Source organism: Amycolatopsis sp. NPDC104863, from assembly GCF_055582965.1.
Window position 1 is genome coordinate 448,465 of the sequence record NZ_JBVJOW010000001.1, and the last position, 54,363, is coordinate 502,827.

General features: G+C 72.2%; 55 protein-coding genes (2 of these 55 cut by a window edge). 24 read left to right on the top strand and 31 right to left on the bottom strand.

Features of this window, described 5'->3' with window-relative positions:
* The 9 genes from ACZ63J_RS02115 to ACZ63J_RS02155 all read right to left on the bottom strand — a co-directional run.
* On the bottom strand, positions 1-2,346 hold the 5' portion of the coding sequence (locus ACZ63J_RS02115; protein WP_465407887.1) for a DUF7617 domain-containing protein. Its footprint begins 39 nt before the window's first position; only the first 2,346 of its 2,385 coding nucleotides appear in the window; the start codon lies at positions 2,344-2,346; its stop codon lies off the left edge, out of view.
* 302 nt (positions 2,347-2,648) lie between these two features.
* Positions 2,649-3,347, bottom strand: coding sequence for a GntR family transcriptional regulator (locus tag ACZ63J_RS02120; protein WP_465407884.1), 699 nt, complete (start codon positions 3,345-3,347; stop codon positions 2,649-2,651).
* A gap of 119 nt (positions 3,348-3,466) precedes the next feature.
* Complete coding sequence (locus ACZ63J_RS02125; protein ID WP_465407882.1) at positions 3,467-4,966, bottom strand: beta-N-acetylhexosaminidase; 1,500 nt, start codon at positions 4,964-4,966, stop codon at positions 3,467-3,469.
* A complete protein-coding gene (locus ACZ63J_RS02130) occupies positions 4,966-5,784 on the bottom strand; it encodes a carbohydrate ABC transporter permease (RefSeq protein ID WP_465407880.1) in 819 nt (272 codons plus the stop codon). Before ACZ63J_RS02130 ends, ACZ63J_RS02125 begins: the two co-directional genes overlap by 1 nt.
* Positions 5,781-6,722, bottom strand: a complete 942-nt coding sequence (locus tag ACZ63J_RS02135) for a carbohydrate ABC transporter permease (protein ID WP_465407878.1) — start codon at positions 6,720-6,722, stop codon at positions 5,781-5,783. Before ACZ63J_RS02135 ends, ACZ63J_RS02130 begins: the two co-directional genes overlap by 4 nt.
* Positions 6,723-6,794: 72 nt before the next feature.
* Entirely contained in the window at positions 6,795-8,093 is a 1,299-nt protein-coding gene (locus ACZ63J_RS02140; protein WP_465407876.1) for an extracellular solute-binding protein, read from the bottom strand.
* 89 nt (positions 8,094-8,182) lie between these two features.
* Positions 8,183-9,343, bottom strand: a complete 1,161-nt coding sequence (locus ACZ63J_RS02145; RefSeq protein WP_465404554.1) for a carbohydrate-binding protein — start codon at positions 9,341-9,343, stop codon at positions 8,183-8,185.
* Positions 9,344-9,637: 294 nt separating this feature from the next.
* Complete coding sequence (locus tag ACZ63J_RS02150) at positions 9,638-10,525, bottom strand: hypothetical protein (RefSeq protein ID WP_465404556.1); 888 nt, start codon at positions 10,523-10,525, stop codon at positions 9,638-9,640.
* Positions 10,518-10,970 carry a peptidase inhibitor family I36 protein gene (locus tag ACZ63J_RS02155; protein ID WP_465404558.1) on the bottom strand — a complete coding sequence of 151 codons (453 nt, stop codon included), beginning with the start codon at positions 10,968-10,970 and terminating at the stop codon, positions 10,518-10,520. Before ACZ63J_RS02155 ends, ACZ63J_RS02150 begins: the two co-directional genes overlap by 8 nt.
* 440 nt (positions 10,971-11,410) lie before the next feature.
* Here ACZ63J_RS02155 and ACZ63J_RS02160 point away from each other — a divergent pair, with 440 nt between their 5' ends.
* The 3 genes from ACZ63J_RS02160 to ACZ63J_RS02170 are packed head-to-tail and all read left to right on the top strand — an operon-like array spanning position 11,411 to position 14,728.
* Positions 11,411-12,436, top strand: a complete 1,026-nt coding sequence (locus tag ACZ63J_RS02160) for an amidohydrolase family protein (RefSeq protein WP_465404560.1) — start codon at positions 11,411-11,413, stop codon at positions 12,434-12,436.
* Positions 12,433-13,341, top strand: coding sequence for an amidohydrolase family protein (locus tag ACZ63J_RS02165; protein ID WP_465404562.1), 909 nt, complete (start codon positions 12,433-12,435; stop codon positions 13,339-13,341). The genes ACZ63J_RS02160 and ACZ63J_RS02165 overlap by 4 nt, the downstream gene beginning before the upstream one ends.
* 28 nt (positions 13,342-13,369) lie before the next feature.
* Positions 13,370-14,728: an MFS transporter gene (locus ACZ63J_RS02170; RefSeq protein WP_465404564.1), complete on the top strand. Its 1,359-nt coding sequence runs from the start codon at positions 13,370-13,372 to the stop codon at positions 14,726-14,728.
* A gap of 6 nt (positions 14,729-14,734) precedes the next feature.
* Here ACZ63J_RS02170 and ACZ63J_RS02175 read toward each other — a convergent pair whose 3' ends face one another.
* From ACZ63J_RS02175 to ACZ63J_RS02185, 3 genes are all read right to left on the bottom strand, one after another.
* Complete coding sequence (locus ACZ63J_RS02175) at positions 14,735-15,307, bottom strand: TetR/AcrR family transcriptional regulator (protein WP_465404566.1); 573 nt, start codon at positions 15,305-15,307, stop codon at positions 14,735-14,737.
* Positions 15,308-15,336: 29 nt separating this feature from the next.
* Positions 15,337-16,170: an alpha/beta fold hydrolase gene (locus ACZ63J_RS02180; RefSeq protein WP_465404567.1), complete on the bottom strand. Its 834-nt coding sequence runs from the start codon at positions 16,168-16,170 to the stop codon at positions 15,337-15,339.
* A gap of 126 nt (positions 16,171-16,296) precedes the next feature.
* The gene (locus tag ACZ63J_RS02185) at positions 16,297-17,529 is read right to left on the bottom strand and encodes an oxygenase MpaB family protein (RefSeq protein WP_465404569.1); all 1,233 of its coding nucleotides are present in this window, start codon (positions 17,527-17,529) and stop codon (positions 16,297-16,299) included.
* A gap of 149 nt (positions 17,530-17,678) precedes the next feature.
* Between ACZ63J_RS02185 and ACZ63J_RS02190 the strand changes: the two genes are divergently transcribed.
* On the top strand, positions 17,679-18,320 hold the full coding sequence (locus ACZ63J_RS02190; RefSeq protein ID WP_465404571.1) for a TetR/AcrR family transcriptional regulator: 642 nt from the start codon (positions 17,679-17,681) through the stop codon (positions 18,318-18,320).
* Here ACZ63J_RS02190 and ACZ63J_RS02195 read toward each other — a convergent pair.
* Entirely contained in the window at positions 18,317-18,694 is a 378-nt protein-coding gene (locus ACZ63J_RS02195) for a DUF6069 family protein (protein WP_465404572.1), read from the bottom strand. The two genes, ACZ63J_RS02190 and ACZ63J_RS02195, sit on opposite strands and share 4 nt — an antisense overlap.
* A 62-nt stretch (positions 18,695-18,756) precedes the next feature.
* Here ACZ63J_RS02195 and ACZ63J_RS02200 point away from each other — a divergent pair, with 62 nt between their 5' ends.
* The gene (locus tag ACZ63J_RS02200; protein WP_465404574.1) at positions 18,757-19,245 is read left to right on the top strand and encodes a MarR family winged helix-turn-helix transcriptional regulator; all 489 of its coding nucleotides are present in this window, start codon (positions 18,757-18,759) and stop codon (positions 19,243-19,245) included.
* A gap of 12 nt (positions 19,246-19,257) precedes the next feature.
* On the opposite strand, the gene ACZ63J_RS02205 is transcribed toward ACZ63J_RS02200, so the two are convergent.
* Together ACZ63J_RS02205 and ACZ63J_RS02210 are read right to left on the bottom strand one after the other, a co-directional pair.
* Entirely contained in the window at positions 19,258-20,571 is a 1,314-nt protein-coding gene (locus ACZ63J_RS02205; RefSeq protein WP_465404576.1) for an MFS transporter, read from the bottom strand.
* Between the two features lie 83 nt (positions 20,572-20,654).
* Positions 20,655-21,431, bottom strand: coding sequence for an NAD(P)-dependent oxidoreductase (locus tag ACZ63J_RS02210; RefSeq protein WP_465404578.1), 777 nt, complete (start codon positions 21,429-21,431; stop codon positions 20,655-20,657).
* A 75-nt stretch (positions 21,432-21,506) separates the two neighbouring features.
* On the opposite strand from ACZ63J_RS02210, the gene ACZ63J_RS02215 reads away from it, so the two are divergent.
* The 4 genes from ACZ63J_RS02215 (at position 21,507) to ACZ63J_RS02230 (ending at position 25,104) form a co-directional block, all read left to right on the top strand.
* Entirely contained in the window at positions 21,507-22,181 is a 675-nt protein-coding gene (locus ACZ63J_RS02215; protein ID WP_465404580.1) for a GntR family transcriptional regulator, read from the top strand.
* A 202-nt stretch (positions 22,182-22,383) separates the two neighbouring features.
* Positions 22,384-23,088 carry a 4-carboxy-4-hydroxy-2-oxoadipate aldolase/oxaloacetate decarboxylase gene (locus ACZ63J_RS02220; protein ID WP_465404582.1) on the top strand — a complete coding sequence of 235 codons (705 nt, stop codon included), beginning with the start codon at positions 22,384-22,386 and terminating at the stop codon, positions 23,086-23,088.
* On the top strand, positions 23,085-24,137 hold the full coding sequence (locus ACZ63J_RS02225; RefSeq protein WP_465404584.1) for a 4-oxalomesaconate tautomerase: 1,053 nt from the start codon (positions 23,085-23,087) through the stop codon (positions 24,135-24,137). The genes ACZ63J_RS02220 and ACZ63J_RS02225 overlap by 4 nt, the downstream gene beginning before the upstream one ends.
* 10 nt (positions 24,138-24,147) lie before the next feature.
* Positions 24,148-25,104: a catechol 2,3-dioxygenase gene (locus ACZ63J_RS02230; protein WP_465404586.1), complete on the top strand. Its 957-nt coding sequence runs from the start codon at positions 24,148-24,150 to the stop codon at positions 25,102-25,104.
* A gap of 6 nt (positions 25,105-25,110) precedes the next feature.
* On the opposite strand, the gene ACZ63J_RS02235 is transcribed toward ACZ63J_RS02230, so the two are convergent.
* From ACZ63J_RS02235 to ACZ63J_RS02245, 3 genes are read right to left on the bottom strand one after another with little or no spacing between them, the layout of a single operon-like run.
* Entirely contained in the window at positions 25,111-25,758 is a 648-nt protein-coding gene (locus ACZ63J_RS02235) for a hypothetical protein (protein ID WP_465404588.1), read from the bottom strand.
* Between the two features lie 25 nt (positions 25,759-25,783).
* Entirely contained in the window at positions 25,784-26,125 is a 342-nt protein-coding gene (locus ACZ63J_RS02240; RefSeq protein WP_465404590.1) for an SDR family NAD(P)-dependent oxidoreductase, read from the bottom strand.
* A gap of 5 nt (positions 26,126-26,130) precedes the next feature.
* Positions 26,131-26,466, bottom strand: coding sequence for an SDR family oxidoreductase (locus ACZ63J_RS02245; protein WP_465404592.1), 336 nt, complete (start codon positions 26,464-26,466; stop codon positions 26,131-26,133).
* Between the two features lie 71 nt (positions 26,467-26,537).
* Between ACZ63J_RS02245 and ACZ63J_RS02250 the strand changes: the two genes are divergently transcribed.
* On the top strand, positions 26,538-27,455 hold the full coding sequence (locus ACZ63J_RS02250; protein WP_465404594.1) for an RNA polymerase sigma-70 factor: 918 nt from the start codon (positions 26,538-26,540) through the stop codon (positions 27,453-27,455).
* Between the two features lie 70 nt (positions 27,456-27,525).
* On the top strand, positions 27,526-28,641 hold the full coding sequence (locus tag ACZ63J_RS02255) for a DNA alkylation repair protein (RefSeq protein WP_465404595.1): 1,116 nt from the start codon (positions 27,526-27,528) through the stop codon (positions 28,639-28,641).
* Here the strand turns inward: ACZ63J_RS02255 and ACZ63J_RS02260 are convergent.
* A complete protein-coding gene (locus ACZ63J_RS02260) occupies positions 28,638-30,518 on the bottom strand; it encodes a primary-amine oxidase (protein ID WP_465404597.1) in 1,881 nt (626 codons plus the stop codon). The genes ACZ63J_RS02255 and ACZ63J_RS02260 overlap by 4 nt on opposite strands.
* Positions 30,519-30,629: 111 nt before the next feature.
* Between ACZ63J_RS02260 and ACZ63J_RS02265 the strand changes: the two genes are divergently transcribed.
* Positions 30,630-32,444: a TetR family transcriptional regulator C-terminal domain-containing protein gene (locus ACZ63J_RS02265; protein WP_465439286.1), complete on the top strand. Its 1,815-nt coding sequence runs from the start codon at positions 30,630-30,632 to the stop codon at positions 32,442-32,444.
* Positions 32,445-32,494: 50 nt separating this feature from the next.
* Here the strand turns inward: ACZ63J_RS02265 and ACZ63J_RS02270 are convergent, their stop codons facing one another.
* Positions 32,495-32,626: a hypothetical protein gene (locus ACZ63J_RS02270; RefSeq protein ID WP_465312340.1), complete on the bottom strand. Its 132-nt coding sequence runs from the start codon at positions 32,624-32,626 to the stop codon at positions 32,495-32,497.
* 101 nt (positions 32,627-32,727) lie between these two features.
* Between ACZ63J_RS02270 and ACZ63J_RS02275 the strand changes: the two genes are divergently transcribed.
* Positions 32,728-33,318: a hypothetical protein gene (locus ACZ63J_RS02275; RefSeq protein WP_465404604.1), complete on the top strand. Its 591-nt coding sequence runs from the start codon at positions 32,728-32,730 to the stop codon at positions 33,316-33,318.
* 12 nt (positions 33,319-33,330) lie between these two features.
* On the opposite strand, the gene ACZ63J_RS02280 is transcribed toward ACZ63J_RS02275, so the two are convergent.
* Positions 33,331-33,885, bottom strand: coding sequence for a TetR/AcrR family transcriptional regulator (locus tag ACZ63J_RS02280; RefSeq protein WP_465404606.1), 555 nt, complete (start codon positions 33,883-33,885; stop codon positions 33,331-33,333).
* A gap of 64 nt (positions 33,886-33,949) precedes the next feature.
* Between ACZ63J_RS02280 and ACZ63J_RS02285 the strand changes: the two genes are divergently transcribed.
* On the top strand, positions 33,950-34,948 hold the full coding sequence (locus tag ACZ63J_RS02285; protein WP_465404607.1) for an alpha/beta hydrolase: 999 nt from the start codon (positions 33,950-33,952) through the stop codon (positions 34,946-34,948).
* Here ACZ63J_RS02285 and ACZ63J_RS02290 read toward each other — a convergent pair.
* The 3 genes from ACZ63J_RS02290 to ACZ63J_RS02300 all read right to left on the bottom strand — a co-directional run bounded on the left by ACZ63J_RS02290 (position 34,923) and on the right by ACZ63J_RS02300 (position 38,341).
* Positions 34,923-36,047, bottom strand: coding sequence for a glycosyltransferase (locus ACZ63J_RS02290; RefSeq protein WP_465404609.1), 1,125 nt, complete (start codon positions 36,045-36,047; stop codon positions 34,923-34,925). The genes ACZ63J_RS02285 and ACZ63J_RS02290 overlap by 26 nt on opposite strands.
* A gap of 72 nt (positions 36,048-36,119) precedes the next feature.
* On the bottom strand, positions 36,120-37,826 hold the full coding sequence (locus ACZ63J_RS02295; RefSeq protein ID WP_465404611.1) for an MOSC domain-containing protein: 1,707 nt from the start codon (positions 37,824-37,826) through the stop codon (positions 36,120-36,122).
* 11 nt (positions 37,827-37,837) lie between these two features.
* A complete protein-coding gene (locus ACZ63J_RS02300) occupies positions 37,838-38,341 on the bottom strand; it encodes a CGNR zinc finger domain-containing protein (RefSeq protein WP_465404613.1) in 504 nt (167 codons plus the stop codon).
* A 94-nt stretch (positions 38,342-38,435) separates the two neighbouring features.
* Here ACZ63J_RS02300 and ACZ63J_RS02305 point away from each other — a divergent pair, with 94 nt between their 5' ends.
* The 4 genes from ACZ63J_RS02305 to ACZ63J_RS02320 are packed head-to-tail and all read left to right on the top strand — an operon-like array spanning position 38,436 to position 41,004.
* Positions 38,436-39,305 (top strand): DUF427 domain-containing protein, encoded by an 870-nt coding sequence (locus ACZ63J_RS02305; protein ID WP_465404615.1) that lies wholly within the window; start codon positions 38,436-38,438, stop codon positions 39,303-39,305.
* A 1-nt stretch (position 39,306) separates the two neighbouring features.
* Positions 39,307-40,020, top strand: a complete 714-nt coding sequence (locus ACZ63J_RS02310) for an SDR family oxidoreductase (protein WP_465404616.1) — start codon at positions 39,307-39,309, stop codon at positions 40,018-40,020.
* Entirely contained in the window at positions 40,004-40,453 is a 450-nt protein-coding gene (locus tag ACZ63J_RS02315) for a VOC family protein (RefSeq protein ID WP_465404618.1), read from the top strand. The genes ACZ63J_RS02310 and ACZ63J_RS02315 overlap by 17 nt, the downstream gene beginning before the upstream one ends.
* 5 nt (positions 40,454-40,458) lie before the next feature.
* A complete protein-coding gene (locus tag ACZ63J_RS02320) occupies positions 40,459-41,004 on the top strand; it encodes an SMI1/KNR4 family protein (RefSeq protein WP_465404620.1) in 546 nt (181 codons plus the stop codon).
* Positions 41,005-41,008: 4 nt separating this feature from the next.
* Here ACZ63J_RS02320 and ACZ63J_RS02325 read toward each other — a convergent pair whose 3' ends face one another.
* Positions 41,009-42,166 (bottom strand): NAD(P)/FAD-dependent oxidoreductase, encoded by a 1,158-nt coding sequence (locus ACZ63J_RS02325; RefSeq protein ID WP_465404622.1) that lies wholly within the window; start codon positions 42,164-42,166, stop codon positions 41,009-41,011.
* Between the two features lie 116 nt (positions 42,167-42,282).
* Here ACZ63J_RS02325 and ACZ63J_RS02330 point away from each other — a divergent pair, with 116 nt between their 5' ends.
* The gene (locus tag ACZ63J_RS02330) at positions 42,283-45,576 is read left to right on the top strand and encodes a TM0106 family RecB-like putative nuclease (RefSeq protein ID WP_465404810.1); all 3,294 of its coding nucleotides are present in this window, start codon (positions 42,283-42,285) and stop codon (positions 45,574-45,576) included.
* On the opposite strand, the gene ACZ63J_RS02335 is transcribed toward ACZ63J_RS02330, so the two are convergent.
* On the bottom strand, positions 45,472-45,795 hold the full coding sequence (locus tag ACZ63J_RS02335) for a hypothetical protein (RefSeq protein ID WP_465404624.1): 324 nt from the start codon (positions 45,793-45,795) through the stop codon (positions 45,472-45,474). The two genes, ACZ63J_RS02330 and ACZ63J_RS02335, sit on opposite strands and share 105 nt — an antisense overlap.
* A 176-nt stretch (positions 45,796-45,971) precedes the next feature.
* Between ACZ63J_RS02335 and ACZ63J_RS02340 the strand changes: the two genes are divergently transcribed.
* Genes ACZ63J_RS02340 through ACZ63J_RS02350 form a run of 3 tightly spaced genes read left to right on the top strand, consistent with a single transcriptional unit; the run spans position 45,972 to position 48,253 of the window.
* Positions 45,972-47,207 carry an NAD(P)/FAD-dependent oxidoreductase gene (locus tag ACZ63J_RS02340; RefSeq protein ID WP_465404626.1) on the top strand — a complete coding sequence of 412 codons (1,236 nt, stop codon included), beginning with the start codon at positions 45,972-45,974 and terminating at the stop codon, positions 47,205-47,207.
* Between the two features lie 45 nt (positions 47,208-47,252).
* A complete protein-coding gene (locus ACZ63J_RS02345) occupies positions 47,253-48,077 on the top strand; it encodes an alpha/beta hydrolase (protein ID WP_465404628.1) in 825 nt (274 codons plus the stop codon).
* A gap of 35 nt (positions 48,078-48,112) precedes the next feature.
* On the top strand, positions 48,113-48,253 hold the full coding sequence (locus tag ACZ63J_RS02350) for a hypothetical protein (protein ID WP_465339285.1): 141 nt from the start codon (positions 48,113-48,115) through the stop codon (positions 48,251-48,253).
* Here ACZ63J_RS02350 and ACZ63J_RS02355 read toward each other — a convergent pair.
* The gene (locus ACZ63J_RS02355) at positions 48,250-48,657 is read right to left on the bottom strand and encodes an STAS domain-containing protein (RefSeq protein WP_465404630.1); all 408 of its coding nucleotides are present in this window, start codon (positions 48,655-48,657) and stop codon (positions 48,250-48,252) included. The genes ACZ63J_RS02350 and ACZ63J_RS02355 overlap by 4 nt on opposite strands.
* 328 nt (positions 48,658-48,985) lie before the next feature.
* Between ACZ63J_RS02355 and ACZ63J_RS02360 the strand changes: the two genes are divergently transcribed.
* On the top strand, positions 48,986-49,801 hold the full coding sequence (locus ACZ63J_RS02360) for a hypothetical protein (protein ID WP_465404632.1): 816 nt from the start codon (positions 48,986-48,988) through the stop codon (positions 49,799-49,801).
* Here the strand turns inward: ACZ63J_RS02360 and ACZ63J_RS02365 are convergent.
* Genes ACZ63J_RS02365 through ACZ63J_RS02380 form a run of 4 tightly spaced genes read right to left on the bottom strand, consistent with a single transcriptional unit; the run spans position 49,791 to position 53,635 of the window.
* The gene (locus ACZ63J_RS02365) at positions 49,791-50,681 is read right to left on the bottom strand and encodes an alpha/beta fold hydrolase (protein ID WP_465404634.1); all 891 of its coding nucleotides are present in this window, start codon (positions 50,679-50,681) and stop codon (positions 49,791-49,793) included. The two genes, ACZ63J_RS02360 and ACZ63J_RS02365, sit on opposite strands and share 11 nt — an antisense overlap.
* A gap of 15 nt (positions 50,682-50,696) precedes the next feature.
* On the bottom strand, positions 50,697-51,758 hold the full coding sequence (locus tag ACZ63J_RS02370; RefSeq protein ID WP_465404636.1) for a tartrate dehydrogenase: 1,062 nt from the start codon (positions 51,756-51,758) through the stop codon (positions 50,697-50,699).
* 57 nt (positions 51,759-51,815) lie between these two features.
* A complete protein-coding gene (locus ACZ63J_RS02375) occupies positions 51,816-52,697 on the bottom strand; it encodes a LysR family transcriptional regulator (RefSeq protein WP_465404638.1) in 882 nt (293 codons plus the stop codon).
* 5 nt (positions 52,698-52,702) lie between these two features.
* Positions 52,703-53,635 (bottom strand): MBL fold metallo-hydrolase, encoded by a 933-nt coding sequence (locus ACZ63J_RS02380; RefSeq protein ID WP_465404640.1) that lies wholly within the window; start codon positions 53,633-53,635, stop codon positions 52,703-52,705.
* A gap of 87 nt (positions 53,636-53,722) precedes the next feature.
* Between ACZ63J_RS02380 and ACZ63J_RS02385 the strand changes: the two genes are divergently transcribed.
* On the top strand, positions 53,723-54,363 hold the 5' portion of the coding sequence (locus ACZ63J_RS02385; protein WP_465404641.1) for an AraC family transcriptional regulator. Its footprint extends 232 nt past the window's final position; only the first 641 of its 873 coding nucleotides appear in the window; it begins with the start codon at positions 53,723-53,725; the stop codon falls past the right edge of the window.

Here is a 54,363-nt window from a genome sequence, read left to right on the forward strand (position 1 = left end):
CCATCCGGTGTGCGACGGCGGAGTCCCCGGAGGAACGTTCACCGGCACGTAACTCACCTTCGCCTGGTTCGTGATCGGGAACAGGCTCAGCAACGCGTACGTCGAGCAGTACACCTGCTTCGCCTGGCCCGCCGCCAGCGTGAACGGACCCGTCTGACAGGACGGCTCCACGCTGTCCACGACCTGCGCCGACGTGATCCCGACCGGCCCGAGGTTCGTCACCGTGATCCGCCAGTACGCCGTCGCGTTGAGCAGGCCCAGCAGACCCACCCCCGCCTGCTTCGCCCACGGCCCGGCGCCACCCGGTCCGCACTTCGAAGCCGACGCAGACGTGCAGATCTCCTTCTCCACCTTGACGTTCGGCGTGCACGACGAGCCCGGCGCCACCGGCAGCGTCACCGTGTTCGACGTGAACGAACCAGTCGAATCCGTCCCGGTCGCCGTGTTCTCCACCGACGTCACCGCGCAGTCCGCCGCGATCGTCGTGCGGAAGCACAGCTGCGGCGCGTCCCCCGCGTAGTCGACGACCAGGCGGCCGCTGAAGCCGGTTCCGTTGTGCAGCACCAGTGTTGTCGTCACGGTGATCGACGGGTGCGCCGCCACCGACACGCCGGTCAGGTCGACCGAGCCGTCCGGGGCGAAGCCCGGCGTCGTGACCACCGCGTTGGCCTGGTCCACCACCGTGACCCGGGACGCCGCGAAGTCGACGTTCGCCGGGTCGACACCCGTCAGGCGCGCCGCCGTGTAGCCCTGGACGTGTGAACCGCCGTCGCAGTAGAAGTCACCCGGGCGCAGCGTCACCTGGCCGCCCGACCGGACGCACGGCGTCGCTCCCGTTGCCGGGTCCATCGAGAACAGCACGCCCGCGTCGCCGAGGCCGATGAGGCAGCCCGACGGCGGGTCGAACGTGTACCCGTAGTCCCGCGTGGCCACGCCGTGCGTGATCACGGCCGGCAGGCCCGCGCACGCCGATGCCGTCGTCCAGTCGTGGCACAGCGTCGCGCCCGGGTAGCCGCCGTTCCAGATGGGCAGGTAGCTGCGGACGTGGCCGCTCGGGTCGGTGACGACCTCCGGCGGGAAGACGTAGACCCCGCCCGTCAGCGAAGCCGGGCCGGCCGGCGCCGCCAGCGTCGACCCGTCGAGCGCGTAGCACGTCGTGACGTTCGTGCCGCCGGTCGTCGACGCGCACGCGCCGACCGCGTCGCCGGCCGTGTTGAAGGCCGTGTAGGCGTTGTAGTTGTAGTTCCCGGCCGGTCCCGTCGGCCTCGACGACGCCCAGCCGGCGCACGCCGTGGCCGTCGACGGGTCGAAGCAGCCCAGCGACGGCTGCTGCGCGGTGCCCGGGCTCGACGTCGACGTGAACACCTTGCCCGCCACCAGGGCCGGCGCGCCGTAGACGTACGGCTGGTTGGCGGCCGGCACGATCGGCGCGTACGGCTGGCCGCCGCAGGCGCTCTGGGAGGCGATGGTCCAGCAGACGACCGCGCCGCTGCTGACGACGCCGTAGAGGTTGGGGCCGCTCTGCACGAACCCGCCGATGCTGTTCACCGGCGGCGACCCACCGGTGGGGGCCAGCGCCCAGTACCCGCAGTTGGCCGCGGCCGCCATGTCGAGGCAGCCGACGCCGACCGACGCGGCCGTTACGGCGGGGTAGTAGACCTTCGCGGGCGTGGCGGGGTCGTGCACGTACTGCTCGACCATGGTGCTGGCGATGTCGCCGGCGCCCAGCGTGCCGAGCGGGCCCGGCGCGGTGTTGAGCACCTTCGGCCAGGTGCCGCCGGGGCAGCGCTGCCCGGTGGCGAGGTTGGTGCAGACGACCTTCGGCGACGTCGCGCCGAGGTGGTGGTAGATGTTCCAGGCCTGCAGGACGCCGCCCGGGGTGCGGTAGAGGATCGGCGAGAAGCCGTCGCCGCCGGTCGCGGTCGTCACCGCCTGCACGGGCGGGGTGAGCGCGGCGGACAACGACGTCGCGTCGGGTCCGGCGTCCGGGTTCGTCGCCCGAACGGCGGTGACGCCGGAAGCGGGTTCGGTGTCGGTGAAGGTGCTGCCGTCGGTGGACCACGACGGCGTCCAGCCCGGCGGCGCGTGGAGGGAACCGGACTGGAAGGCCTGGCCCGCGCCGACCGCGTCGGTGATGGCGGCGGCGCCGGTCCCGGTGGCGTGGTCCTCGTAGCCGACGACCCAGTTCGGGGTGGCACCGTGGGCGGCCGGGGATCCGGTGCCCTGCACGGACTTCGTCAGCGCCGAGACCGCGGCGGGCGCGGGGTCGGCGGTCGCGGGCAGCGGGGCGGCGGTGGCCGTCACGAGCACCAGGGGCAGGACCGCCCCCAGCATGCGTCTTCGCATGAATGGTCCTCGATTCCTTCGCGGTGGAGTTCCGGGAAACGTTTTCCCGGCCGAAGGAAAAGCCTAGGCCGCGGTTGCCGGGCGGTTGAAGTGCTCTCACTCGGGCGCCAGAAAGGCGAAGCCAACAGCGCAGTTTGTTATCACGTCGAAATGGCGGCGATCCGCCGTTTCGAGCCGGTTCCGGGGCACGGCCACCCGGATGTCGGCCCCGGTTCACTCGTTCGGGTAATGAGTGGAGGCTAAGAACCCCCGGGTCCGCGACCGGACGAAGAATTATTTTCCGGATGTGTTCCCGCGGCGCCTCAGCCCGATTCGGCGTCGAAGCGAAGTTTGGACGTGATGCGGTACCGGTCGCCGCGGTAGACCGAACGGGTCAGCTCGACCACGCGGCCCGTCGTGTCGCGCGTCAGCCGTTCGATGTGCAGGATCGGGGCGTACACGGCGATTTCGAGCAGCTCCGCCTGTTCCGGGTTGGTGACGGCGGGCTCGATGGTCTGCACGGCGTCCTGCACGGCGATCCCGAACCGCTCCCGCAGCAGCCGGTAGAAGTTGCCCGTCTCCAGCTCCACCGGCGACAGCCCGGGCACCAGCGACGCGGGCAGCGCGAGCTGCTCGATCGCGATCGGCTCGTCGTCGACGTGCCGGACCCGGGTGACGCGCAGCACCGGCGTCCCCGGCTCCAGCTCCAGGTCCGCGGCGAGGGACCGCGACGCCGGCGTGGTGCCGAACGCGACGACTCGGCTGGTCCAGTGCCCTTCCGCGGGCGGGACGGCCAGCACCGTCGCCAGCTCCTGGGTGACCTTCTGCGGGCTGGTGAACGTCCCGCGGCCGCGCTGGCGCACCAGCAGCCCGGTGCGGGTCAGCTCGTCGATGGCCGCGCGCACGGTCGGGCGTGAGACGCCCAGCTCGGCGGCCAGGTCCCGTTCCGACGCCAGCCCGGTGCCGGGGCCGGCGTTCTCGATCACCTTGAGCAGGTGCCGCCGGACCCGGTCGCGCTTCACGGTGGGCGGGCGGTCCGCCGGCTCGCCACCTTCTTTTCGGGGGCCCCGGGTGGCGGAGCCCCCGGCCTGGGGCGAAGCCCCGGATGGCTCAGCGGTCAAGGCACCGTCTTCCCGGATAGTCATAGCGCGCCGGCGAACCGGACCCGCTCCTTCGGCAGGGCGTCCAGGGCACGCAGCCGCTCGAGGTGGGCGGTGAGGCGCTGGTGGAACTCAGCATAACCGTGTTCGGGTGGCGACCACGCCCGTTCCGCCAGCGCGCACAGCCGCGGGAACGCCAGGTGACGCACGTGGTCGGGGGTCGGCGCGTGCTCGGTCCACAGCTGTGCTTGCGTGCCCAGGACCCCGGGCCCGGTCCCGTCGCTGACCGGCAGCCCGCCTTCGAGGGGGTCGAAGCGGTAGACGTCCTCGAGCGTCGTCACGGGCTCGCGCGGGGGCTCGCCGGGGTCCTCGCTCTGCCGGTAGTCGAAGTAGGTCGACGTGTGCGGCGCCATGACGACCTGGTGGCCGCGGGCCACGGCGAGCGCGCCGTGCGCGGCGTCGCGCCAGGCGGTGACGACCAGCTCCGGCGGGAGCCGGCCCGCCGCGTGCCCGGTCTCGTCCCAGCACACCGCCTGGCGCCCCAGGTCCGCGAGCACGCGGTGCAGCTCACCGAGGAACCACGGGTGCAGCTCGGCGGTGTCGCGCAGCCCGAGCCGCGCCGCCCGCTCGAGGGCCGCGGGGTTCGTCTCCCACTGCGTCGTGGGGCACTCGTCCCCGCCGATGTGCAGGTGCCGGGCCGGGAAGACGTCCGCGACCTGCGTGAACACCTCGCGGCAGAAGGCGAGCGCGCCGTCGTGGACGCCGAGGATGTCCGGGCTGATGCCCCACTCCGTCCACACCGGCAGCCGCACGTCGGGCCGGTTGCCCAGCTCGGGGTAGGCGGCCAGCGCGGCGCGCACGTGCCCGGGCAGGTCGATCTCCGGCACGACCTCCACCCCCCGGTCGGCGGCGAAGGCGACGAGGTCGCGCAGCTCGCGCCGGGTGTAGAAACCGCCGTGCGGGACACCGTCGAAGACCCCGCTGCCGGCGGCGCCGACCATCGACTCGCTGCGCCACGCGCCGATCTCGGTCAGCCGCGGCCTGCCGTCGATCTCGATCCGCCAGCCCTGGTCGTCGGTGAGGTGCAGGTGCAGGACGTTGTACTTGTGCAACGCCAGCAGGTCGACGAACTCGCGCAGGAACTCCGTCGGCAGGTAGTGCCGGGCGACGTCGAGCAGCACCCCGCGCCAGGGCAGCCGGGGCGCGTCGCGGACGTGCACGCAGGGCAGCCGCGGCGGGCCGTGCAGCGGCACCAGCTGCCGGATGGTCTGCACGCCGTTGCGCAGGCCCGCTTCGGTGGCCGCGGTGAGCAGCGCGCCCACCGGCGTGACGTCGAGCTCGTACTCCTCCGAGCCGAACCCGTTGTCCGGCACCAGGTTAACGCGGATCGACGGTCCACTGGGGAGGGTCGGCCGGCGCAGGTAGCCGGCCAGCAGGCGGCCCGCGTCCTCGGCGCCGTCGCTCGCGAGGACCCGCAGGCCACCGGCGGGCAGGAAGGAGCCGGGGCGGCGGACGAGCCGCACGGGGTGGGGGATGATCATCAGCCCTTCACCGCGCCCGCGGTCATGCCCTCGACCAGGTGGCGCTGCACGAGTGCGAAGAAGACGACGACGGGCAGCGCGAACAGCGTCGACGCGGCGATGAGGCCGCCGTAGTCGGTCCCGGTGCTGGTGCTGAACGACACCAGCCAGACCGGCAGCGTGTAGCCCGAGCTGTCCTTCATGATCACGTAGGCGAACAGGAAGTCGTTCCACGCGGTGATGAACGCGAACACACTCGTCGCGATCAGCCCGGGCAGCACGAGCGGCAGCAGCACCGACCGCATCACCCGGGCCCGCGTCGCGCCGTCGACCATCGCCGCCTCCTCCAGTGCGACCGGGATGCCGTGCAGGAACCCGCGCAACGTCCAGATCGTGAACGGCAGCACGAGCGCCACATACGTGAGGATCAGCCCGAAGAGCGTGTCGAGCAGGTGGGCGCTCTTGAGGCCGAGGAACAGCGGGATCACCAGAGCGGGCACCGGCACCATCTGCAGCACCAGCACACCGATGAGGAAGCTGCGGCGCCCGAAGAACCGGAAGCGCGTCAACGCCGTCGCGGCCAGGAAGGCGACCACGATGGACAGTGCGACCACCGCGACGACGACCACGACGCTGTTGACGAGGTCCTGCACGAAACCCGGCTTGGCGAGGGCGTCGGCGAAGTTGGCCAGGGTGATGTCGAAGGGCAGGAAGTCCGGGGTGGGGCTGAGGATGGCGCCCGCGGGCTTGAACGCGGTGAGCACCATCCAGTAGACCGGGAAGATCCACACCAGGCAGAAGAGAGCGGCCACGGTGTTGCGACCGGCGCGGCGGATCACAGGTCCTCCCCGGAGCGGACGAGCCGCCGCACGTACATCGCGGTCATCGCGACCAGCAGCAGGACCGAGACGACCGCGATCGCCGCGCCCTGGCCGAAGTCGTTGCGGCTGAAGGCGCGGGTGAACGTCCAGATGCCCAGTGTCGTGGTGCCGTCGTTCGGGCCGCCCTGGGTGAGGATCCAGATCTGGTTGAACACGGTGAAGTCCCAGATCACCGAGAGGATCGTGACCAGGCCGAAGATCGGGCGCAGGAAAGGGAAGGTGATCGTGCGGTGGACCCGCCACGGCCGGGCGCCGTCGAGCGCGGCCGCTTCGTAGTAGGAGCGCGGGATCTGGGCCAGGCCCGCATACAGCGTGAGCGCGACGAACGGGACCGACTGCCACACGACGAGCAGCCAGACGAGCGTGAACGCCGACGCCGGCGTGGTCGTCCAGTCGCGCTGGGTGAAGTCCCCGAGACCGGTCTGGGTGAGCAGCCAGTTCACCACGCCGTAGCCGGGCTGGAAGAGCCACTGCCAGACCAGAGTGGACGCCACGTTCGGCAACGCCCAGGCGGCGATCAGGCACATCGTGACGGCCGTGCGCATGCCCTTTCCCAGTCGCTGCAACAGGAGCGCGACGAAGAAGCCGATCACGAGCGTGCCGGTGACGAGCGCCGCGCAGAACCCGACGCTGCGCGCGAGGACCGGGAGCAGCTGGTCGTCCCCGAGCACTTCGGCGTAGTTGTCCCAGCCGGCGAAGGTGGTGGTGCCGGTGAACAGCGACCGCAGGCCGTAGTCCTGCAGCGAGATGACCACGAGCCGGACCAGGGGATACCCCAGGACGAGCCCGAGCAGCGCGGTCGCGGGCAGCAGCAGGCCGTAGGGCAGCAGCGACCTGCGACGGCGGGGCGCGGCCGGTCTGCTTCGGACGGTCACGCGGGCTTTCTCGAGGACCACCAACGGGAACTCCTTCGCGAAGGGGCGGGGCGGCCCGGAGGGGGACGGCAGTCGGCCGGGCCACCCCGCCGGTCAGTGGGCGTTGAGGGCCTCGGTCAGGTGGGCGTCGAAGTCCCGGGCGGCGTCGGCGATCGGCCGGCGTCCGGTCGCGATGTCGGCGAAGAAGGTGTTGATGGACTTGTCGCTTTCGATGGTCGCCCAGCCGGGGGCGGCGGGGGTCGCGACGCTGGACTTCGCCGCGGTCGCGAAGGCGGCGTTCAGCGGCGGCAGGGTGGCGGTGACCTCGTCGATCAGCTGGGTCGAGATCGGCGTCCAGCCGTCGATGCCGACGATCGCCTCGCGCTGCACGGCCGGGTCGGCCGCCGCCTTGAGATAGGCGAGGGCGAGGTCCTGGTTGCGGCTCTTGGCCGCGACGGCCAGGTCCGACCCGCCGAGGAACACCGGCTGCGTCTTCCCGGGGGTGGCGCTGGGGAACGGGAAGGTGCCGAGGCGGTCCTTCAGCTCGGGCTTGTTCTTGACCACGGTGTTGACGCTCGTGTCGAGGATGGCGCCGGCGCCGCCGGCGGAGAAGATCGCGGCCTGGTCAGGCGCCTTCGTGTCGACGTTGCGGGACGCCGGGGAGGAGTAGGCGGCCTGGAAGTCCTTCCACGCCTGCAGGCCCTTGAGCGCCTCGGGGCTTTCGAGCGCGCCGGCCCACTTCCCGTCCTTCTCGGTGGCGAGCTGCCCGCCGGCGTCCCAGACGAACTGGAGGGCGCCGTACCAGTACTTGCCGGGGAAGTGGAAGGTCGAGTAGTCCGCGGCGGGGTGTTTCGCCTTGACCTTGTCGAGGGCGGCGGTCAGCTCGGCGAAGGTCTTCGGCGCGGCCGTGACGCCGGCGTCGGCCCAGACCTGCTTGTCGTAGATGACCGCCCGGTTGCCCGCGAAGAGGGGAGCGGCGTAGACCTTGCCGTCCACAGTGGCCGGTCCGGCGAGCCCGGGCAGCCAGGTCTGGCCGGCGGCGAGCTCGTCCTTGCGAGCGGTGAGGTCGGTGAGCGCGCCGTTGGCGGCGAAGAGTGGGACGTCGGTATTGCCGATCTCGATGACGTCCGGGGTGTTGTCCTGGGCGAGCGCCGTGCTGATCTTCGTGTTGATGTTGTCCCATTCCTGGATCTGCACGGTGACCTTGGCGCCGGTGGCCTTCTCGAAGGCGGCGTTGATCGCCGCGGTGGCCTTGTCGCTTAGGTCGCCGTTCATCAGCCAGACGGTCAGCTGGCCGCCTTTCCCGTCCGGCGCGTTCGGCGCGTTCTGCGCGGCGGGAGCGGAGTCGGTGCCACAGGCGGCGGCGGTCACGGCGGTGACGGCCAGTGCGGCGGCGAGGATGCGTCTGCGCATGGAGGTTCCCGGGGGAGTGAGAGGTGGGTGGGGAGGTGGCCGCGGCCCGGGCTGGTCCCTGGCGCCCGGGCCGCGGCCGGTCCGCGGGGTCAGCAGTGGCCGAGGTCGGCCCACTGCGCGGTGAGGCCCGGCTCGGAGCCCTGCGTCCACCAGTTGGCCTGCCACAGGTGGGCGTTGTGCTTCACCCGCTGCCCGCCGAGGTACACCGTGCCCCAGTCCCACTCCGCCGCCGTCGAGCAGTTGGCGGGCTGGGTCGGGGTGGTCGGCGTGGTGGGCGTGGTCGGTGTCGTGGGGGCGGTCGGGGTCGTCGGCGTGGTGCAGCCGTTGACCGTGTCCACATGGGACGTCCCGGCGGTCCGGTACTGCCCGGCCTTCGCGACGGCGTCGGCCGGCGAGACGACCTGGTTGCCCGCGTAGTACGTCCAGTCGACCTGTTCGGTGTAGACGCTGTTCCCGCTCGTGTGGCCCGCGGTGTCGATGAACCACATGTTGTAGTTGATCGACATCGGCGTCCGCGGGTACACCGGGTTGCCCTGGGCGTCGGTCGTGTGGTCGGCCGTCTGCACGCCGTCGATGAAGTACTTCACGTGCCCGCCGGAGACCTGCGTGACGATGTCGTGCCAGCCGGCCATGCTGCGGTTCTGCGCGGTGGACGTGCGCAGGCCGTCCCAGGTCGGGCTGTTCCAGTACGTGTACCAGCTGGTTTGGTAGTTGGCCTGCGAGCCGCCCCAGCCGCCGTTGGGCAGGTATTCGGAGAAGTCGAGCTCGCTGTAGAGCGGGTCGCGGTCGTACCGCAGCGGCGAGATCGTGAAGTACGTTTCGTTGACGTGGTCGCCGTCGGTGCCGCTGTCGGGCGCGTCGGTGAAGCGGACCCGGCTGGCGTAGGTGCCGTCGAAGAACCGCAGCTGGTTTTGGTAGAGCTCGGCGTGCGTGGTGCCCGCCGCGCTGCCGTCGGTGGTGGCGGTCAGCTGCGCGACGCGCTCGCCGTTCGCCGTCGGGAAGCTGATGTTGCTCGTGAGCCACCGCGCGCCGGGCACGCCGGGGCTGCCGACGTCGTTGCGGGTGGTCCAGCCGGCGCCGCCGAACGCGGGGTCGGTGGGGGAGCTGTAGTGGAAGTCGTCGAACAGGACGCCGCAGTCGGCGGCGGCGGCGGGGCTGGCGGCGGCCCCGCCGGAGAGGACCATGGCGGTGGCGGCCACGGTCGCGAGGCTGGTCAGGGCGGCGGTGGTGGTCCGGATTCTGCGGGACATGGGTCTCCTCCTACGGGGATGCGGGGAGCGCCGATTGGTCTAGACGAATCAGGTGGCGAGGACTCTCCTCCTGACCATTGGTAAAGTCAAGAAGCCGCCGAAACTTACCTTTGGTAATTTTTGGAGGGCTGCGATCCCGGGGAGGCTTTGGAGGCGGCCGCGCTCTGCCTCGATGGCTGCGTTCGGGTCGACCGCCGGGTCGCGCACGACCTGCTGCGCCCGTCCGGACCGGCCGTCACGACCTACCGGCGGGGCGCGCGAACTGGAGTCCTGATGCGACTGTCCGTTGTGGACTCAGCCGTTGATCCCGCGTGCGACCGTGAGCTGCTTTTCCTTGTGCTGCTGCTCGCGAGCGAGGTCTCCGGCATAGGGCCGGCTGAGTACGTCTTGGACGGCGCGCTCGACCCCGACCCACGTCGGGACCCACCCGACCTGCTGCTTGCACCGCACGTCCTGGGTGGCGACGGCGATCTCGTGCGCGGAGGCGCGGCCCGAGCTGAAGGCGGGATCGTTGACGGCGGCGTCCGGGCCGGCGTAGCGGAACCCGGCCGCGGCCATGCACTGCGACCACTTCGCGGCGGCCGCGGCCACCGGCGGGGTGGTCCCGGTGATCTCGTGGCTGCGGCCACTCAGCCCGAACCCGACCGGCTCCTGGCCGGGCTTCGCGTCGGGCGCGAGCGTCCGGTCGGCCTCACCGGCACAGCCTCCGGCCGGAACGGCCCGGCCACCGACGTCCCCAGTAGCCGTACCGGTGATCACGGCGACGACCTCTGGCGACGGCCGTGGGGTCGGCGCCGCGGGCGGTTTGGTGAAGACCGACGGGTCGCGGTAGCCGAAGGCGGCGGCCTCACCGGCATCGACGAGCCCGTGCCGCCGCGGCTTGGCGGCGTCCCGGACGGGATCAACGGGGGCGAACGCGAAGGTGATCCCGTGGGCGGCGAGGCATCGTTCGACGAGGGTGGTGCGCGCCTTGATGACCTCGAGCTCCTCGACCGGCGTCAGCAGCGACCGGTCGAGGGGAAGGTCGAGGCCGCGCACGGTCGAGAAGTCGGCGGGCACTTTCGCGAGTGCGGCGCCGAGATCGAACTCGGGTGTGGCGGCGGGCGCCGCCGCGCAACCAGCGAGGGCGAGAAGCGCGATGGCGGCCAGATATCGGCCGGGAGCGACGACCGTCCTAGCCATGGTCCTGGTCGCGCTTGGCGCAGTCGCCGAAGATCGCCGGCGCGGAAGGCCACTTGAAGCTGGCGTTGTTGTTCTTCATGGTCGCGGTGAAGTTCCCCCCGCTGAACGCGGCGAACGACTGCGACGCGACGCTGCCGTTGCAGCCGCTGTTGTAGTAGACGGTCGCGGTCCACTCGGCGTTGTTGACCACCGAGGCGGCGTTGTTCTTGACCTGCACGCCGCGGCCGTTGGTGCCGCCGTACCGGAACAGCTCGTTTTCGAGGTTGCCGTCCGAGTAGGCGTAGGAGGCGTGGGCGCCTTGGTAGTTGCTGTTGAAGTAGAAGCAGAAGTAGAGGTCGGGGCAGTCGTGGAGGGTCGCGGCAGAGGCGGCCGGAGCCGCGAGGGCGGTTCCGGTGAGGGCGGTGACGAGGGTGGTGAGGCCGATCAGTGCCCGTGTCGCGCGCATGAGTCTCCCAATCGCCGGGGGTGGCGTCTCCGGCCAGCCGGGACGGCCGCCGCTCGCCCGGTTCACTGCCGGGAGGGGAGACGGTTTATCGGGAGGTGCGGGGTTCACTCGATCGGCGCAGCGGCGTACCGCACCGCGCAGTGGCGGGCGTGGCCCAGCGCGGCTTGCCTTCGGTCTTGCTCGCCTCCGGGCCTCGATCGACTGGTCTCCGCTGCCGCAGCGCGGGCGCGGCTTGCATCCATCCTCGCGGCACCTCCAGCAAGCTCGCTGATCGCCGCCGCAGGGACCGCCCGGGCCGCCGCTGCCCACCCCCACCGCAAGATCGTCACCGCCCGTCCCCACCACCCACCCTCCGTCACAACCTCGTCGCAGATATTGTCAACAATTTCATCAACGATTAGTGTGCGAGTATCAAGCATGCGGAGCGACGAGGAACACCAGTGATCATCGACTGCCACGGCCACTACACCACCGCCCCACCCGCCCTCGCGGCGTGGCGCGACCAGCAGGTCGCCGCCCTCGACGGGGCCGGCCCCGCCCCCGCCCGGGCCGACCTGCGCATCAGCGACGACGAGCTGCGCGAAACCGTCGAGCCGAACCAGCTGCGGCTCATGGACGAGCGCGGCATCGACCTCACCATCTTCTCGCCGCGGGCGTCGTTCATGGCCCACCACGTCGGCGGCTTCGAGACCTCGGCGCAGTGGGCGTCGATCTGCAACGAGCTCTGCCACCGCGTCAGCACCCTCTACCCGGACCGGTTCGTCCCCGCCGCGATGCTCCCGCAGTCGCCCGGGGTCGACCCCGCCACCTGCCTCCCCGAGCTGACCCGCTGCGTGGAGGAGTACGGCGCCGTCGCGCTGAACCTCAACCCCGACCCGAGCGGCGGCCACTGGACGGCCCCGCCGCTCACCGACCGGTCGTGGTACCCGATCTACGAAAAAATGGTCGAGTACGACATCCCGGCGATGGTGCACGTCAGCACGAGCGTCAACCCCGCCTTCCACACCACCGGCGCGCACTACCTCAACGCCGACACGACCGCGTTCATGCAGCTCGTGCAGGGTGACCTCTTCGCCGACTTCCCGACGCTGCGGCTGGTCATCCCGCACGGCGGCGGCGCGGTCCCGTACCACTGGGGCCGCTTCCGCGGCCTCGCGATGGCGCTCGGCAAGCCGGAGCTCGAAGACCACCTGCTGGGCAACGTCTTCTTCGACACCTGCGTCTACCACCAGCCGGGCTCGGACCTGCTCTTCGACGTCGTCCCGGCGCGCAACATCCTGTTCGCGTCCGAAATGGTCGGTGCCGTCCGCAGTGTCGACCCGCGCACCGGCCACCACTTCGACGACACCCGCCGGTACGCTGAAGCCGCGAAACTGTCCGAAGAGGACTGGGCCGCGATCCGGGAGCACAACGCCCGCGCCGTCTACCCGCGGCTGGACGCCCTCCTGAAGGGACAAGGCCGATGACCAAGACGCCCGGCTGGCTCGACTGGTACGCCGATCCGTCCACACCGGACTTCGAGCTGCCGTTCGGCGCCGTCGACGCGCACTGCCACGTCTTCGGCCCGCAGCAGGAGTTCCCGTTCGCGCCGGAGCGCAAGTACACACCGTGCGACGCAAGCAAGGGCCAGCTCTTCGGACTGCGCGACCACCTCGGCGTCGCGCGCAACGTCATCGTGCAGGCCACCTGCCACGGCGCCGACAACTCCGCCATGCTCGACGCCGTCCGGGCGGCGGACGGCCGGGCGCGCGGCATCGCGACCGTCCGGCCCGGAGTGACCGAAAGAGAACTTCGCGAACTCGACGCCCAAGGCGTCCGCGGCGTGCGGTTCAACTTCGTCAAACGGCTCGTCGACGCTTCGCCCCACGAGGACCTGACGACGATCGCGAAGAAGATCGCCCCGCTGGGCTGGCACGTCGTCCTCTACTTCGAGGCCGCCGACCTGCCCGACCTCGAGGACTTCTTCGGCGAGCTCCCCACACCGCTCGTGATCGACCACATGGGACGCCCCGACGTCACGAAACCCGTCGACGGCCCGGAGTTCGCGAGGTTCCTGGAGTTCGTCGACCGCAACGACGTCTGGGTCAAGGTGAGCTGCCCCGAGCGCCTCACGGTGACCGGCCCGCCGGCGCTCGACGGCGAACGGCACGCCTACACCGACGTCGTCCCGTTCGCCCGGCGCGTCGTGGCCGGGTTCCCGGACCGCGTGCTGTGGGGCACCGACTGGCCGCACCCGAACCTGAAGAACCACATGCCCGACGACGGCCTGCTGGTCGACTACGTCCCGCAGATCGCCGAAACCACCGAGCAGCAACGAAAACTGCTCGTCGACAACCCGATGCGCCTCTACTGGCCCGGCGAAACCGCCTGAAACCCCTGAAACCCTTGAAGGGCATGCAATGCAGCACGCCAACGCGCTGAACCGGCTGAACCGGTTGCCGATCTCGCGGTTCCACAAGATCACCCTGCTCGCCGTCTCGTTCGCCTACTTCTTCGAGTTCGCGGACATCAACAGCTTCGCCACCACGGCGCCGAAGCTGATCAAGCTCTGGGGTGTGACGGTCGACCAGGTCGCCTACGTCACCTCGTTGTCGTTCGTCGGCATGTTCTTCGGCTCGGTCATCGCGAGCAAGCTCGCCGACCGCTGGGGCCGCAAGAACGCTCTGATGTGGACGACCGTCTGGTTCGGCGTCTTCTCCTTCGCCGCGGTGTTCTCGTGGGACATCGTGTCCCTCGGCGTTTTCCGGATCCTGACGTCGGCGGGCCTGTCGGCGATGACGGTCGTCGCGGTCATCTACGTCAGCGAGCTGTATCCGGCGGCGAGCCGCGGCAAGTACCAGGCGTACGCGATCGTGATCGGCATCTGCGGCACGCCGGTGACCAACCTGATCGCGAGCGCGGTGGTGCCGATCAACTCCTGGTCGTGGCGGCTGGTGTACCTGTGGGGCGCGCTCGGGGTCCTGCTCGTGCTGTTCACGCGGCACCTGAAGGAGTCGCCGCGCTGGTACGAAAGCCGCGGCGAGCACGCCAAGGCGGACGCGGTGCTGCGGGAGATCGAGGAGCAGGTCGCGGCGGAGAAGGGCCCGCTGCCCGAGCCCGCGCCGCCGATCGAGGAAGCCCCGGTGGGCAAGGCGCCGCTGCGGTTGCTGCTGCAGAAGAAGTACCTGTACCCCACGCTGCTGCTGACGGTCCTCTGGGTGACGCAGACGATCGGCTTCTTCGGTTATTCGAGCTGGGCGCCGACCCTGCTGGCCAAGGAGGGCTTCAGCGTCGAGAAGTCGGTGTTCTACGTCGCCCTCACGACGGTCGGCGCGCCGCTCGGGTCCTACCTGGCGGCCCTGGTCACCGACCGGTTCGAGCGCAAGTGGTGCCTGGTCGCGTTCGGCACGGTCATCGCGTTGTGCGGGCTGTTCTACGGGCTGACGTTCAACCCGATCCTGATCGTCGTCTTCGGCTTCTTGGTGAACCTGTTCGAGCGCGGGTACACCGCGCTCGGGTACGCGTACTCGCCGGAGCTGTTCGACACGCGCGGCCGGTCGCTCGGGACGGGCGTGTCCTACGGCCTCGGCCGGCTGTCGAACGCCGCCGGGCCGTTGGTGGTCGCCGCGCTGTACAACGGGAGCGGCTACCAGAGCGTGTTCCTGTTCATCGCCGGCACCTGGCTGGTCGGCGCGGTCGTGCTGGCGATCTTCGGGCCGCGGACCCGGCAGGCGCGACTCAAGCCCGCGGCTTCGGAGGCGGTGCCGACCGCGCCGTGAGCCGGCTCAGCGCAGGAGCGTCCCGAACACGATCGTGAAGAACGCGGCGAAGGCCGAGCCGTCCTTGGCGGTGCGTTCGCCGACGATGGCGCCTTCCCAGGCGTTGACGAGGAACCGGCCCAGGACCTCCGGGTCCTGGGCCGTCGTCACGGACCCGTCGGCCTGGGCCTCCCGGATGGCGTCGGCCACGGCGACCGTCCAGCTCTCGAAGCTCGTCACGAGGCCGTCGCGGATGGCGGGGCTGTGGTCGGCGGTCTCGGTGCTGAAGTTCCCGAACACGCACCCGCGCTCGTAGCCGTACTTCTCGATGTCCGCGGCCAGGAACTCGAAGTGGGCGCGCAGCCGGGCCAGCGGCGCGACGGACCGGTCCGCCAGCTCCGGCACTCGCCGGGTGGCGCCGTAGCGCTCCATCACGACCAGCGCGAGCGCTTCCTTGCTGGCGAAGTGGTTGTAGAACGAGCCCTTCGGCACGCCCGCGCTGTCGGTGATGAGCTTGACCCCGCAGGCGTTGTAGCCGTGCCGGTGGAACTGCTCGTACGCGGCGTCCACGATCTGTTCGCGCACGCTGGCCCTGGCCATCCGGATCTCCTCTTCCGCCGCCGCGCCGGTCAAGCCGACGGGACCGGCGCGTTCGCCTGCCACCAGGCGGTGATCGCGCGAGCGTAACCGTCCGCGTTCTCCTCCCACGCGAAGTGGCCCGCGTCGATGAGGTCGAGCCGGCTGTGGGGCAGCCGCTCGTGCAGGTACTCGGCGTTGGCCGGCGGCACCACGGGGTCGTTCTTCCCGGCGAGGATCTGGACCGGCGTCTTGATGCCGGGCAGCAGCTCGCCCAGGACGGGCAGCTCGGCCGGGTACGCCCGCACGTAGGGCATCTGGTCGACGAACCGCTGGCCCCAGTAGGCCGCGAGGTAGTCCTCGCGCACGACCTCGGGCAGCTCGTAGCCCTCGATGTTGTCCAGGGCGACCTTCACGACGTCCTTCGGGCCCAGCGCGCGGTAGGGCGCCAGGTCTTCCGCGCGGACCCACTCGTCCAGCACACCGCCGAGGTTCAGCGGCACCGATGTCCCGCCGGAGCCGACGGTGACGCTGCGGAACCGGTGGGGATGCGCGGCGGCGGCGAACAGAACGGCGCCGGTGCCGACGTCCGGGCCCACGACGTGCGGCTTCGCCAGTCCGAGCTCGTCGGCGATCCGCACGACGAACTCGCCCATCGCGCGGGGCGACAGCAGGTCTTCGCGCAGCTCGGAGTGCCCGAAGCCGGGCAGGTCCACGGCGACCAGGTGCGCGTGCTCGGCCAGCCGCGCCCAGCTCGCGTCGTAGGCGAACAGGCTTTCCGGCCACGGACTCAGCAGCAGGGCCTCGGCCTCGCGCGGCCCGTCGCTCTCGGCGTAGCGGATGGACAACCCGTCGATGCTGCGGAACCGGGGCTTGATCTCGCTCATGTCCTCGTCCTTTCCCTGACCTGATGTCATCCAATATGACCGGTCGTCTTAAGGACGTCAAGCGAGGTGACGCAGGGAACAGGGCGGCACCCGGCGAGCGGTCGGCCTGCTCGCCGGGTGCGTGGGTCAGGCGGGCCGGTTGGTGTCCGGGATCTCGATGCTCACGGGTTTCCCTTCGGACAGGTAGAACATCAGGAGCTGCCGGACCGCTTCGTCGATCGTCCAGGCGATCGGCGGGATCAGCGGCAGCGGGACGAGCTTTTCGCGCAGGGCCACGAACTGCGGGAAACCGGTGCGGATCAACGGGTCCCAGACCGGCTCGCGCGGCACCTGCACCCAGTCGGCGACCTGCTCGCCGGCCACGTAGCGGGTCAGCGCGTTGAGCAGGGGCCGGGCCAGGGGTGCGCCGGCGCCGGCCGCCTGGCTCGCCATCGTGAGGAGCGTGTCCGCCAGCGAGATGCCTTCCGGCGTCGGGCCCATGACCGGGTCGAGGATCTGCCGGGACTGCGCCTCGGCCGCCTCCCACGACGCCGGGATGTACTCGTCGAGGACGCCGAGCATGTGCGCGTTGACCTGCCACAGGTGCAGGAACGCGGCGGACTCCGCGGCGCTGACCGGCGCCCGCCACGCGGTGAGCTTGCGCATGACGAACGTCGGCAGGCTGTGCCAGGTGACGAGGATTTCGTTCTGGCTGATCGGAATCCGCCCGCCGCCGGTGCTCGACCAGCCCGGTGACTGCGGCAGCAGGTGCCGGACCGCGGCGTGCACCAGCCGTGTCTTGACCGCCGTCACCATGATGTGGCCGTCGGGCTGGTAGGCGTTCAGCTCGTGGAGGTCGACGCCGAGCTTGGTCGTCTTCGCGATGCGGTCCTTCATGTCCGCGCCGCCTTTGGAGTAGTAGACGGCGCGGGCCTCGCCGGGGATGGCGGTGCTCATCATCCCGCTGCCCAGCCCGTACCCGAGCAGGAGATAGGTGCCCTTGGTCTGGGTGAAACCGGCCGCCCGGGCCAGTTTCGCGCGGTCGGCCCACGCGGGCAGCTGACGCGCCTTCTCGATGAACGCCCGCAGGTCTTCCGGCAGCCCCGCCGGCAACGGCTGGTCGTTGCGGTTCCACGTCCTCAGCAGCGCGTTGACGCGGGCGACGTCACCCCGCTCGATGATCGACGCCACCAGGGGATCCGCTTCCTCGTCCCACACCCAGCGCGGATCGGCGCCGGTGCCCGAGCCCGCGACCGAGCCGGCCGGTCCCCATGTCCAGTCCGCCAGCGCCCGGACCGGGGCCGCGGCGCCCAGCGAGGCCAGCGCGCCCAGCGCCCCGCCGCCCGCGATCAACATCTTCCGCCGACTGAGTCCGTCCATGCGCCGAGCTCCTCTTCGAGTCTGCGATGCTCCTGGATGATACGGTGATACGCTCGACGTAATCGCGTATCTTCACCAGGAGAGCACAGGCCGGCGCGGCAGGACAGGACCAAACGGGGGTGACGGTGGAACCGGTACGATCCGGCGGGATGACACCGGGCCCGGAATCACTGCTGGAACGCGCGCTCGCCGAAGCCGTCGGCCCCGCCGGCGACCACGACGAGATGACCGAGCGCGTGCTCGACGGCGCCTTCGAACAGTTCTGCCGCATGGGGATCCGGCGCTCGACGATGGAAGACGTCGCCAAGCGCGCCGGGGTTTCCCGCATCACGGTCTACCGGCGCTTCGCGACCAAGGACGCGTTGGTGGAACACGTCGTGCGGCGGGAGTTCCGCCGGTACTTCGACCAGTTCCTGATCGACATCGAGCAGGCCACCACCGCCGCCGACCGGGTCGTGCTGGGATTTGCCAGCGCACTGCGCGCGATTCGGAGCAACCGCCTGATCGGCGGGCTGATGGCGGTCGAGCCGGATGTGCTGGTGCCGGCGATGATCAGCGACGGCGGGCACACCCTCGCTGCGGTGCAGCGGTTCGTCGCGGGTCAGCTGCATCGCGAGCAGGCCGCGGGAACCGTCTCCGCCGAGGTGGACGTGGAGCTCGTCGCGGAGCTGATGGCCCGCGTTTCGGCGTCGTTCCTGGTGACGCCGAGCCATGTCGTCGACCTCGACGACGACGAGCAGGTCCGTGCGCTGGCCCGGAAGTTCCTGGTGCCGATGCTGGAAGCGGACTAGGCGCGGCGCATCGCGGTGACCACCGCGGTCGCGACGACGAGGTGCATCAGCATCAGCCCGACGACGTTGGCCGCCGTCGCGCCGGCCGTCAGGAGCAGGACGTCCGGGATCCAGGTGAGGACGAGCACCGCGGGCACGACCACGCGCAGGGCCCTCGGCGCGCGCCGGGCGATCAGCGTCCAGCCGACCGCGCCGAGCAGGACGCCGACGACCGTGGCCGGCAGGTACGAGGCGGGGGAGAGGCCCATGCCGATGCCGCCGTCGTCGAGCGCGGCGGCCACCAGGTAGATGGCGGTGTTCACGGCGAGGGCCGCCAGCGCGGCGACGCCGAGCCGGAGAGCGACGGCCGAAGTGGGTGTGGCAGCGGTGGTCATCGCTCCTCCTTGGGTTGCGTGTTAAACCCAAGATAGGTTGGGTTGCGTGTTAAAGTCAAGCGGTGGACAACGGACAGCAGCAGGTCGAGTGGCTCGACAGCCGGCAGGAACGGGTGTGGGTCAACCTGGCGAAGGTCCTGCTCAACCTGCCCGGGGCGCTGGAAAGCCAGCTCCTGCGCGACGCCGACCTCACGCTGCTCGGGTACATGATCCTGGCCCGCCTGGCGGTCGTGCCCGAAGAAACACTGCGGATGAGCGAAGTCGCGGAGATGGCGAACGGGTCGCTCCCGCGGATTTCACACGCGGTCGCGCGGCTCGAAGACCGGGGCTGGGTGACGCGGACGGTGTGCACGGGGCAGGGCCGGCGTTTCACCGTGGCGAAACTGACCGAGGCCGGTCGCGCGCACCTCGACGCGTCGGCGCCGGCGCACGTGGCGAACGTCCGCCGGCTGGTCGTCGAGCCGCTGGGGGAGGACTTCGAGCAGTTCGGGGACGCCATCGAGCGGGTCGTCGAGGCACTCGGGTTGCCGACGAAGTTCCTGCGGCAGTAGTTTTCGGCGCGGTCAAGCGTTCTGCGTTGCCGGGACGTGGCTGCGGTGGGCTTTCTGGCGCACCAGAGCCACCATCACCGCGCCGAGCAGGCCGGCGACCGCGAAGACGGCGAAGCCCAAAGTGGACAGTCCACTCGCGACCAGGATGCCGCCCAGCCACGGCCCGAACACCGCGCCCAGCCGGCCCACCCCGGACACCCAGCCCAGCGCCGTGGCCCGGCTGTCGGCGGGGTAGTAGGCGCCCACTGCCGCGTAGATCAGTGTTTGCGCGCTGAACAGCCAGGCGCCGGTGAGGAACACGACCACGTACGTCACGGCGAGCGGCATGCGCAGCGCCAGCAGGCCGACCCCGCACGCGGTGAGCGCGAACCAGATGATCGCGACCGGCCGCGCGCCGAAGCGGTCCGCGAGCCGGCCCGCGACGAGCATGCCCGCGATGCCGCCGAGGTTGATCACCAGCAGGAAGCTGATCGCGGAGCCGAGGTTGTAGCCGTTGCCGCGCATCATCGTCGGCAGCCACGTGTTGACGCCGTAGACCAGCAGCAGCCCGGCGAAGGAGGCGATCCAGAACAGGAGCGTCGTCAGCCGGACGGCCGGGGTGAACAGGCCGCGCAGGCCGCCGCGGCGGTCGACGGCCGGCTCCGGCGCGAACGCCTCGAGCGGCACCGCGAACTTGGCCGCGATCGCCTGTGCGCGTCCGGTTTTTCCCTTGGCCAGCAGGAACGTCAGCGACTCCGGGAGCAGGATGGCGATCGCCGGGAGGACCGGGACGAGCAGCAGCGCGCCGAGCCAGTACACCGAACGCCAGCCCAGGGACTGGACGAGCGTCATGCCGAGCGCGCCGGCCAGTGCGCCGCCGGCCTGGTGGGCGGTCATCACCGTGGTGACGGCGAGGTTCTTGCGCCAGGCCGGCGCGTACTCCATGACCATCGCGATCGCCGACGGGAGCAGGCCGCCGAGGCCGAGGCCGGCGACGAACCGGGCCGCGCCGAAGAACTCGACCGTGGGGGCGGCGGCACAGGCGGCCGCGGCGAGCGAGAAGACGGTGACGCCGGTGATGATGATCTTCCGGCGGCCGACGCGGTCAGTGATGATGCCGGAGGTCAGGGCGCCGAGCATCATCCCGAACGTCGTCAGGCTGCCGATGGTGCCGCCGCTGACCGGGGTCAGGCCGAACTCCTTGTCGGCCAGCACGCCCGGCAGGGTCGCCCCGTAGACGAACAGGTCGAGCCCGTCGAGCAGGACGAGGACCCAGCACAACGCGGTCACCCGGAGGGACAGCCGGACCGATGCGGCGGCGGGGCCGCTGGTGACTTGTGCAGACATCTTCGTCCCTTTCGTCCGGGGGTGCGAAGGTGTCCGAAACTACATCGGCTGAGATATTGAACACAAGACTCGCGGCAAGATTGTTAACAATCTTGTGGGTCGGTTAGGTGTGAAAGTTGGTTACGAGCTGCGCCGGCGATGTCTGCGCGGACGCCGAGCTCGCCGAGCATCTCCGCGGCGGCCGCCATCTCGGCGGTGCGGCGGACGGCGTGCTTGAAGGAGCCGTCGACCAGTCTGTCCACAGTGGACGCGCCAGCGCCGGTGAGCTCGTCGACGATGATCTTGCGCAGCCAGTCTTCGCAGCCCGCGGCGCGGGCGGCCAGCAGAGCCTCGACGACCGAGGCGGACATGCCCTTGAAGAAGACGCTGCGCAGCAGCTTGCGTTCGGCGGCCAGCCCGGCCTCGCCGGCCATCACCTCGACCGCCGCGCCAAGGGTGTTCAGCGTGGTGGCGACGGTGTCGGCCGCGGCGCCGGTGGCGAGCATCGGGACCCGCAGGCCGCGGCCCGGGACCGGCGCCATGATCGCGACGTCCGCGAACGGCACGCCGTGGTCCGCGGCGATGCCGGCCAGCCTGCGCTTGGTGCCGGGGGAGGCGGTGTTGAGGTCCGCCCAGGCCGCGCCGGGTTTGATCCCGGCGAGGCCGGCTTCGAGCGCGTCGACGGCCGCTGCCGAGCTGTTCACGCTGAGCACCAGGTCGGCGCCGTCGGCGGCTTCGGCCTCCGAGCCGGTGGTGACCACCCCCTCGGCGGCGGGAATGGCGGGGTCGTACCCGCGCACGACGGCCCCGGCGGCGGCCAGGTCCCGGGCGAGCGCGCTGCCTGCCTCGCCGAGTCCCAGTACCGCGATGGTTCCGGTCATAGCAGAATCCTCTCTACAAGCTACGATCGAGTACACGATGTTCTCGACAAAATTGTCAACAAACGGAGTCGGGGTATGACCGAGAGTGCTGCGGACCGGCAGCCGGGGGAGCGTTCCGTGGTGGCGGCCATCCGCGACGCGATCGTCCGCGGCGAGTTCGTGCCCAACCAGCGGCTGGTGGAGGCGGACCTGTCCGGCCAGTTCGCCGCGAGCCGGGCGACGGTGCGGGCCGCGCTGATCGAGCTGACGAACGAGGGGCTCGTCGAGCGAGTGCAGAACCGCGGCGCCCGGGTGCGCGCGGTGTCGCTGGAGGAGGCCGTCGAGATCTCCGAAGTCCGGATGATGCTCGAGTCGCTGTGCGCGGCGAAGGCGGCTGAGCGCGTCAATGACGCCGAGGTCGGCGAGCTGAAGGAGCTCGGCGAGCGGATGCAGGCGGCGGTGGCGACCGGTGACGTCGTCGGGTATTCGGGTCTCAACCAGCGGCTGCACCGCCGGGTCCGCGAAATCAGCGGCCAGCACACCGCGGCGCAGGTGCTGGAGAGGCTGCGTGGGCAGAGCGTGCGCCACCAGTTCCGGCTGGCGATGCGCCCGGGCCGGCCGCAGGTCTCGCTCCCGGAGCACCTGGCGATCATCGACGCGATCTGCGCGCACCATCCCGAGCGGGCGGCCGAGGCGGCGCGGGTGCATTTGGCCAGCGTGATCGAGGCCCTCAAGGCGGCGGACGCGGAGGTCTCCCCACTCCACCCGTGATCCGGCTTGGTGTGGCGACGTGAGTGACTCATCTGTGGCGCCTGGTGACCTGAATGAGTCCCTCACTGCGGTGGCTGGAGGGCAGGCAAGGCACCGCCCGAGGCCGCTCTCTCCCTGTTCGCAGCCTCTCCACCACTCCGCCCACCATCATCCTCACCAAAATTGTTGACAATTTCGTCAACCGAACCGTACCGTATCCCGTATGAAGCCCGTCATCGTCACCGATCCGCCGCGTGCCGACCTCGAGCAGGTGACTCGCCTCGCCGGCTATGGCGTTGCCACCGTTCACGAGGCGCTCGGCCGGTCCGGGCTGCTCGGCTCCGAGCTGCGGCCGATCCAGGACGGCGTGCGCGTCGGTGGGACCGCCGTCACCGCACTGTGCTGGCCCGGGGACAACCTGATGATCCACGCCGCCGTCGAGCAGTGCCGGGAAGGCGACCTCCTCGTCGTCACCACCACTTCGCCCTGCGCCGACGGGCTCTTCGGCGAACTCTTCGCCACCGCCCTACGCCACCGCGGCGTCCGCGGCCTGGTCACCACCACCGGCGTCCGCGACGTCGCCGAGCTGCGGGAGCTGGGCTTCCCCGTCTGGTCGGCGGCCGTCAGCGCCCAGGGCACCGTGAAGGCGACCGCCGGCGCGGTGAACGTCCCCGTCGTGCTCGGCGGGCAGCTCGTCCGCCCCGGCGACGCAATCCTGGCCGACGACGACGGAGTCATGCGCGTCCGCCGCGAGGACGTCCAAACAGGACTCGAAGCGAGCCAAGCCAGGCTCGAAAAGGAAGCCGCCGCAAGGGAAGCCTTTGCGAACGGCCAGCTCGGGCTCGACCGCTACGGCCTGCGCGAGAAGCTCGACAGCCTGGGCGTCCGGTACCTGACCGCCGAGGAGTACGGGAAGGAGCAGGCATGACCGGCGTGCGCTGCATGCTCATGCGCGGGGGAACGTCGAAAGGCGCCTACTTCCTCGCCGAAGACCTGCCCGCCGAGCCGGCCGAACGCGACGACCTCCTGCTGCGCATCATGGGCACCCCGGACCCGCGCCAGATCGACGGTGTCGGCGGCGCCCAGCCGGTCACCAGCAAGGTCGCCATCGTCTCGACGGCCGCCGAACCCGGCCACGACGTCGACTACCTGTTCCTGCAGCTCGGCGTCGAGGAACCGACCGTCTCAGACCGCCAGACCTGCGGCAACCTGCTCGCGGGCGTCGGCCAGTTCGCCGTCGAGCGCGGGCTCGTGGCCGCCGGCCAAGAGCGCACCACCGTGCGTGTGCGGCTGCTCAACACCGGCACCGTCGCCGTCTCGAGCTTCGCCACTCCCGGCGGCGAAGTCGACTACCGCGGCGGCACCGCCATCTCCGGCGTGCCCGGCACCGCCGCCCCCGTCGAGCTGGACTTCACCGAGACCGAAGGCTCGGTCTGCGGCAGCCTGCTGCCCACCGGCAACGTCCGCGACGACGTCGGCGGCATCGAAGTGTCCTGTGTGGACAACGGGATGCCGGTCGTCGTCGCACGCGCCGAAGATCTCGGTGTCACCGGCTACGAAACCACCGACGAGCTGGCCGACCCCGCCCTCGCCGAACGCATCGACACCCTCCGCGTCGAAGCCGGGAAGCTGATGGGCCTCGGCGACGTCAGCGGCAGCTCGATCCCGAAGACCACCCTCGTCGCCGCGCCCCGGGACGGCGGCGCGATCTGCACGCGGACGTTCATCCCGGTCAAGCCGCACCCCTCGATCGGCGTCCTCGGCGGCGTCAGCGTGGTGACGGCGTTGCTGCTCGACGGCGCCGTCGGCAGCGAGCTCCTGGAACGCGGCGAGCCCGTCGAAATCGAGCACCCGAGCGGGAAGCTGGCCGTCGGCATCGAGCTCGACACCACGGTGACCCCGCCCCGGGTCCGCCGCTCGACGGTCATCCGCACCGCGCGGAAACTGTTCGACGGCACCGTTTTCCCGCGCTCCTGAGGAGACAGCCATGCCCGATCCCTCACCTCGCCACGAAATCGCGCACCTCGGGCACGTCGAACTGCGCACCCCGGAGCCGGAGAAGAGCCTGGACTTCTTCGTCCGCGTGCTCGGGCTGACCGAAAACGGCGCCGACGGCGACTCGGTGTACCTGCGCACCTGGGACGACTACGAGCACCACAGCCTGAAGCTCACCGCGGCCAAGACCTCCGGCGTCGGGCGGACGGCGTTGCGCACCTCGAGCGAGGACGCGCTCAAGCGGCGCGTCGCCGCCCTGGAGGAGCGCGGCCTCGGCATCGGCTGGGTCGACGGCGACACCGGCATCGGCCCGACCTACCTCTTCCGCGACCCGGACGGCCACGAGCTCGAGCTCTACTGGGAGACCGAGCGGTACGAGCCGCCCGAACACCTGCGGCCCGCGCTGAAGAACCAGGCGCAGGCGTACCCGGCGCGCGGGGCCGGCGTCCGGCGCCTCGACCACGTCAACTACCTGGCCCAGGCGGCGGAGACGAACGGCCGGTTCGTCTGCGACGTCCTCGGCGGCCGCGTGACCGAGCAGATCCGGCTCGACAGCGGCGTGATCTCCGGGCAGTGGACGCACTTCGCGCAGAAGTCCTACGACCTCGTCTACACCAACGACTGGACCAAGACGACCGGTCGGCTGCACCACATCGCCTTCGCTACGGACACGCGCGAGGACATCCTGCGCGCCGCCGACATCGCGCTCGACGCGGGCGTCCACATCGAAACCGGACCGCACAAGCACGCCATCCAGCAGACGTTCTTCCTCTACCTCTACGAACCCGGCGGCAACCGGATCGAGCTGTGCAACCCCACCGGACGGCTGATCTTCGCGCCCGACTGGGAGCCGGTCACGTGGACCGAAGCCGAGCGGGCCAAAGGCCAGGCGTGGGGCCTGAAGACGATCGAGTCGTTCCACACCCACGGCACGCCGCCAGTCGCCTGACCGCCGTCAGAGCCGGTCGTGCAGGAGCCCGGCGAGCACCGGGTAGACGTCCTGGCGCGTCGCCTGCAGGTCGAGGACCGCGAGGCGGGTCTGGCCGTGGGCCGCCTTGGTGACGAACAGCCGCACTTCGTGCTGCGGCGGGCCGTCGTTCTCGCGCTCGGGCAGTTCGCAGAGCCGGGTGTCCGGCGCGACGGCGGTGGCCGGCGCCGTGCACTCGCCGGTGAACCGCCGCACCGCCGTGTCCGGCTTCGTGGCGCCGGGGAAGGCCGTGACGAGGAGTTCGTAGGCGGTGGTGCTCCGGGTGAAGCTCGCGTAGTCGCAGCGGTACACGACCGGACGTGCCCGCTGGTCCGGTTTCGCCTCGACGGCGTGCGCGCCCCAGTCCGCGCCGATCGCCCGCGTGATGTCGGCGACGCCGAGGAACGGGCATGCCGAGGTGATCGCTTCCGGTGACGCCGGCGGTGGCGGCTGCGGAGTGGTGTGCGGCGCCGTCACCGGGCCGGGGCCGAGCGCGGGGGCGTCGGACGACCGCGGCGGCGTCGGGACCGGCGCCGCCGCGGTGGTGGCGGGTGGTGGTTTCGGCGAGTCCGGTGTGCAGGCCGAAACCGCGGTCAGCAGGCCGGCGACGGCGACGATTCCCCCAAGACGACGCATGCCGCCAGCCTACGTCGCGACGCCGTCACCAGGGCACGGAACCGTCCTCGCCGAGGGTGGCCAGGCGCACCACGGTCGCCGCGCCCTGCGCGGGGGTGAGGTGTCCGGTGTGGTTGTTGATGTCGGTGTCGACGAAGCCGGGGCTGACGGCGTTGACCAGGACGCCGTCCTTGCGCAGCTCGTTGGCGTACTGGACGGTCAGCGCGTTCAGCGCGGTCTTGGACGGCGAGTAGGCCGCCGACGCCGGGAGCCGCGTCAGCGGGCCGTCCGGATCACTCGCCAGGGTCAGCGACGCGGCGCCGCTGCTGACGTTGACGACGCGGGGCGCCGCCGAGCGCCGCAGCAGCGGCAGCACGGTGTTGGTCACGGTGATCACCCCGAAGACAGGAGCTGGTCGAGCGCGTCGGCGGGGGAGACGGGCCCGGAGCCGGTGATGCCGGCGTTGTTGACCAGCACGTCGAGGTGGCCGAAGCGCTCCTCGATCCACCGGGCGGCCGCCCGCACGGTGGCCTCGTCGGTGACGTCGAGGGTGACGGCGTGCGTGTCGCCGCCAATCGCCGCGGCGGCCTCCTCGCCGCGCCGTTGGTCCCGGGCGCCGAGCACGACGGTCATGCCCAGCGCCGCGAGCTGTCCGGCGGTCGCGCGGCCGATGCCCTTGTTCGCCCCGGTGACCAGCGCGACCCTCTGCTGTGTGGTGTGTTCACTCATGCTCCCGAGACGAAACGACCCCGTCGTTCTGTGACATGTCACAGCGAGCGGCGCCGGTTCGTCCCAGTGAGGTGACCCAGACCGAGGAGTTCGAAGACCTCCGCCCGCTGCTGTTCTCGATCGCCTACCGGATCCTCGGCAGCGTGAGCGAGGCCGAGGACGCGGTGCAGGAGACCTGGCTGCGCTACGAGTCCTCCGCGACGCGGCCCGTGTCGACCAAGGCGTTCCTGGCGGCGACGGTGTCCCGGATCGCGATCGACGTCCTGCGCTCGGCGCGGGTGCGGCGCGAGGAGTACGTCGGGCAGTGGTTCCCCGAGCCGCTGCCGGCCGATCCGTACGAGGACCCGGAACGTTCGGCGGAGCTGGCCGATTCGGTGTCGATGGCCGCCCTGTTGCTGTTGGAGCGGCTGAGCCCGCTCGAACGCGCGGTGTTCGTGCTGCGCGAAGTCTTCGGTTTCGGGTTCGCGGACGTCGCCGCGGCCGTGGGACGCTCGGAGGCCGCGTGCCGCCAGCTCGCGGTGCGGGCGCGTCGCCACATGGACGGCGGGCGCACGCGGTTCGCGGCGGACCGGCGCGAGCGGGATCTGCTGGCCGGGCGGTTCTTGGACGCTCTTCGTGATGGTGACGTCGATGGTCTGCGGGACCTGCTCGCCGCGGATGTCCACATGGTCGGCGACAGCGGGGGAAAGGCGCCGTTGTGGGGGCACGGCCTGTTCGGCGCGGAAAACGTGGCCCGGGTGCTGGCGGGGCTCGTCGCGCCGTTCGCCCGGATCGGCGGCTCCATCGAGGCGTGCGAGCTGAACGGCCAGTCCGGCGCGCTCTTCCGCGACCGGGACGGCTTGCTCGTCAACACCCTGGCCCTCGACGTCCTGGACGGGCGGGTGCGGGCGATCCGCGTGGTGCTCAACCCCGACAAGCTCGCCCACCTGGGTCCGGTGGCGGACGCCTGGGCGGTCGTCCGCGAGACGAACCGGGCCCGGCGGCGGTGAGCTCGCGGAAACTGTCGTACCCCCGTGTCATGATCGCCGTGCTCGACCCGCTGCCCGACCGGAGGTCTTCATGCCATTCGCCGACGAACTGATCGGCGCCCGCACCGTGCGCGATCTCGCGGCGGCCTTGCGCGTCGCGGTGCCGCGGTCGAAACCGGGTGCCGTCGCCGCCGCGGAGGCCGCTCTCGCGCCGTTGTCGCTTCGCGAGCGAAGTGACCTTCTGCGTGACGCGCTGCTTGAAGACCTGCCCGGTGACTACGTCTCCTTCGCCGCCACTATGCGCGTCGCGGCTAAGAAAGCGCCGACGTTCACCGGCTGGCTGATCTGGCCCGTCACCAGCGCGGTCGCCGTCAAGGCCGTCGAACAGGGGAGTGTTGAAGCGTTCGACGGCGCGCTTGCGTTGCTGGCGGAGCTCACGCCGCGGCTCACCTCGGAGTTCGCGCTGCGGATCCTGCTCGACCACGACCTCGATCGCGCGCTCGGCGTCATCATCGGCTGGACCGGTTCGGAGAGCCACGACGTCCGGCGGCTCGCGTCCGAAGGGACCCGGCCGATGCTGCCGTGGGCCGTGCGGGTGCCGGGGATCCTGGCCGAGCCGAAGGCGACCTTGCCGATCCTGAACGCGTTGTACCGCGACGAAAGCGAGTACGTCCGGCGCTCGGTCGCCAACCACCTCAACGACATCAGCCGCCGCGACCCGGCCCTGGTCGTGGCGACGGCCGCGGAGTGGCTGGCCGAACCGGGCGAAAACCCCGCTGCCACGGGGAAACTCGTGCGGCACGCGTTGCGCACGCTTGTCAAGCAGGGCCACCCCGGCGCGCTCGGCCTGCTCGGGTTCGCGCCCGCGCGCGTCGACGTCACCGGCCCGCTGCTGTCGGCGGACGCGGTGGCGATCGGGGCGGCGCTGACCTTCCGGGCCACCGTGCGCAACCTCGACGCCGAGCCCGCCCGCCTCGCGATCGACTACGTCGTCCACCACCGCAAGGCGAACGGCACCACGACCGGCAAGACGTTCAAGCTCACCACCCAGGTCCTCGGGCCGGGCGAGAGTTACGAGCTGAGCCGCGAGCACTCCTTCCGGGTGATCACCACGCGCCGCTACCACCCCGGCGCGCACGCGCTGGAGCTGCAGATCAACGGCGTCCGCTCCGGCCGGGCGGACTTCGAGCTGCTGGCGGGTCCCTAGCCGTGGCACGCGTTCCGGGTCGGCGGCACGTCGAGGGCGGGGTTGCGGTCGAAGAAGCCGACCGGCCGGAGCCGGAAGCCGGTGCGGTCGACGGGCATGATCGGCCAGTCCTCCGGGCGCGGGAAGTGCGTCAGCCCGAAGGTGTGCCAGACGACGAGGTCCTGGCCGTCGATGTCGCGGTCGGCGGCGACGAACTCCGGCAGCCCGGCGCCGCCCGGGTGCTGGTTGACGAAGTCGCCCGCCGCGTACCGCTGGGCGGGGTCGAACCGGGTGACCCACAGGTGCTTGGTCGCGAAGGTCGCGCGCCGGCTGATGGAGGAGTCCTCGTCGGCCAGCAGCTCGGGGTTTCCCTCCGGCAGCAAGGCGTACGCGACGGGGTCGCCGAGCCGGTTGCGCGAGACCGGGTTCGAGATGTGCCAGACGCGGCCCTTGCGGTTGTCGGCCAGGCGCTGGGCTTCGGACTCGGTGCGCAGCGGCGTGCGCCGCTGGGTGAAGGCGTTGCCGCGTTCGTTGCCCGGGCCGGCCGGCACGCGCTCGACGTCGACCTCCTCGACGAGGTTGGCCGGGCCGTCGACCATCATGTCCAGGCGCGCGCTGAACAGGTGCTGGTGGTACGGCGCGCCGAGGCCGGGCGCGAGCTGCGACGCGTAGGGGTAACCGGCGCCGGGGTAGGCCGAGGTGAACACGACGCCGGTCGCCTTGACCTCGCACTCGATGGTGCCGTCGAGGGAGAGGTACCAGTAGAAGCCGTAGTCGTAGTTGCCGACGGTGGTGAAGAACGACAGCACCATGCGGCGCTGGCGGCGGGTCTCCGCCGAGCCCGCCCAGAGGTCGGTGTGCTTCCAGAGGATGCCGAAGTCCTCTTCGTGCAGGCAGATCGCGTTCGGCAGCGTGCGGGGGTGGCCGGACTCGCCGGCGATCACCGCGTCGAGGTAGGTGATGTCGCCGACGCAGTCGCACCCCAGCTCGAGGGCGTTGGCGTACCGGCCGATCAGGTACTCGCCGGTGTCGAAGTAGTTCTGCCACGACCGGACCGGCGATGGGTCGCCGTAGGGCACGACCATCTCGGCGATCGACGCCCGGTGCACGATCGGGCGGCCGTCGAAGGTGATCTGGTGCAGCACCAGGCCTTCCCGGGCGTCGAACCCGATCCGCAGCGACCACTTCTCCCACTCGAGGTGGTGGCCGTCGAGGGTGAAGCTGGGGCCGTCGGGCTGGGTGATCTCGATCGGCTTCTGGGATGTCCGCGGCGGGCCGGTGACGGCGGGGTCGTCGAAGTTGCCCGACTCGTCGGGCACCGGCACCACGCCGGTGTCGATGACCTGGTCGACGGTTTTGGCCACGACGTCGACGTAGGCGACCAGGCCGTCGACGGGGTGGGCCCAGGGGTGGTCCTTCGGGTGGCGCTGGACGAAGGCGAGGCCGCGCAGGATGCGTCGGCCGACTTCTTCGGGATACTCGAACACCCCGGCCGAAAGCGGGGCGACGCGCACTTCGGCGACGTCGAGGTCGCGGGCGGCGAGCGCGGCCAGCCAGCGCTCGTCGGTGGCGAGGATCTGTTCCACCAGCCCGAACTCTTCGTCGAGGACCGGCAGCTGGCCGTCGGCCGCGGGGTCGAGCCGGCGTTCGGCGACGAGCTTCTCGGCGGTGAGGGAGACGAGGACGTCGTGACCGCCGTGCGCGGCGACGTCGTGCAGCAGCACCCGGGCGACGCGGTCGGCCGGCTGCCCGCCGTAGAGGGCTTCCTTCGGCGGCTCCTCGAGGCCGAGGTAGACCACGCGCGCGGTCGAGGGGAGCAGACCGGCGTCGGCGAGCACCTGCCGGGCGGCGGAGATCTCGTCGGCGGTCAGCGGGGCGAGCGGATGGACGTCGGACATCGGGCGGCTCCCTGTTTTCTCCACGTGTAGACTGAAGAGTGCGGCAAACCCGCCGCGAACACCAGGGCCGGCGGTCACTTCACCGGTACAGACGGCCCGGGGAGGTGCGCCGTGCCGAAGCAGATCGACCACGATCGGCGCCGCGCGGAGATCGCGGAGGCGACGTGGCGCCTGATCGCGAAGCGCGGCATCGAGGCGGCGACGATGCGGGAGATCACCGCGTCGCTGGGGATGGCGCACGGGGCGCTGAAGCACTACTTCCCGGACAAGAACGCGATCGTCAAGGCGGCGTTCACGCACGTCTTCGAGGCGACGAACGCCCGCATCGCCGGCCGGCTGGGCGCCGCGACCGGGCTCGAGGGGCTGCGGGTGTTCTGCCGCGAGGTCCTGCCCGCGGACGAGGTGACGGAGCTCGAGGCCCGGGTGGTGCTGCCGTTCTGGCAACGCGCGCTCGCGGAGGCGGAGCTGGAGTCGGTGTTCGTTGCGGCGATGACGGAGTGGCGCGGGAGGATGGCGGGGTTCCTCCGCGAGGGGCGTTCGGCGGGTTCGGTGGTGTCGCCGGTGGGGGACGAGGTGCTGGTGGAGCAGCTCCTCGCGATGCTGAACGGCTTGCAGGTGCACGCGTTGCTGACGCCTGGCGTGACAACACCCGAGTTGCAGCGGCGGGTGGTGGAGGCGTTTCTCGACGGCCTCGCCCCGCCTGCGGTTGTCGGTGAGTGGGGCGATTTCGCCGGTCGTGGGTCGGGCGGTGGTGCGGCCGGTTTGGCGGCCTTCGCCGGCGAGGACTCTGGCGGTGCGCGGGAAGCCGCAGCCATCGGCTTCGCCGGTCGCGAGGTGAGTCCGGCTGCGGTCGGCGTTGAGCCCGCGGTCCGGGACTTCGCCGATCGTGGGGCGGGTCCGGCTGCGGCTGGCGTTGAGGCTGGGGACGTGCTTGCGGTCGCGGATCTCGCCGATGGCGAGACGGGTCCGGCTGCGGCTGGCGTTGAGGCTGGGGACGTGCTTGCGGTCGCGGATCTCGCCGATGGCGAGACGGGTCCGGCTGCGGCTGGCGTTGAGCCTGGCAGCGTGCTCGCGGTCGCGAATCTTGCCGATGGCGGGGTGGGTTCGGCTGCGGCTGGCGTTGAGGCTGGGGATGTGCTTGCGGTCCCGGACTTGGCCGGTCGCGAGGCGAGCTCGACTGCGGCTGGCGTTGAGGCTGGGGACGTGCCTGCGGTCCCGGACTTCGCCGATCGTGGGGCGGGTCCGGCTGCGGCTGACATTGACCCTGGCAGCGTGCTCGCGGTCCCAGATCTTGCCGGCCGCGGGGTGAGTTCGGCTGCGGTCGGCATTGCGGCAGCGGAAGAGCCTGCGATCCCAAACCTGGCCGACGGCGGCCCGACCGGCATTGCCCAAGGTGCCCCGAGACGAGAGACCGCTGACTTTCTCTCCTTCGCCCACACCGCCGTCGACACCACCGCCGGTCGTCTTCCCGACACCGACCGGCGGGCCATGACGATGGTGCTCCTGCTGCACCGCGTTGCGAACACCGTCGTCTACGACCTGGAATCCACCGTGCACCGGCCCGCCGGGTGGAGCTGGTCGGCCTTTCGGCTGCTCTTCACCATCTGGGTCGCCGGGCCGCAGGAGGCCGGGCGGGCCGCCGAGGTGGCCGGGATGAGCCGGGCCGCCGTCTCCAGCCTCGCCAAGACCCTTGATGCCGCCGGGCTCGTCGACCGGGCGCCCGATCCGCGGGATCGCCGGGGCGTCGTCCTGTCCCTCACGAAAACCGGGAAGCGGCGGCTCGAAGCCACCTTCCGCGAGCACAACCGGCGCGAATCATGGTGGGCCGAACTGCTGAACCCCGACGAGCTGAGCGCGATCAACACCCTCCTGGCCGCGCTCGCCGAACGAGCGCAGGCCCAGGACTGGGTCAGTCACCGGCTCTGATTAAACCTTTTAGTACCCGCCGGCCCCTGAGAGGGACCGGCGGGGTTCCGTCACTGGCAGGCTTCGCAGTCCGGGTCGTCGATGCGGCAGGCCGCGCCGTCGGTGAGCGGGAAGTCGAAGTCGTCGAGGACGGGCACGACCGGCGTGGTCGCCGTCTCTTCCGGCGTGGTGGTGGCGGACATGGCACTCCCTGGGGTCCGAACGGTTTCCACTTCTGTGTAGCGCCCAAGATCGCCGGACATTCCGTGACGCAGGGCACATCCCGTGTGCTAACTTCCCCGGCATGCGCCGGATGCTCGCGGTTTTCGCCTCCCTGCTGGTGTTTTCCCTGATCACCCCCACCGCGGAGGCCGTTCAAAGGCTGAGCTGCGAGTGCGCGACACCCTCGATCGACCGCCTTCAGCAGTGGCTCGCCAGCGGTGAAGGCACCACTGTCCCGGCCACCGGGACCCTTCTTGTCCGCGAGCGCCACGGTTACGCCGCCAAGATCGACTTCCTCAACGCCGAATGGCACGTCGCCGTCGTGTGGCTCGGCAACCAGTTCGAGGCGCAGGCCGATCTCTCGCGCTCGGCCGGGTTCTGGCTCACCTACAGCGCCACCGACGACCTCTACGTCCAGCTCCGCCCGGCCTCGCACTGGAGCGGCGGCGACAAATGGCTGACGCTCGTACCGTCGACGCGCGGAAAGCTCGTCACGAAGTTCTTCAGCTTCGCACCACGCAACTGGACGTCGCTGCCCGAGCTGGGCACACCCACCTACTCGTTCGCCTCCGCGCTGCCCGAAGCGCGCGGCCTGGTCTTCGTCGGCAAGACACCGAACCGGCTCGACTTCCGCGGCCTGCGCATCGACGGCTACCGGCCGCACTGCCTCTGACCGGCGGGACGGCTAGCGCAGGACGCGCCGGATCATCTCGACCAGCTCGGTGACGTCGGCCTCGGCCATCGGGCGGCCGGTCATGCCCATCCGGTGCAGCAGGGTGCCGACGATGACGTCGATGACGAACAGCACCCGGTGCTCCGGCTCGCCGAGCGCCTCCTGCAGCGCGAGCCGGTAGGGGTCCTGCAGCCGCGTCGACAGGACGTCGCGCAGGGCGGGATCGCTGACGGCGTCGACGAACACACCCGCGAACGCGCCGCCCACGCCCGGCTCACCGATCTTCGCCGCCACCCAGTGGATGGCCGACGCCACGATCTCGTCCGGGCTTGCGCCGTCGAGGGGCGCGGGGCCCAGTGCGGCGACGAGGCAGTCCGTGATCAGGGCGCCCTTCGACGGCCAGCGCCGGTAGAGCGTCGTCTTCGCGACGCCCGCTTCGGCCGCGATGCGGTCCATCGTCGCGCCCGCGTAGCCGAGCTCGTGCACCGAGCGCAGGGTCGCCGCGAACACGGTCGCGTCCAGGTCGGTCCGGGGCCGCCCGGGTGCGGAAGAGGTGGAAGCCGGCACCGGAACAGGCTACCTTGGTGATTACGCTACTGCCGGTAGCGTAATCCGGCCGAAGGAGAAGACCATGCGAGACAAGGCACCGCTGCGCGCCCGGATCGTCCTCAGGGACATCGTGGACTGGGAGACGTTCACCGACGCCCAGGTGATCGCCGCGCGCGAGAAGGTCAACCGCGTGCGCCGGGCGCGCGTCACGCGGATCGTCACCGGGCTGCCCGACCACGGCGCGCGCATCGAGGAGACGACCCTCGACCTGCCGGGCCGCCGGCTGATGCTGCGGGTCCACCGGCCGAGACGGGCCGCCGGGCCGCTGCCGCTGGTCCTTTCCTTCCACGGCGGGGGTTTCCTCGTCGGCACGGCCGCGCAGAACGACTGGCTCAACAGCCGGATCGCGGCCCGCTGCCCGGCCATCGTGGTCTCGGTGGAGTACCGCCTCGCGCCGGAGCACCCGCTGCCCGCACCGGTCGACGACGGGTACGACACGCTCGTCCGGCTCGTCGAAGACCCCTTCGGTTGGGGTGTCGACGCGGGCGCGGTCGCCGTCCTCGGGGAGAGTGCCGGCGGCACGCTCGCCGCCCTCGTCGCGCTGCGCGCCCGCGACGCCGGGCTGCCGCTGCACGCCCAGGTGCTGGTCTACCCGAGCACGGACTGGACGGAGACCGCGCACGACTACCCGTCGGTCGCCGCGAACTCCGGCCAGCCGGGGCTGTCGATCTCCGAATGGAGCGCCGCCCGCCGGTTGAGCGTGCCGCCCGGGCTCGACGCGCGGACCGTGTCACCGGTGAAGTTCGAGAACCTCGCCGGCCTGCCCCCGGCGCTGGTCGTCACCGGCGCGCTGGACGCCGCGGACGACCACGGCCGCCGGTACGTCGAGCGGCTCAGCGAAGCCGGGACGGACGCGCGTCTGAGCTGTTATGCCCGGGCCATCCACAGTTTCCTGAGCGTGCCCGGCCTGGTCCCGGCCGCCCGGCCCGCGCGCCGCGAGGTGGTCGCGTTCCTGCGGGGACGGCTGCACCCCGCTCGGGAAGCCGCGGGAGTCGTCACGCCAGGGCTTCCAGCTCGGTGACGAAGCCGCTGATCGGCGGCAGTTCGAGAACTCGACGCCGGAAGCCCTCCGCCGCCGAGCGGAACGAAGCCTCGTCGAGGACGCGCGCAACCGCGGCGGCCAAGGCTTCCGGCGTGAGTCCGGCGGCGTCCACCTGGAGCCCGGCTCCCAGTTCGTGCACCCGCAAGGCGTTCGCGGGCTGGTCGGCGAACAACGGCACCGTCACCATCGGCACCCCGGCCGTCAGCGCCTCACGCACACCGCTGAACCCGGCGTGCGTCACGAACACGTCGCACGCGGCGAGCAACGCGCGTTGCGGGACGAACCCCGCCAGCTCGACGTTCGCCGGGCGCGGGCCGGTCCACGACGCCACCGCCTCGTCACTGCCCAGCGCGACGACGGCTCGGACTCCCAGTGAGCCCAGCGCCGCCACAGTGATCGACATCAGCTCGGATTCCGGCGCCAGCAAGGAAAGGAGGTTCGAGCCGAAGGCGGCGAGCACCCGCGGGCCGTCCTCGGCCGGGGCCACGGCCGGTTCGGGGACGCGGTAGTACCGGTGTCCCGGCCCGCGCAGCTCCTCGGGGTACCACGGCTCGGGCAGCAGACCCGCGGTCAGCCGGGCGGCCGTCCCGCCGGGCGGCAGGCCGAGCCGCCCGCGCACGGCGTCCAGCCGGCCGGGAAGATCGGGGACGAGCCGCGTGATCAGCGGCGCGATGTCCACCACCGCGGACGGCGCCCCGAGCAGCTCGGCGGCCAGGAGCCCGCCGTACTCGTTGGTCTCGCGCACGATCACGTCCGGGCGCCACGCCGCCGCCACGATGTCCGCGGCCGCCCCCGCGGTCATCGTGTCGTCGAACAGGGGCACCGAAAGCGGCCCGGTGACCTCCGGCCGCCACCGGCGCAGCTTCTCCAGCACCGAAGGCTCCGGCGCCACTTCGCCGGGCGCGCGCATAGCCGGCAGCACCACGACCGGCACCCCGTGCCGTTCGACGTCGGGCGCGGCCGCCCGGCCGGTGGCGACGGCGACCTCGTGTCCCGCGGCCTGCGCGGCCCGGGCGAGCGGCACCAGCGCGGGCAGGAGGTGGGACCGGATCGGCAACCCCGTCAGCAACACCCGCACAAGCGCCCCCTCGGCTCCGGACCCCAGCCTAGCGGGACACGCGTGACCGATCGGGCGGACTTTCCTGCCCCGTCACAGGTCCAGGACGACGGCGTCGAGCGGCCGGGCGCAGCAGACCAGCGCCTCGCCGTCCGCGGGCGGTTCCAGCGGCTCCGGCTCGTAACCGACCACACCGGACAGCACCGGTGTCACGCACGTGTGGCAGACGCCGGTGCGGCACGACCAGCGCGTCGGCACGTCGCACGCCTCGGCGAGCTCCAGCAGGCTGGGGTAACCGTCGTCCCACGGCACCGTGAGCCCGCTGCGCGCGAAGGTGACGGCGGGGCCGGTGCCCGGCGCGCCCGCGGGCGGGTGCGGGGTGGTGCGGACGGCGTCGGTGATGCCCGGGTTGATCGCGGACACGCCGCCGAACAGTTCACTGTGGACGTTCGCCGGGTCGAGGCCGAGCTTCACCAGGGCTTCGCGCGTCGCGGTCATGAACGCGTCCGGGCCGCACAGGTACGCCGTCGCGTCGCGCGGCAGGTCCAAAGTGGACAGCGTGTCGGCGCTCAGCCGGCCGCGGGTGGCGCCGGGGACACCGGGCGCCGGGTCTTCGGCGGTGTAGAAGACGTTCTCGTGGCCGTGCGGAAGGCTCTCCAGCAGTTCGTGCGCCTCGGCGGCGAACGCGTGCTCGGCCGCCGAACGGGTCGTGTGCAGCCACCGGACCTCCCGCTCGGTTCGGTCCGCGGCGAGCGCGTGCAGCATCGCCAGCACCGGCGTGACGCCGATGCCCGCGGAGACCAGGAGCACCGGCCGGTCGTCGCCGGCCAGGACGAAGTCGCCCCGCGGCGCGGCCACGTCGACCTCCGCGCCCGCCGTCAGCCGCGTGTGCAGGTAGCCGCTCACCAGCCCGTCGCGCTTCACGCTGATGCGGTACTCCCGGTCGGACGGCGCCGCCGACAGGGAGTAGCTGCGCACCGGCGCGGGGTCGCCGGCCCCGGGGACGCGCAGGGTGAGGTACTGGCCGGGCACGGGCCGGGGGAGTGGCGTGCCGTCGACGGCGGCCAGGTGGATCGAGGCGACGGTGGCGCTTTCGGGCACGATCCGCTCGACGCGCAACGGCCGGAAACCCCGCCACCCGCTCGGTTCCGGCGCGGGCGCCGCCGCCAGCAGGTCGCGGAAGGACCCCTGCCAGCCGGGGCTGAGCGCCGGGATGTCGACGGCCTTGCGCAGGGCCTCGATGTCGCGCCCGGGCAGGTAGAGCAGCGCGTCGACGTCGGCGACGCTCAGCTCGTGGCGGCCGGTCCGAGTGCGGACGATCTCGTCGCCCGCCTCGACGTGGCCTTCGGTGATGACGCGCAGGTAGAAGCCGGGCCGGTGGTGCGCGACCAGCAGGGACGGCATCCGCGGCTCGCCGAGGCGCATCCCGACGCGGAAGCACGTGACGCGCGGCTGCGTGACCTCGAACTCGGCCTCCCCGATGCGGTACCGGTCGCCGATGTGCACCTCGTCGTCGGGCAGGCCGTCGACGGTGAAGTTCTCGCCGAACTGGCCGTCCTCGAGGTCGTCGCGGCCGAGGAAACGCCGCCAGTGCTCGTAGGACTGACGCTGGTAGACGAGCACCGCGCGGTTCTCGCCGCCGTGGCCGCCCAGGTCGCCCTGGCCGTCGCCGTCGACGTTGAGCCGCCGGACCATGAGCCGGCCGGGGACGGGGTACTTGAAGATTCCGGTGTGGACGGTCTTGCCCTGCCAGGGCACGTCCTTCGGCATCCCGACGTTGAGTGAAACCAGGCGCGCCACGGTCGTCTCCTTCAGTCCGCCGCGCCCGGGCGGGAGCGCTGGTAGTGCCGCCGGGCCTTCATGCGGTTGCCGCAGACCGCCATCGAACACCAGCGGGCGCTGTTGGGCTTGCTGTGGTCGATGAGGAACAGCCGGCACTCCGGGTTGGCGCACGGGCGCAGCCGGCCGGGGCTCGCCTTGGTGAGCTCGTCCCACGCGAGCACGGCCCGCGCGGCGGCCGAGCGGCCCGACGGGACGTCGAGCTGCCACTCGACGCCGTCTTCGCCGAAGGCGGCCCGGTAGCTCACGTCGTCGACGAACCGGGCGGCCGAAGCGGGTGTGTCCTCGCCGCGCACGATCCGCTGGAGCACGGACCGCGCTTCGAGCAGCGCGCGGTGTTCGTCGTCGGTTGCCGGCTGCCCGTGGGCGGCCAGCCAGTCGTGGCCCGCCGCGGCGCCGGCGAGGTCGTCGCCGGGCACCCCGTCGCGCACCGGGGTGGTGTTCAGCAGGTCGAGCAGCAGTTTCTCGTCCACCATCGTTCTAACCTCCAAACTCACCCTTGACAGGTTACACGACGGGTGGTTGTGTGTCTAACCATCAAACTAAGTGATAAAGGTTAGGAGCGAGACGATGGGACTGGCCTGGCAGCAGGGACCGCTCGCCACCCGGGCGGTGGGGCACTTCCTGGTCGAACAGCCGCTGCCCGAGCGGATGCTGTTCGCCGAGCCGCTGCGGCGGCGGATGCGCGTGCGGTTCGGCGGGGAGTGGATCGCCGACAGCGAAGACGTCGTGCTGCTGCACGAACCCGGCCGGTACCCGGTGGCGTACTTCCCGCTCGCCGACGTCCGCGAGGACGCGCTCGTGGCGGAAGACCGGACGACGACGCACCGCGACCTCGGCGCGACCGGGTGGTTCACCGTGCGGGCGGCCGGCGAGCAGGCGCCGCGCGCCGCCTGGCGGCACACCGGACTGCCCGGCCACGCGGACGTCCTGCGCGACCGCGTCGCCTTCGCGTGGCGGGCGATGGAGGCCTTCTACGAGGAGGACGAGCGGATCGTCGGGCACGCGGCCGACCCGTACCACCGCGTCGACATCCGGCAGACCTCGCGCCACCTCGTCGTGCGTGACGGCGACCGCGTGGTCGCCGAGACCCACCGGCCGGTCGCGCTCTACGAGTCCGGCTTCGCGCCGCGCTGGTACGTGCCGCGCGAAGACATCGACCTCGACGCCTTGACCCCGGTCGACGGCCAGACGTTCTGCCCCTACAAGGGATTGGCCGCGTACTACGACATCGGGTCCGGCAAGCGTGCCGCCTGGTCGTACCCCGAGGCGTGGCCCGAGGTCGAGCGGGTGTCCGGGTTCGTGTCGTTCGAACCGGACGTCGTCGAGGTGACCCTCGACGGCCGGAAGCTCGTCCTCGAACCGGGCCAGACCGTCACACCCCACGGCATCGACCGCGGCCTGGACCCCGACGAACTGCTCGCCGCGAAAGGGAACTGAGATGACTTCACTGAAGGATCGCCGGGTGCTCGTCGTCGGCCGCGGCAGCGGCATCGCCCGCGCGGTGACGCTCGCGCTGCGGGAAGCCGGGGCGAAGGTCGTCGTCGCCGGGCGCGACGAAGCGGCACTGGCCCGGGCGTACGACGACCCGGACGTCACCGCGGCGGCCGTCGACCTGACCGACGAAACCGCCGTCGCGGCCCTGGCCGAGCGGCTCGGCCGGGTCGACCACGTCGTCTCGACCGCGTCGGCCCGGGCCCGCGGCACGGTAGGCGACCTGGACCACGACACGGTGCTCAGGTCGTTCGACGTCAAGGTGCTCGGCCCGCTGCTGCTGGCCAAGCACTTCGCGCCGCGCATGCCGGAAGACGGCTCCTTCGTATTCTTTTCCGGATCGTCCGCGCGCAAGCCGGCGGTCGGCATGCTCGCCGTCGGCGCCACCAACGCGGCGGTGGACGTGCTCACGCGGGGACTCGCGGTCGAGCTGGCGCCGATCCGGGTGAACACGATCTCACCCGGCACGATCGACACCGGCGCCTACGACGCCCTCGGGGACGAGAAGAAGGCCGCGCTGTTCGCCACCCGCGCGGCGACCAGCCCGGCGCGCCGCGTCGGGCGCGCCGAAGACATCGCCGAAGCCGTGGTCTTCGCGCTGGGCAGCACGTTCCTGACCGGGGTTTCCCTCGGGGTCGACGGGGGTGAACCCCTTGTCTGAGCTGGAGTTCCGCCTCGAAGTCCTCACCCTTCCGGTGTCCGATGTGGACCGTGCCAAGCGGTTCTACACCGAGCAAGTGGGCTTCACCCTCGACGTCGACTACCAGCCGAACGACGGCTTCCGCGTGGTCCAGCTGACCCCGCCCGGCTCGGCGGCGTCGGTCCAGCTCGGCACCGGGCTGACCGACGCGGCCCCCGGATCGGCCCGCGCCGGTTATCTCGTGGTGTCGGACATCGAGGCGGCCCACCGCGCGCTGGCCGGCCGCGGGGTGCCGGTCGACGCGCTGCGGCACAAGAAGTCCGTGGACTGGCAAGGGGACTACGCGCCGGGCGTGGACCCGGACCGGAGGGACCACGCGAGCTTCTTCGGCTTCGCCGACCCGGACGGCAACACGTGGGTGGTCCAGGAAAGCGGGCACGTTTCGTTATCGTGACGGGCATGCACGGGAGTGAGCACGGCGAGGTCGTCGACCGGATCGCCGATGCGCTGGGGTGGACCGGGGGCGTCCTGCCGAAGTACGACTGGGGAACGGTCGAACGCCGGCTGAGGACGCCGTTCCCGAGTGACTACAAGGAGTTCATGAGCCGGTTCCCGTCCGCGCTGCACCGTGACGCGATCCGGCTCTGGAACCCCGTCCAGAACACCGAGGGCCTCCGCCGGTTCACCGACGACTTCGCCCGGGTCACCACCGTGGTGCGGGAAGCGGGGGACTACGACCCCCGCGTCCCGCCGCCCTTCCCGGAACCCGGTGGGCTGATCCCCTTCGGCGACGACGTCACCGGCGGCTCGCTGTGCTGGCTCCCGTGGACGCCCGACCCCGACCGGTGGCACGTCGTGTACCTGGACCGCGAGTGCTCCGGTGGCGAGAAGCGGAAACGCCGGCCGATGACCGCCGTGCTGCTCGAGTTCGCCACCAGCCGCAGCACGCGCAACGTTCTGGGCTGGGACCTGGCCGGGCAGGACCGGTCGATCGAGCTGTTCTGACTCCTCAGGCGCGCACCGGCTCCCGCAGCCGGGCCTCGCGCTTGCCGTCGTGGACCCACCACTTGCGGACCCCCGGCTTGCGGGCCTCGTAAGCCAGCTGCCAGACCGTGCTGCGGCAGACGAACTCCTTCAGCTTCGCGCCCAGGCGGCCGCCAACGTACAGCCCGACCACCCGGTCGTCGCGGTGGGAGAACTGGAAGACGCCGCGCCCGCGGCCCAGGCTCAGGCACTGGCCGGCGAACCCGGCCCCGATCGACGCCGGTTCGGTGCCGGCGATCCGGGCCAGCACGGTCTCGGCGGCCTGCGGGCCGAGCTGCACCGCGGACTGGCAGCCCATCCGGAACGGCAGGTCCGACGGCGACGCGGCATCGCCGGCCGCGATCACCCGGTCGTCGTCGACGCTGGTCAGCGTCTCGTCGGTGCGCAGGCGACCGGCGAGGTCGGTGCTCAGCCCGCTGCGCGCGGCCAGGTCGGGGACCCCGAACCCGGCGGTCCAGACGGTCACCGGGCCCGCGATCGCGCGGCCGTCGTCGAGCCGCACACCCTCGCGGGTCACGGCCGTCACCGTGGCATCGCCGAGGACCGTGACACCGAGCCTGGCCAGCTGGCGTGCCACCGCACGCCGTCCGCGCGGGTGCAGGTACGGCCCCAGCTCCCCGCCGCAGACGAGGGTCACGGCGCGGCCGTTCTCGGCGAGCTCGGCGGCCGTCTCGATGCCGGCGGGCCCGGCGCCGACCACCGTCACCGCCGCGCCCGGAGCGGCTTCGAGCGCCGCGTGAAGCCGTTGCGCCTGCTCGAATGTGGCCAGCGGGTGCGCGAACTCGGCCGCGCCGGGCACGTCCGAGCGGGCGTCGTGGCTGCCCACGGCGTAGATGAGGTAGTCGTAGCCGATCGGGTCGCCGTCGGCGAGGGTCACGGTGCGGCCGGCCGGGTCGATCGCGGTGGCCGTGCCGACGACCAGCCGGACGTCGGCGGCCAGGACGTCCCGGAAGCCGGTGCGCGCGGGGTGGGTGCCGCCGGCCAGCTGGTGCAGGCGGATGCGCTCGACGAAGTCGGGGCGCGGGTTGATCAGGGTGACGCTGACGTCGTCGCGCCGCGTCAGGCGGTTGGCCGCCATCACGCCCGCGTACCCGCCGCCGATCACGACCACTTCGGTGTTCATGGGTGTCTCCTTCGCTCGTCGGCCTCAAGACACCGGCCGGGCGCGGGCTGTGACACCGGCGTGTCGACCACCGTGTGCTCCGGCCGGGGGAGCCGGCCGTGTCAGACTTCGCGGCGATGTACACCCCAGCCGACCTCGCCGACCTGCTCGAATGCGAGCACCGCAGCATCCTGAAGCAGGCGCTGGCCGCGGGCCTGCCGGGCGCGCCCCGGCCCGCTCCCGGGCCCGGCCGGCCGGCTGCCGACCGCCGGAACGCGGCGAAGGCGACCGAGGAGGCCCTGCGCTCCGGCGCGATGGTGATCCACCAGGCCGTCCTGCACGACGGCGAGTTCTCGGGCCACGCGGACCTCCTGGTCCTGGACGGCGAAGGCCGTTACGAGGTCCACGACACCACCCCGGCGCGGTTCGCCGAGCCCGCCGCCGTCGTGCGGCTGACCGCGTTCGCCGACGCGCTGCGCCGCGGCGGGTGGCCCGCCGGCCCGCTCATGCACCTGCGCCTCGGCGACGGCGGGGTCCGCACCCTCCGCGTCGACGACTTCCGGCCGCTGGTCGACCGGCTGCGGACCCGGCTGCACGGCCGCGAACCCCGGCTGCCGGACCGCCTCTGGGCCGACGAACGCCCGGCCTGCGCCGGCTGCGGGTTCGCCCAGCACTGCACGACGGCCCGGGAGACCGACCGCGACCTTTCGCTCGTGGCCGGGATGCGGACCGACCAGCGCCGCAAGCTCGTCGCCGCCGGGCTCGGCTCGATCGACGCGCTCGCCGCGGCCGGGCCCGCCGACCGCCCGCGCGACCTGTCGGCCACGTCGTACGCGAACCTGCGCGCCCAGGCCGCGCTCCAGGTCCGGCAGGACACGACCGGCGACATCTCCTACGAGATCGTCGACCCCGAAGCCCTCGCCGACCTGCCCGCGCCGGCCGAGGGCGACGTCTTCCTCGACCTCGCGGGTGATCCGCACGCGCTGACGGGCGAAGGGCTGGAGTACCTCTTCGGCGCGGTCACCACCGACGGCGACCGGCGGTTCACGCCGTTCTGGGCGCACAGCCGCGCCCAGGAGAAGCGGGCGTTCGAGGAGTTCGTCGACTTCGCCACGGCCCGCGTCACCGAGCACCCCGGCTCGCACGTCTACCACTACGCGCCCTACGAGGTCACCGCGATCAAGCGGCTCGCGGCGGTGCACGGGACGCGTGAGGAGGAGGTCGACCAGCTGCTGCGCGGCGGTGCCGTCGTGGACCTGCACACCGTGGTGCGCAAGGCGTTGCGGGTGTCGCAGCGGTCGTACTCGATCCGGTACCTCGAAGCGCTCTACCTGCCCGGTGCGCGGGAAGGCGGCAAGACCGCGCTCTCGGACGTCGACGCCTACGAGGAGTACCTGACGCTGTCCGGGCAGCCGGAACGCGCCGAGGAGGCCCTGCGCGGGATCGCGGAGAACACCGAGTACGACTGCGTTTCCGCCCTGCGCCTGTTCGAGTTCCTCCACCAGGTCCGCGCGGACGCCGGCATCGAGCTCCCGGAACCGGTCGAGGAGTCCGCCGAAGACGCGCTGATCCGCCAGACCGAGGAAGACCTCGCCGCCGAGCGGCGCGCCGAACGCGCGGCGGCGCTGGCCGCGCTCGTCGACCCGCTGCTCGACGGGCTGCCGGACGACCCGGGCGCCTTCACCGCCGACGAGCGGGCCCGGGCGCTGCTCGCGGCGTCCGTCGGTTACCACCGCCGGGAGACCAACCCCGCGTGGTGGGAGTACTTCCGGCAGCTGGCCGCCCCGCTCGGCGACCTCGAAGTCGACACCGCCTGCACCGTGCCGGTCTCCCTGGAGGCGGGGGAGTGGGTGCCGCCGGCCGGGCGCGTCCGCAACGCCAAGCGGACCCTCCAGCTCGCGTGCGACCCGGACCGGCCGCACCCCTTCGCTCCCGGTGACGACGTCCGGCTGCGCTACGGCGACACCGCCCGCGACGCCAAGGTCGTCGCCGCGTCGGCCGTGGAGCTGACGCTGGAGGAGAGCTGCCCGCCGGACGCGACGACCACGGACCGGCCGTCCGCGGTGCTGCCGGGCAGCCCGGTGCGGCCCTCGCCCAAGGACGAGGCGGTCGCCGACCTCGCCCGGCTCGTCGTCGACGCGCTGCCGGTGCTGCCGGACCACCCCGGGGTCGACCTGCTGCGCCGGACACCGCCGCGGCTGCGCGGGGGAGCCGCACTGCCGGAGCCGGGGGACGACCTGGTCGCCACCGTGATCGAGGCCGTCGACGCGCTCGACGGCTCGGCGCTCGCGGTGCAGGGCCCGCCGGGGGCGGGCAAGACCTACCTGGCCGGGAAGCTGATCGCCCACCTCGTGCGCGCCGGGCGGACCGTCGCGGTCACCTCCACCAGCCACAAGGCCGTGGAGAACGTGCTGAGCGCGGCCAAGAAGACCGCGCCGGGCCTGCCGTGCGCGAAGCGGGCGAAGCGGACGCCGGACCCGGCGGCGCCGTGGGAGCAGCCGAAGAGCAACCCCGCGCTGGTGAAGTGGCGCGAGGAGAACAACACCGGGCACCTGGTCGGCGGCACGGCGTGGACGTTCGCCAACGCGGCGATCCGCGAAGAGCCCTTCGACCTGCTGATCATCGACGAAGCCGGCCAGTTCGCCCTCGCCGACGCGCTCGCCGTGTCGATGTGCGCGAAGAACGTCCTGCTGCTGGGCGACCCGCAGCAGCTGCCCCAGGTCGTGCAGGGCACGCACCCGGCGGGCGCGGAGGCGTCGGCGCTCGGGCACCTCATCGGCGAGGCCGACATCATGCCGCCTTCGCTGGGGTACTTCCTCGACGAGACCCGGCGCATGCACCCGGCCGTGTGCGAGCCGGTGTCGAACCTGTCCTACGCCGGTCGCCTGCACGCCCACCCGTCGGCGGCCGAACGTGCTCTCGACGGGATCGAGGCCGGGCTGTACCTCACCGAGGTCGACCACCACGGCAACACGACCCGCTCGGTGGAGGAGGCCGCCGCCGTCGTGGACGTCGTGACGCGGCTGCACGGCCGGGCGTGGACCGACCGCGGTGAGACCCGGCCGCTCGGTGACGCCGACATCGTCGTCGTCGCGCCCTACAACCTGCAGGCCCGGACGGTGACGCGCGCCCTGGCCGACGCCGGGTTCCCCGGTGTCCGGGTCGGCACGGTCGACCGGTTCCAGGGCCAGGAGGCGCCGGTCGTGCTCACCACGATGACGTCGTCGTCGGCGGTCGACCTGCCGCGCGGACTCGACTTCCTGCTTTCGCGCAACCGGCTCAATGTCGCGCTTTCGCGGGCGCAGGCACTGGCGGTGCTGGTGTGCTCACCGCGGCTCGTCGAGGCCGACATCCGGACCGTGGAGCAGATGCGCCTGGTCGCGGGCATGATCGGCCTGATGTCCGCAGCCGCACCGTGGCCGCTCGGCTGACTTCGTCCACTGCAGCGCGGCGTGCCACGCGGCGATCAGCGCTTCGTCGTCGGCGTACGTCGGCGCCGTGCCGACCGGCACCCAGGCCTGCTCGACCGCCGTGCCGTCCTCGACGCGCAGCACCGTCACCCCGGCGTACTCCACCACCTCACGCGCGTGCCCGGCCGGCACCGAGACCGCGCGGGTGCCCAGCCGCAGCCGCACTTCCCGTTCACCCATCGACCACGCTTCCCGTCAGGTTCGACGATGGTGTCGCGCACCGGCCGTGATCCGTAACAGGATTGGGGATGGGTGTGCGCCGAGCGGCACCGGAGCGCCGGTCGGCGGTGGTTTTCGCCGGTGACCGGTTGATCGCCGGCGGACCGGGCACTCTCCGTCGGACGGAGGGAGCGGGCATGACGGGTGCGTCCGAGGTGGTCGTCGTGGGTGGCGGCCTGGCGGGGCTGAGCGCGGCGGTGACCCTGCACCGGGCCGGCGTGCGGGCCACGGTGCTCGAGGCGGGGGACGACGTCGGCGGCCGGGTCCGCACCGACGTCGTCGACGGGTTCCGGCTCGACCGCGGGTTCCAGGTGCTGCTGCCCGCCTACCCGGCGCTGCGGCGGCTGGCCGACGTCGCGGCGCTGCGGCCGCGCCCGTTCACCCGCGGCACGATCGCGATGACGCCGAGCGGACGGCGTCTCCTGGCCGGGCCGGGGCACGGGGTGTCCGCGCTGCGCGGGGTCGCCGGGTTCGCCGCGAGGCATCCCGGCGACAGCGTGCGGCTGGCGGTGCTGGCCGCCCGGGACGTGCTGAAGGTCGCCGGGGACGACGGCGGCCGCAGCACCGCCGAGGAACTGGGCCGCCTGTCACCGGACACGGTCGAGCAGGTGCTGCGGCCGTTCCTCGCCGGGGTGTTCCTCGATCCGGCGCTGGACACCTCCGCGCGGATGTTCCACCTGATCTGGCGCAGCTTCCTGCGCGGTGGCGGGGTGCTGCCGGCGGACGGCATGCAGGCGCTGCCGCGGCAGCTGGCGGCGATGCTGCCGACGGATGTGGTCCGCACCGGTGTCGAGGTCACCGAGGTCACCGCGGACGGCGTGCGCACGAGCGCGGGTGAGCTGCCCGCGCGGGCGGTGGTCGTGGCGACGGAAGGCGACACCGCCGCGCGGCTGCTGCCCGGGGTCGAGGCGCCCGGCTGGCACGCCGTGACGACGTTCTACTACTCCGCCGCGGAATCGCCGCTGCGGTCGCCGACCCTGCTCGTCGACGGGCTCGACGAGCTGCTGATCAACACCGCGGTGCTCAGCGAAGTGGCTCCCGGGTACGCCCGGGCGGGGTCGGCGCTGATCACGGCGTCGGTGCCCGGTCACGCCGACGCTGGCCTCGAGCCGCGGGTGCGGGCGCGGCTGGCGCACCTCTACGGCGTCGACACGCGCGACTGGAGACTGGTCGGCACTTACGCGATACCCCGGGCCCTGCCGGTGTTCGGGCCGGGCGCGCCGGTGCGGCGGCCGGTGCGGGTGGCGCCGGGCCGGTACGTCTGCGGTGACCACCGGGACACGCCGTCGGTGCAGGGCGCGCTGGTGTCCGGCCGGCGCGCGGCCACGGCGTTGCTGGCCGACTTGGGCTCTCCCCGGCCGCGGGGGTCCTAAGGCGCGTGCGCCTCGCTCGCCGTGCCGCCGCAGTAGCCTGGCCCGATGGCCGTCGCCGTGCGGGTGCTGCTGGTGATCCTGGTGGTCGTCGTGGTGGTGCTCGCGCTCTTCTGGGCGTTCCAGCGACGGCTGATCTACCTGCCGGACACCACACCGCCGCCCGCTGCCGCGAAGGTGCTGCCCGGCGCCGAAGACGTCCGCCTGCGCACCGCCGACGGCCTGGAGCTGGGCGCCTGGTTCGTCCACCCGCCGGGCCGCGACCCCGCCGCGACGGTGCTGGTGGCCAACGGCAACGGCGGCAACCGGGCCGGGCGCGCCTCGCTGGTCGCGAAGCTCGCCGACGCGGGATTGGCCGTGCTGCTGTTCGACTACCGCGGCTACGGCGGCAACCCGGGTGACCCGAGCGAAGCCGGCCTGGCGCTCGACGTCCGCGCGGCCCACCGCTTCCTGGTCGAGGACCGGCGGGTGCCGCGCGAGCGGCTCGTCTTCTACGGCGAGAGCCTCGGCTGCGCCGTGGTCACCGAGCTGGCGCGCGAGTTCCCGCCCGCCGGGCTGGTCCTGCGCTCACCGTTCGCCGACCTGGCCGCGGTGGGCGCCGAGGCCTACCCGTTCCTGCCCGTGCGGCTGCTGCTGCGCGACCGGTTCCCGGTCCGGGACACGGTCGCGGGCCTGCGGGTGCCGACGGTGGTCGTCCTCGGCGACCGCGACTCGCTCGTCGCGCCCGCCCAGAGCCGGGAGGTGGCCGCCGCGGCGTCCGCCCGGCTGGTCGAGGTGCCCGGCGCCGACCACAACGACCCCGTGCTGGTCGAAGGCCCGCAGGTGGTCGACGCCGTGACGTCGCTCGTGGAGCGCGGCTATCCCCGGAAGTGATGTTTGTCCGCCCGGGACCCGGGAATCTTTTGGGCATGGCTGATGCGGGAATCACCGAAATGACGGGCCGGGCCGGGACGATCGCGGCGTTGCGGCGAGTGCTTTTGGCGTTCGGGGTCGGCGGCGCCCTCGGGTGTCTCGCGTGGATGGCGCTCTGGCTCGCGATCCACCTCTAGGAACGCAGGCGGGGCAGGACGGTCAGCCAGCCCAGCGCGTCGTCGACGCTGCGGTGGACCGGCAGGGTCCGTTCGAGCCCGAGCACGGCGAGCGGCCGGAGCACCGCGCGGTGTGCCGCCACGATCGCGAACGGCACCCCGCTGACGTGCGCTTCCGAGGCGGCGACCAGCAGTTCGGTGACGCCCCGGGCGCTGCAGAAGGTCACGCCCGAGAGGTCGAGGAGCAGCGCTCGCGGCGCCAGTCCGGTCTCTTCGGCCAGGCAGGTTCTCAGCCGGGCGACGGCGGCCAGGTCGATTTCTCCCCGGGCGGTCACGGTGGTGGTCTCCGCGGTGGCGGTCACGCGCAGCGCGAGCGCGGCGGGAACGTCCACCCGGGAGTGCGGAGCGGTGAGCTGGTCGAGCACACAGGCCTCCTCGAGGCGAGGTAAGGCCGGGAAGCCGGCACAACCGGTGCCCGTCTCCCGGAGCCCCGCGGACGACACGCGCGGGGAACGGGCGGCTACCGGTTGAACCGCGATTCCCTCACCCTACGCCTTGATCGACGGTTGCCTCCTCTCCGGCGTCAACGTTTTACCTTTCGCCCGTGGAACGCGAGGGCGTGCATCGGGTCGTCGTCACGCCCACCTCAGCCGACCCCGGCCGGCGGCACGAGGAGATGGCGGCGTTCGCCGACCGGTTCGGGCCGCGCCGGCGCTCTGGTGCGCCACCGGCGGGTGCGGTAGAACCGGAAGCGTGGCCGAGCGCGCGCGGCGCCCCGACCCGCACGTCACCGTCGAGCGGGACGTGCTGGTGCGGTACCTCGACGCCTGGACCGCGACCGTCCTGCGCTCGCAGCGCGGCGGCACCTACGTCGAATGCGGCGGCTTCGCGGCCGACGCCTTCCGGGTGTTCGGCGAGTTCACCGACCGCCTCGGCGACCACCACCTGGAAGCCGTCCTCGTCGGCCAGGAGGCGCCGGCCGCGCCCGCCGGGTTGAGCGTCCGGACGGTCGCCGCGCTCGACGACGTCGAAGTCGCGGGGCCGATGCTCGCGCACCTGTCCGGCGCCGGGTGGCCGCCGGCGCTCCTGCGCGGAAAGGCGCACGAGGTCGTGCTGACGACGGCCGAGGCGGGGGAGGAGGACCGTGACCGGCTGCGGGCCGCCGGGCTCGGGTGCGCGGTGGTGGTGGAGCTGGTGGCCGGCGACGGCGGCGCGCACGTGCTCGTGTTCGCCACGGCGGACAGCAAGCACCTCGCGACCTTCAAGAACGAGCTGTGGGCCGTGGACGAGTTCGCCGGCATCCAATACCGCGACCCCCGCGACACCGAGCACACCCTGGTGGACATCTCGCTGACCCCGCAGCTGCTCCCGCTGCGCCGCGCCCTGCTGTCCGAAGTGGACCGCCGGGTCCGGTGCACCGTCGCGGAGCTGCAGCGGTTCACCTTGCTGGAGACGATCTACCGCGCCGAGGACACCGCCGGCGCGCTGACCGCCGCGGTGGCGGCCGGGGAGGTCGCGCGGGAGCCGGAGAAGGGCCGGTTGACCGCTCGCACCGTCCTCAGCCGGTGACGGCGAAGAAGTCCCCGAGCGCGGCGGCCACCCGTTCGGGTTGTTCCTCCGGCAGGTAGTGGTCACTCGGCAGCGCGTGCCCGCGGACGTCGGCCGCGTACTCCCGCCACACGTCCAGGACGTCGTAGCTCCGGCCGACGAAGCTGTGTTCTCCCCACAGCGCGAGCAGCGGCATCGGGATCCGGCGCCCGGCGTCGGCGCGGTCGTGCTCGAGGTCGACGCCGGCGGCCGCGCGGTAGTCCGAACAGGACGCCGCGATCGCGGCCGGGTCCGCGAAACACCGGACGTACTCCCGGACCGCGGCCGGGTCGAAGGGCGTGCCGCCGTGGTGGCGGGCGGTCATCCGCGCGGTGACCCAGAACTCCGGGTCGGCGCCGATCAGGTGTTCCGGGATCCCGTGGCCCGCGGCGAGGAAGAACCAGTGGAAGTACCCGAGCCCGAACGCGGTGTCGGCGTGCTCGAAGGCGTGCCGGGTCGGGACGATGTCCAGCACGGCCAGCGCCGACACCGCGTCCGGCGCGTCGAGGGCGAGCCGGTGCCCGACCCGGCCGCCGCGGTCGTGGCCCGCGACGCCGAAACGCCCGAACCCCAGCGCGTTCATCACCAGGAGCTGGTCGCGGGCCATCGCGCGCTTGGCGTATTCGGCGTCACCCGGCGTCGGTGGCGGCTTGGCGCTGTCGCCGTACCCGCGCAGGTCGGCGAGCACCACGGTGTGCGTCGCGGCCAGCAGCGGGGCGACGTGGTGCCAGATGAGGTGGGTCTGCGGATACCCGTGCAGCAGCAGGAGTGGCGGCCCGTCGCCGCCGACGGCGCAGTGGATCCGCACGCCGTCGGCGTCGACCTGGTGGGGGGTGAAGGAGGCGGGCAGCGGGACACTCATGGACGGGCTCCGGTTTCAGGCGGCGGTGAAGTCCAGGACGGCTCGGGTGAAGGTCTCGGTGGTCGCCGTGCCGCCGAGGTCGGGGGTGCGCACCGGCGTCTTCGCGAGGACGTCGGTGATGGCCCGCTCGACCTCGGCGGCGGCCTCGCCGTGGCCGAGGTGCTCCAGCAGCAGCGCCGCGGTCCAGATGGCGCCGAGGGGGTTGGCGGTCCCGCGGCCCGCGATGTCCGGCGCGGAGCCGTGCACCGGCTCGAACATCGACGGGAACTCGCGCTCGGGGTTGATGTTCGCCGCCGGCGCGAGGCCGATGCCGCCCGCGACGGCGGCGGTCAGGTCGCTGAGGATGTCGCCGAAGAGGTTGGACGCGACCAGGACGTCGAAGCGCGCGGGGTCGAGGACCAGCTTGGCGCACAAGGCGTCGATGTGCTCGGAGTCCCACGTGACGTCCGGGTGGGCGAGGGCGGTCTCGGCGACGAGCTCGTCCCAGAACGGCATGGTGTGCACGATGCCGTTCGACTTGGTCGCCGACGTCAGCCGCCCCCGGCGCTCAGCGGCGAGCCGGAAGGCGAAATCGGCGACGCGGGTCGTGCCGGCCCGGGTGAACACGGCTTCCTGCACGGCCATCTCGTCCGGGAAGCCCCGGCCGAGCCGGCCGCCGATCTCGCTGTACTCGCCTTCGACGTTCTCCCGCACGACCACGAGGTCGACCTCGCCGGGCCGCGCCCGCCGCACCGGGCTCTCGAGCCCCTCGAAGACCTTCACCGGCCGCAGGTTGACGTACTGGCGGAAGCCGCGGCGGATCGGGATCAGCAGGCCCCACAGGGAGACGTGGTCGGGGACCGCCGGGTCGCCGACGGCGCCGAGGAAGATCGCGTCGTGGTGGCGGATCCGGTCGAGCCCGTCGGCGGGCATCATCGCCCCGGCTTCGAGGTGGCGCCGGCACGACCAGTCGAACTCGTCGTAGGCGAACGTGACGCCGTGCCGCCGGCCGACGACGTCGAGCACCCGGCAGGCGGCGGGTGTGACCTCCGGGCCGATGCCGTCCCCGGGGATGAGCGCGATGCGGTGGGTGACCATGCCGCTGATCGCATCACCCGGACACTGCCCGCGTCCAAGACCGGGTTCCACCCGGCGTTATCGGCCCGGCTTATAAGCGACCGCGAGGAACGCGCTCGCCGCCGGGCTCAGCTCGCCGGTCCGGCTGACCAGGGCGAGGTGGAGGTGGCGCGCCGGTTCGAGGTCGAGGACCAGGGCACCCGCCTGGCGCGCCAGCGGCGCCCAGGAGTCGGCGAGCACCGCGACCCCGACCCCGCCCAGCACGAGCGGCAGGACGGCCTCGCGGTGCTCGGTCTCGACGACCTCGGTCAGCTCCACGCCGGCGGCGCGGATCTCGTCGACGAAGCGCCGCATCCCGGTGCCCGGCTGGCCGACGATCAGCCGCTTCCCGGCGAGATCTTCGTGGCGCACCACGGTTTCCGGCGCGAACGGCCCGTCGGCGGGGGCGACCAGCACGAAGCGCTGCCGGCCGAGCGGGCGCAGCTCGACCCCCGCGGCGGCGGGCGGGTCGGCGGCGGCCAGCAGGCCCAGCTCGGTCTGTCCACTTCGGACCTGGTGGACGACTTCGGCCGCGGTGAACGCGGCCCGCACGGCCACGGACAGGCCGGGGTGCGCGTCGGTCACGGCCTTGATCATCCGGGCCAGCGGTTCGACGGCCTGCGACGGCATCGCCGCGATCTCGACCCGGCCGACCCGCAGGCCCGCCACGGATTCGACGCTCGACCGGGCCGTCGCCAGGCCGCGGACGACCTGGCGCGCGGGCTCGATCAGCGCCGTGCCGGCGTCGGTGAGCACGAGCCGGCGTCCGACGCGGTGGAACAGCTCGAGCCCGAGGTCGCGTTCGAGCGCGCGGACGGCCTGGGACAACGACGGCTGCGCGACGTACAGCGCCGCGGCGGCCTTGTTCGCGCTGCCGTGGTCGACCACCGCGAGGAAGTAGCGCAGCTGCCGGGCGTCCATGGTGGTCAGTCTCGCAGAGGAACCGCCGGTGATCCTTCCGAAGGAGCCCATCGGTGGATGGTGAACCGGCTGCCGTCCCGGCGGACCTCGGCCGCGCCGGGACCCGCGAAGTGTGCCGGCACGACGAGCTCTCCGGTGTCCGCCGCGCGTTCCAGGACGCTTCGCCGGGTTTCCGCGGCCTGGCGCGGGTCTTCGCAGAAGCAGCTGCTGTGCTCCGGCGCGAGGATCTGCACCGGGCTGTGCAGCAGGTCGCCGACGAAAACCGCGCGGCCGGAGCCGGAGGCCAGGCGCAGCACCGACGAGCCGGGCGTGTGGCCGGGCGCGGCCTCGAGCGTGAGGTTGCCGTCGATGCGGTGGCTGCCTTCCCACAGCACGGCCCGGCCGAGCACCGGCGCGACGCTGTCGGCGTAGACGAGCAGGCTGCCGTCCCGGCGCAGCCGCTCGCGTTCGTCGCGGGGCGCGGGCCGGCGGTGGGCGTTGCGGGGGTCGAAGTAGACCTGGTCGGCGCGGGGGATGAGGTAGGTGGCGTTCGGGAAGGCCGGCACCCAGTCGCCGTTGCGCCGCTCGGTGTTCCAGCCGACGTGGTCGTAGTGGATGTGGGTGTTCACCACGACGTCGACGTCCTCCGGGCGGACGCCGGCGGCGGCGAGCCGGTCGAGGAACGGCGTCGCCAGGTGGTCGAACAGGGGGATCTGCGGCCGGTCGCGGCCGTTGCCGACACCGGTGTCGACGAGCACGACCCGGCCTTCGCTGCGGAGCACCCAGGTCTGCACCGCGCCGCGGTAGCCGCCGGTGGCGGGGTTCCAGTGGTCGGGCGCGAGCCAGTCCGAGTTGTCCTGCCAGAGCCCGTCCGGGCTGCCTGCGACGATGGTCCGCGCCGGGGCGATCTCGCCCTGCCACTCGAGGACCTTCAGGACTTCGACTTCACCGATGTGCATGACTCCACGCTGCCATGACGCAGTGAGCGTTCCCATGCTTGATTTGCTCGGCCTGATACGTGAACGTCTCACGGTTACGATGACGGCGTGGACCTCCTGAGCGACGCGATCGCCGCGGTGCGGATCGGGCAGCCGACGTCGAACCGGCTGCGTGCCGGCGACGGCTGGTGCTACCGCTTCGCGCCGTACGAAGGGGCGGGCTTCCACGTGCTGCTGCGCGGCAGCGGCTGGCTGGTGCCGGACGGCGGCGAGCCGGTGCCGCTCGGCCCGGGCGACGCGGTCCTCGTCCCGCACGGCGGCGCGCACACGCTGTCCGCGACCCCGGACGCGACCGGCGCGGTCCCGTTCGAGACGGCGGTACCCGAGCCGGGTGGCCGCACGGAGTTCCTGTGCGGCAAGTACCGGCTGGACCACGCCCGGCGGCACCCGCTGCTGGCGACGCTGCCCGAGGTCGTCCACCTGCCCACCCGCGTCGGCGGCCACCTCGAGCTCCGCGCGGCGATCGACCTGCTCGGCGCGGAGGTGACCGACCGGCGGCCGGGCCACACGACGGTGCTGACGGGGTTGCTGGACCTGCTGCTGGTGTACCTGATCCGGGCGTGGCTCGACGGCAACCCGGCGGCGGGCTGGCCCCAGGCGTTGCGCGACCGCGAAGTCGCGGCGGCGCTGGAGGAGCTGCACACGAACCCGGCGGCCCCGTGGCGCGTCGAGGACCTGGCGGCCAGGGT

What these genes read in the sequence shown, in the direction of transcription:
- ACZ63J_RS02125 (WP_465407882.1), bottom strand. Translation starts at nt 4,966, where the DNA reads ATGATCATCCCCCACCCCGTGCGGCTCGTCCGCCGCCCCGGCTCCTTC.
- ACZ63J_RS02140 (WP_465407876.1), bottom strand. Translation starts at nt 8,093, where the DNA reads ATGCGCAGACGCATCCTCGCCGCCGCACTGGCCGTCACCGCCGTGACC.
- ACZ63J_RS02145 (WP_465404554.1), bottom strand. Translation starts at nt 9,343, where the DNA reads ATGTCCCGCAGAATCCGGACCACCACCGCCGCCCTGACCAGCCTCGCG.
- ACZ63J_RS02150 (WP_465404556.1), bottom strand. Translation starts at nt 10,525, where the DNA reads ATGGCTAGGACGGTCGTCGCTCCCGGCCGATATCTGGCCGCCATCGCG.
- ACZ63J_RS02155 (WP_465404558.1), bottom strand. Translation starts at nt 10,970, where the DNA reads ATGCGCGCGACACGGGCACTGATCGGCCTCACCACCCTCGTCACCGCC.
- ACZ63J_RS02165 (WP_465404562.1), top strand. Translation starts at nt 12,433, where the DNA reads ATGACCAAGACGCCCGGCTGGCTCGACTGGTACGCCGATCCGTCCACA.
- ACZ63J_RS02170 (WP_465404564.1), top strand. Translation starts at nt 13,370, where the DNA reads ATGCAGCACGCCAACGCGCTGAACCGGCTGAACCGGTTGCCGATCTCG.
- ACZ63J_RS02175 (WP_465404566.1), bottom strand. Translation starts at nt 15,307, where the DNA reads ATGGCCAGGGCCAGCGTGCGCGAACAGATCGTGGACGCCGCGTACGAG.
- ACZ63J_RS02180 (WP_465404567.1), bottom strand. Translation starts at nt 16,170, where the DNA reads ATGAGCGAGATCAAGCCCCGGTTCCGCAGCATCGACGGGTTGTCCATC.
- ACZ63J_RS02185 (WP_465404569.1), bottom strand. Translation starts at nt 17,529, where the DNA reads ATGGACGGACTCAGTCGGCGGAAGATGTTGATCGCGGGCGGCGGGGCG.
- ACZ63J_RS02190 (WP_465404571.1), top strand. Translation starts at nt 17,679, where the DNA reads ATGACACCGGGCCCGGAATCACTGCTGGAACGCGCGCTCGCCGAAGCC.
- ACZ63J_RS02195 (WP_465404572.1), bottom strand. Translation starts at nt 18,694, where the DNA reads ATGACCACCGCTGCCACACCCACTTCGGCCGTCGCTCTCCGGCTCGGC.
- ACZ63J_RS02205 (WP_465404576.1), bottom strand. Translation starts at nt 20,571, where the DNA reads ATGTCTGCACAAGTCACCAGCGGCCCCGCCGCCGCATCGGTCCGGCTG.
- ACZ63J_RS02210 (WP_465404578.1), bottom strand. Translation starts at nt 21,431, where the DNA reads ATGACCGGAACCATCGCGGTACTGGGACTCGGCGAGGCAGGCAGCGCG.
- ACZ63J_RS02215 (WP_465404580.1), top strand. Translation starts at nt 21,507, where the DNA reads ATGACCGAGAGTGCTGCGGACCGGCAGCCGGGGGAGCGTTCCGTGGTG.
- ACZ63J_RS02220 (WP_465404582.1), top strand. Translation starts at nt 22,384, where the DNA reads ATGAAGCCCGTCATCGTCACCGATCCGCCGCGTGCCGACCTCGAGCAG.
- ACZ63J_RS02225 (WP_465404584.1), top strand. Translation starts at nt 23,085, where the DNA reads ATGACCGGCGTGCGCTGCATGCTCATGCGCGGGGGAACGTCGAAAGGC.
- ACZ63J_RS02230 (WP_465404586.1), top strand. Translation starts at nt 24,148, where the DNA reads ATGCCCGATCCCTCACCTCGCCACGAAATCGCGCACCTCGGGCACGTC.
- ACZ63J_RS02235 (WP_465404588.1), bottom strand. Translation starts at nt 25,758, where the DNA reads ATGCGTCGTCTTGGGGGAATCGTCGCCGTCGCCGGCCTGCTGACCGCG.
- ACZ63J_RS02245 (WP_465404592.1), bottom strand. Translation starts at nt 26,466, where the DNA reads ATGAGTGAACACACCACACAGCAGAGGGTCGCGCTGGTCACCGGGGCG.
- ACZ63J_RS02255 (WP_465404595.1), top strand. Translation starts at nt 27,526, where the DNA reads ATGCCATTCGCCGACGAACTGATCGGCGCCCGCACCGTGCGCGATCTC.
- ACZ63J_RS02260 (WP_465404597.1), bottom strand. Translation starts at nt 30,518, where the DNA reads ATGTCCGACGTCCATCCGCTCGCCCCGCTGACCGCCGACGAGATCTCC.
- ACZ63J_RS02270 (WP_465312340.1), bottom strand. Translation starts at nt 32,626, where the DNA reads ATGTCCGCCACCACCACGCCGGAAGAGACGGCGACCACGCCGGTCGTG.
- ACZ63J_RS02275 (WP_465404604.1), top strand. Translation starts at nt 32,728, where the DNA reads ATGCGCCGGATGCTCGCGGTTTTCGCCTCCCTGCTGGTGTTTTCCCTG.
- ACZ63J_RS02285 (WP_465404607.1), top strand. Translation starts at nt 33,950, where the DNA reads ATGCGAGACAAGGCACCGCTGCGCGCCCGGATCGTCCTCAGGGACATC.
- ACZ63J_RS02300 (WP_465404613.1), bottom strand. Translation starts at nt 38,341, where the DNA reads ATGGTGGACGAGAAACTGCTGCTCGACCTGCTGAACACCACCCCGGTG.
- ACZ63J_RS02305 (WP_465404615.1), top strand. Translation starts at nt 38,436, where the DNA reads ATGGGACTGGCCTGGCAGCAGGGACCGCTCGCCACCCGGGCGGTGGGG.
- ACZ63J_RS02310 (WP_465404616.1), top strand. Translation starts at nt 39,307, where the DNA reads ATGACTTCACTGAAGGATCGCCGGGTGCTCGTCGTCGGCCGCGGCAGC.
- ACZ63J_RS02320 (WP_465404620.1), top strand. Translation starts at nt 40,459, where the DNA reads ATGCACGGGAGTGAGCACGGCGAGGTCGTCGACCGGATCGCCGATGCG.
- ACZ63J_RS02325 (WP_465404622.1), bottom strand. Translation starts at nt 42,166, where the DNA reads ATGAACACCGAAGTGGTCGTGATCGGCGGCGGGTACGCGGGCGTGATG.
- ACZ63J_RS02330 (WP_465404810.1), top strand. Translation starts at nt 42,283, where the DNA reads ATGTACACCCCAGCCGACCTCGCCGACCTGCTCGAATGCGAGCACCGC.
- ACZ63J_RS02335 (WP_465404624.1), bottom strand. Translation starts at nt 45,795, where the DNA reads ATGGGTGAACGGGAAGTGCGGCTGCGGCTGGGCACCCGCGCGGTCTCG.
- ACZ63J_RS02340 (WP_465404626.1), top strand. Translation starts at nt 45,972, where the DNA reads ATGACGGGTGCGTCCGAGGTGGTCGTCGTGGGTGGCGGCCTGGCGGGG.
- ACZ63J_RS02345 (WP_465404628.1), top strand. Translation starts at nt 47,253, where the DNA reads ATGGCCGTCGCCGTGCGGGTGCTGCTGGTGATCCTGGTGGTCGTCGTG.
- ACZ63J_RS02350 (WP_465339285.1), top strand. Translation starts at nt 48,113, where the DNA reads ATGGCTGATGCGGGAATCACCGAAATGACGGGCCGGGCCGGGACGATC.
- ACZ63J_RS02365 (WP_465404634.1), bottom strand. Translation starts at nt 50,681, where the DNA reads ATGAGTGTCCCGCTGCCCGCCTCCTTCACCCCCCACCAGGTCGACGCC.
- ACZ63J_RS02370 (WP_465404636.1), bottom strand. Translation starts at nt 51,758, where the DNA reads ATGGTCACCCACCGCATCGCGCTCATCCCCGGGGACGGCATCGGCCCG.
- ACZ63J_RS02375 (WP_465404638.1), bottom strand. Translation starts at nt 52,697, where the DNA reads ATGGACGCCCGGCAGCTGCGCTACTTCCTCGCGGTGGTCGACCACGGC.
- ACZ63J_RS02380 (WP_465404640.1), bottom strand. Translation starts at nt 53,635, where the DNA reads ATGCACATCGGTGAAGTCGAAGTCCTGAAGGTCCTCGAGTGGCAGGGC.